The 57,671-nt window shown below is 46.7% G+C and carries 46 protein-coding genes; 14 read left to right on the plus strand and 32 right to left on the minus strand.

Annotated elements, in window-relative coordinates:
• Positions 1 to 1,382 (plus strand): plastocyanin/azurin family copper-binding protein (locus tag P2W84_RS00005; protein ID WP_276088034.1); only part of this gene is annotated, 1,382 nt, incomplete at its 5' end.
• A 51-nt stretch (positions 1,383 to 1,433) separates the two neighbouring features.
• Here P2W84_RS00005 and P2W84_RS00010 read toward each other — a convergent pair.
• Entirely contained in the window at positions 1,434 to 2,228 is a 795-nt protein-coding gene (locus P2W84_RS00010; protein WP_276088035.1) for a CPBP family intramembrane glutamic endopeptidase, read from the minus strand.
• A gap of 216 nt (positions 2,229 to 2,444) precedes the next feature.
• Between P2W84_RS00010 and P2W84_RS00015 the strand changes: the two genes are divergently transcribed.
• On the plus strand, positions 2,445 to 3,566 hold the full coding sequence (locus P2W84_RS00015; RefSeq protein ID WP_276088036.1) for a sensor histidine kinase: 1,122 nt from the start codon (positions 2,445 to 2,447) through the stop codon (positions 3,564 to 3,566).
• Entirely contained in the window at positions 3,563 to 4,276 is a 714-nt protein-coding gene (locus tag P2W84_RS00020) for a LytTR family DNA-binding domain-containing protein (RefSeq protein WP_276088037.1), read from the plus strand. Before P2W84_RS00015 ends, P2W84_RS00020 begins: the two co-directional genes overlap by 4 nt.
• Here the strand turns inward: P2W84_RS00020 and P2W84_RS00025 are convergent.
• The gene (locus P2W84_RS00025; RefSeq protein ID WP_276088038.1) at positions 4,251 to 4,619 is read right to left on the minus strand and encodes a response regulator; all 369 of its coding nucleotides are present in this window, start codon (positions 4,617 to 4,619) and stop codon (positions 4,251 to 4,253) included. The genes P2W84_RS00020 and P2W84_RS00025 overlap by 26 nt on opposite strands.
• A 192-nt stretch (positions 4,620 to 4,811) precedes the next feature.
• Here P2W84_RS00025 and P2W84_RS00030 point away from each other — a divergent pair, with 192 nt between their 5' ends.
• Both P2W84_RS00030 and P2W84_RS00035 read left to right on the plus strand, forming a co-directional pair.
• On the plus strand, positions 4,812 to 5,663 hold the full coding sequence (locus P2W84_RS00030; protein ID WP_276088039.1) for a VOC family protein: 852 nt from the start codon (positions 4,812 to 4,814) through the stop codon (positions 5,661 to 5,663).
• Positions 5,664 to 5,756: 93 nt separating this feature from the next.
• Positions 5,757 to 6,341: an SDR family NAD(P)-dependent oxidoreductase gene (locus P2W84_RS00035; RefSeq protein WP_276088040.1), complete on the plus strand. Its 585-nt coding sequence runs from the start codon at positions 5,757 to 5,759 to the stop codon at positions 6,339 to 6,341.
• Position 6,342: 1 nt separating this feature from the next.
• On the opposite strand, the gene treY is transcribed toward P2W84_RS00035, so the two are convergent.
• The 7 genes from treY to serC form a co-directional block, all read right to left on the minus strand.
• Complete coding sequence (gene treY, locus P2W84_RS00040; RefSeq protein WP_276088041.1) at positions 6,343 to 10,233, minus strand: malto-oligosyltrehalose synthase; 3,891 nt, start codon at positions 10,231 to 10,233, stop codon at positions 6,343 to 6,345.
• Entirely contained in the window at positions 10,139 to 11,962 is a 1,824-nt protein-coding gene (gene treZ / locus P2W84_RS00045; RefSeq protein WP_276088042.1) for a malto-oligosyltrehalose trehalohydrolase, read from the minus strand. Before treZ ends, treY begins: the two co-directional genes overlap by 95 nt.
• Positions 11,963 to 11,975: 13 nt before the next feature.
• Positions 11,976 to 14,045 (minus strand): glycogen debranching protein GlgX, encoded by a 2,070-nt coding sequence (glgX, locus tag P2W84_RS00050; protein ID WP_276088043.1) that lies wholly within the window; start codon positions 14,043 to 14,045, stop codon positions 11,976 to 11,978.
• A 17-nt stretch (positions 14,046 to 14,062) separates the two neighbouring features.
• Positions 14,063 to 14,233 carry a hypothetical protein gene (locus tag P2W84_RS00055; RefSeq protein WP_276088044.1) on the minus strand — a complete coding sequence of 57 codons (171 nt, stop codon included), beginning with the start codon at positions 14,231 to 14,233 and terminating at the stop codon, positions 14,063 to 14,065.
• A 100-nt stretch (positions 14,234 to 14,333) separates the two neighbouring features.
• On the minus strand, positions 14,334 to 16,241 hold the full coding sequence (locus P2W84_RS00060) for an LTA synthase family protein (RefSeq protein WP_276088045.1): 1,908 nt from the start codon (positions 16,239 to 16,241) through the stop codon (positions 14,334 to 14,336).
• 8 nt (positions 16,242 to 16,249) lie between these two features.
• The gene (locus P2W84_RS00065) at positions 16,250 to 16,918 is read right to left on the minus strand and encodes a phosphatase PAP2 family protein (protein ID WP_276088046.1); all 669 of its coding nucleotides are present in this window, start codon (positions 16,916 to 16,918) and stop codon (positions 16,250 to 16,252) included.
• A 99-nt stretch (positions 16,919 to 17,017) separates the two neighbouring features.
• Positions 17,018 to 18,085 (minus strand): 3-phosphoserine/phosphohydroxythreonine transaminase, encoded by a 1,068-nt coding sequence (gene serC / locus P2W84_RS00070; protein WP_276088047.1) that lies wholly within the window; start codon positions 18,083 to 18,085, stop codon positions 17,018 to 17,020.
• Between the two features lie 189 nt (positions 18,086 to 18,274).
• Here serC and P2W84_RS00075 point away from each other — a divergent pair, with 189 nt between their 5' ends.
• On the plus strand, positions 18,275 to 18,658 hold the full coding sequence (locus P2W84_RS00075) for a DUF4844 domain-containing protein (RefSeq protein WP_276088048.1): 384 nt from the start codon (positions 18,275 to 18,277) through the stop codon (positions 18,656 to 18,658).
• Here P2W84_RS00075 and P2W84_RS00080 read toward each other — a convergent pair.
• From P2W84_RS00080 to P2W84_RS00160, 17 genes are all read right to left on the minus strand, one after another.
• Entirely contained in the window at positions 18,624 to 22,025 is a 3,402-nt protein-coding gene (locus P2W84_RS00080) for an SbcC/MukB-like Walker B domain-containing protein (protein WP_276088049.1), read from the minus strand. The two genes, P2W84_RS00075 and P2W84_RS00080, sit on opposite strands and share 35 nt — an antisense overlap.
• A complete protein-coding gene (locus P2W84_RS00085) occupies positions 22,018 to 22,590 on the minus strand; it encodes a DUF4194 domain-containing protein (protein ID WP_276088050.1) in 573 nt (190 codons plus the stop codon). Before P2W84_RS00085 ends, P2W84_RS00080 begins: the two co-directional genes overlap by 8 nt.
• Entirely contained in the window at positions 22,587 to 24,059 is a 1,473-nt protein-coding gene (locus tag P2W84_RS00090; RefSeq protein ID WP_276088051.1) for a DUF3375 domain-containing protein, read from the minus strand. Before P2W84_RS00090 ends, P2W84_RS00085 begins: the two co-directional genes overlap by 4 nt.
• A gap of 198 nt (positions 24,060 to 24,257) precedes the next feature.
• Positions 24,258 to 24,920 carry a DUF6266 family protein gene (locus P2W84_RS00095; RefSeq protein WP_276088052.1) on the minus strand — a complete coding sequence of 221 codons (663 nt, stop codon included), beginning with the start codon at positions 24,918 to 24,920 and terminating at the stop codon, positions 24,258 to 24,260.
• A 231-nt stretch (positions 24,921 to 25,151) separates the two neighbouring features.
• On the minus strand, positions 25,152 to 25,808 hold the full coding sequence (locus P2W84_RS00100; protein ID WP_276088053.1) for a Crp/Fnr family transcriptional regulator: 657 nt from the start codon (positions 25,806 to 25,808) through the stop codon (positions 25,152 to 25,154).
• 343 nt (positions 25,809 to 26,151) lie between these two features.
• Positions 26,152 to 26,493: an AraC family transcriptional regulator gene (locus P2W84_RS00105; RefSeq protein WP_276088054.1), complete on the minus strand. Its 342-nt coding sequence runs from the start codon at positions 26,491 to 26,493 to the stop codon at positions 26,152 to 26,154.
• Positions 26,494 to 26,499: 6 nt separating this feature from the next.
• Positions 26,500 to 26,868 (minus strand): hypothetical protein, encoded by a 369-nt coding sequence (locus tag P2W84_RS00110; RefSeq protein WP_276088055.1) that lies wholly within the window; start codon positions 26,866 to 26,868, stop codon positions 26,500 to 26,502.
• A 34-nt stretch (positions 26,869 to 26,902) separates the two neighbouring features.
• Positions 26,903 to 29,542 (minus strand): sugar-binding domain-containing protein, encoded by a 2,640-nt coding sequence (locus tag P2W84_RS00115; protein WP_276088056.1) that lies wholly within the window; start codon positions 29,540 to 29,542, stop codon positions 26,903 to 26,905.
• Between the two features lie 35 nt (positions 29,543 to 29,577).
• The gene (locus P2W84_RS00120) at positions 29,578 to 32,145 is read right to left on the minus strand and encodes a prolyl oligopeptidase family serine peptidase (RefSeq protein ID WP_276088057.1); all 2,568 of its coding nucleotides are present in this window, start codon (positions 32,143 to 32,145) and stop codon (positions 29,578 to 29,580) included.
• Positions 32,146 to 32,202: 57 nt separating this feature from the next.
• Complete coding sequence (locus P2W84_RS00125) at positions 32,203 to 33,660, minus strand: RagB/SusD family nutrient uptake outer membrane protein (RefSeq protein WP_276088058.1); 1,458 nt, start codon at positions 33,658 to 33,660, stop codon at positions 32,203 to 32,205.
• A gap of 16 nt (positions 33,661 to 33,676) precedes the next feature.
• The gene (locus tag P2W84_RS00130; RefSeq protein WP_276088059.1) at positions 33,677 to 37,042 is read right to left on the minus strand and encodes a SusC/RagA family TonB-linked outer membrane protein; all 3,366 of its coding nucleotides are present in this window, start codon (positions 37,040 to 37,042) and stop codon (positions 33,677 to 33,679) included.
• Positions 37,043 to 37,363: 321 nt separating this feature from the next.
• Positions 37,364 to 38,668 (minus strand): FecR family protein, encoded by a 1,305-nt coding sequence (locus tag P2W84_RS00135; RefSeq protein WP_276088060.1) that lies wholly within the window; start codon positions 38,666 to 38,668, stop codon positions 37,364 to 37,366.
• 142 nt (positions 38,669 to 38,810) lie between these two features.
• The gene (gene arsB / locus P2W84_RS00140) at positions 38,811 to 39,869 is read right to left on the minus strand and encodes an ACR3 family arsenite efflux transporter (protein ID WP_276088061.1); all 1,059 of its coding nucleotides are present in this window, start codon (positions 39,867 to 39,869) and stop codon (positions 38,811 to 38,813) included.
• Entirely contained in the window at positions 39,870 to 40,286 is a 417-nt protein-coding gene (locus P2W84_RS00145) for an arsenate reductase ArsC (RefSeq protein WP_276088062.1), read from the minus strand.
• A gap of 18 nt (positions 40,287 to 40,304) precedes the next feature.
• Positions 40,305 to 40,820 (minus strand): DUF6428 family protein, encoded by a 516-nt coding sequence (locus P2W84_RS00150; RefSeq protein ID WP_276088063.1) that lies wholly within the window; start codon positions 40,818 to 40,820, stop codon positions 40,305 to 40,307.
• Between the two features lie 46 nt (positions 40,821 to 40,866).
• Complete coding sequence (locus P2W84_RS00155; RefSeq protein ID WP_276088064.1) at positions 40,867 to 41,199, minus strand: metalloregulator ArsR/SmtB family transcription factor; 333 nt, start codon at positions 41,197 to 41,199, stop codon at positions 40,867 to 40,869.
• Positions 41,200 to 41,279: 80 nt separating this feature from the next.
• Positions 41,280 to 41,861: an RNA polymerase sigma-70 factor gene (locus tag P2W84_RS00160; RefSeq protein ID WP_276088065.1), complete on the minus strand. Its 582-nt coding sequence runs from the start codon at positions 41,859 to 41,861 to the stop codon at positions 41,280 to 41,282.
• A gap of 166 nt (positions 41,862 to 42,027) precedes the next feature.
• On the opposite strand from P2W84_RS00160, the gene umuD reads away from it, so the two are divergent.
• From umuD to P2W84_RS00190, 6 genes are all read left to right on the plus strand, one after another.
• A complete protein-coding gene (umuD, locus tag P2W84_RS00165) occupies positions 42,028 to 42,504 on the plus strand; it encodes a translesion error-prone DNA polymerase V autoproteolytic subunit (RefSeq protein WP_276088066.1) in 477 nt (158 codons plus the stop codon).
• A 43-nt stretch (positions 42,505 to 42,547) separates the two neighbouring features.
• Positions 42,548 to 42,871, plus strand: a complete 324-nt coding sequence (locus P2W84_RS00170; protein ID WP_276088067.1) for a hypothetical protein — start codon at positions 42,548 to 42,550, stop codon at positions 42,869 to 42,871.
• A gap of 55 nt (positions 42,872 to 42,926) precedes the next feature.
• Complete coding sequence (locus P2W84_RS00175) at positions 42,927 to 43,310, plus strand: hypothetical protein (protein WP_276088068.1); 384 nt, start codon at positions 42,927 to 42,929, stop codon at positions 43,308 to 43,310.
• Positions 43,311 to 43,410: 100 nt separating this feature from the next.
• On the plus strand, positions 43,411 to 44,259 hold the full coding sequence (locus P2W84_RS00180; RefSeq protein WP_276088069.1) for an MbnP family protein: 849 nt from the start codon (positions 43,411 to 43,413) through the stop codon (positions 44,257 to 44,259).
• A 3-nt stretch (positions 44,260 to 44,262) separates the two neighbouring features.
• Entirely contained in the window at positions 44,263 to 45,309 is a 1,047-nt protein-coding gene (locus P2W84_RS00185; protein ID WP_276088070.1) for a cytochrome c peroxidase, read from the plus strand.
• Positions 45,310 to 45,319: 10 nt separating this feature from the next.
• Complete coding sequence (locus P2W84_RS00190) at positions 45,320 to 46,243, plus strand: transporter (RefSeq protein WP_276088071.1); 924 nt, start codon at positions 45,320 to 45,322, stop codon at positions 46,241 to 46,243.
• 214 nt (positions 46,244 to 46,457) lie between these two features.
• On the opposite strand, the gene P2W84_RS00195 is transcribed toward P2W84_RS00190, so the two are convergent.
• Both P2W84_RS00195 and P2W84_RS00200 read right to left on the minus strand, forming a co-directional pair.
• Complete coding sequence (locus tag P2W84_RS00195) at positions 46,458 to 47,300, minus strand: hypothetical protein (protein WP_276088072.1); 843 nt, start codon at positions 47,298 to 47,300, stop codon at positions 46,458 to 46,460.
• Between the two features lie 696 nt (positions 47,301 to 47,996).
• The gene (locus P2W84_RS00200) at positions 47,997 to 48,947 is read right to left on the minus strand and encodes an Rpn family recombination-promoting nuclease/putative transposase (RefSeq protein ID WP_276088073.1); all 951 of its coding nucleotides are present in this window, start codon (positions 48,945 to 48,947) and stop codon (positions 47,997 to 47,999) included.
• Between the two features lie 221 nt (positions 48,948 to 49,168).
• On the opposite strand from P2W84_RS00200, the gene P2W84_RS00205 reads away from it, so the two are divergent.
• Entirely contained in the window at positions 49,169 to 50,815 is a 1,647-nt protein-coding gene (locus P2W84_RS00205; protein WP_276088074.1) for a hypothetical protein, read from the plus strand.
• A 206-nt stretch (positions 50,816 to 51,021) separates the two neighbouring features.
• Here the strand turns inward: P2W84_RS00205 and P2W84_RS00210 are convergent, their stop codons facing one another.
• Positions 51,022 to 51,816 carry a phytanoyl-CoA dioxygenase family protein gene (locus P2W84_RS00210; protein ID WP_276088075.1) on the minus strand — a complete coding sequence of 265 codons (795 nt, stop codon included), beginning with the start codon at positions 51,814 to 51,816 and terminating at the stop codon, positions 51,022 to 51,024.
• Between the two features lie 337 nt (positions 51,817 to 52,153).
• Between P2W84_RS00210 and P2W84_RS00215 the strand changes: the two genes are divergently transcribed.
• Positions 52,154 to 54,526, plus strand: a complete 2,373-nt coding sequence (locus P2W84_RS00215; RefSeq protein WP_276088076.1) for an ABC transporter permease — start codon at positions 52,154 to 52,156, stop codon at positions 54,524 to 54,526.
• 98 nt (positions 54,527 to 54,624) lie between these two features.
• Here the strand turns inward: P2W84_RS00215 and gap are convergent, their stop codons facing one another.
• From gap to P2W84_RS00230, 3 genes are all read right to left on the minus strand, one after another.
• Positions 54,625 to 55,602 carry a type I glyceraldehyde-3-phosphate dehydrogenase gene (gap, locus tag P2W84_RS00220; RefSeq protein ID WP_276088077.1) on the minus strand — a complete coding sequence of 326 codons (978 nt, stop codon included), beginning with the start codon at positions 55,600 to 55,602 and terminating at the stop codon, positions 54,625 to 54,627.
• 11 nt (positions 55,603 to 55,613) lie between these two features.
• Positions 55,614 to 56,642 carry a helix-turn-helix domain-containing protein gene (locus tag P2W84_RS00225; RefSeq protein WP_276088078.1) on the minus strand — a complete coding sequence of 343 codons (1,029 nt, stop codon included), beginning with the start codon at positions 56,640 to 56,642 and terminating at the stop codon, positions 55,614 to 55,616.
• A gap of 181 nt (positions 56,643 to 56,823) precedes the next feature.
• A complete protein-coding gene (locus tag P2W84_RS00230) occupies positions 56,824 to 57,567 on the minus strand; it encodes a DUF6602 domain-containing protein (protein WP_276088079.1) in 744 nt (247 codons plus the stop codon).
• Positions 57,568 to 57,671 lie beyond the last annotated feature (104 nt).

The raw sequence follows: 57,671 nt of genomic DNA on the forward strand, positions 1-57,671 counted from the left end.
TAGACGTGTTCAACGGGTTCACTGCCGCTGCCGGACACAACCTCTACACGGCCCGTAATTTCCCTAAAAGGTACTGGAACAGGATAGCCTTTGTCAACGAGCCGACCGGAAGGGTGGTACATGAGGCCATCCTGGAACCAAAGGGATCGGGTTTTGAAGAGAAGGACGGCTGGAACTTTGTGGCCAGTGCCGACGAGTGGTTCGGACCTGTACACAGCGAGGTGGGACCGGATGGGGCGGTATGGATGCTCGACTGGTACAACTTCATCATCCAGCACAACCCTACTCCTGCCGGATTCGAGAACGGTAAGGGCAATGCCTACATCAACCCGCTCAGGGACAGGACACACGGACGCATCTACAGGATCGTCTATAAAAACGCAAAACCCCAGCAGATCAAATCGCTGGACCGCAAAAGCAATGCCTCGCTGATCGGCGGGCTGAAAAGCGACAACATGTTCTGGCGCACAACCGCGCAGCGCCTGATCGTGGAGAATAAGGACAGATCCATCGCCCCGCAGCTGTATGCCCTGATCAGGGACAAAAATACCGATGAGATCGGCATCAACGCACCGGCTGTCCACGCCTTGTGGACGCTGCACGGCCTGGGCCTGCTCGACGGATCAAATACCGAAGCCTTTAATGTGGCAGTGGAAGCATTGTCCCATCCTGCTGCTGGTGTGCGTAAGGCGGCACTCCAGGTATTGCCCGACAACTCGGCATCACTGGCCGCCTTACAAAAAGCAGGACTGCTGAATGACCCCAGCCTCAACACCCGCCTGGCCGCTATCCTCAAAAGCGCAGACCTGCCCGCTTCTGCAGAAATGGGTGCTGAGCTGAAAGCGGCAGCGGCCATGAGCCAGAACAGCAATGACCGCTGGATCGCTGAAGCGCTCAAGGTGGCACTGGCCAGGCATGCTCAGGCCGCAGATGCACATGCCGGACACACCGGTCAGGGAAAGACAGGCGAAGGCTCATCCAGCCCGCAGGCCGAAGGAAAGGCCGACCAGGTCATCACCATTACCCCTGTCGTGAATGCCATGAAGTTTGACCTGAAATCCTTTACAGTAAAGGCGGGTACTACCGTAGAAGTCGTCTTTAAGAACATCGACTTCATGCAGCACAACCTGCTCATCCTGCAAAAGGGAAGCATGGATAAGGTCGGCGCTGCAGCAGACCAGATGGCACAGGACCCTAAGGGTGCAGAAAAGCAGTATGTGCCCAAAATGCCCGAGGTACTCTTCTATACCCCCTTGGTAAATCCAGAGGAAAGCTTTAAATTGAAGTTTAAAGTGCCTGCGGTAACCGGCGATTACCCTTTTATCTGTTCATTCCCAGGCCACTGGAGACTCATGAATGGCGTAATGAAAGTTACCAAATAGCCTGAAGGCTGGTCGCATAATAACCAAACCAATCCTGTCTGCGGGGAAAGATCATACGGTCTTTCCCCGCAGTTTTAAGCGGTCTTTACCCATAAGCACAATGGCCAGCCACATCACCGCCAGGTACACGCCTACAACAATCAGGTCCTGGTGCAAATGATGAGCCGGTATTACACGGAACAACCCTGCCCCGCCTTGCTGCTCAGCCCTGGGCAACATTCCTTGCAACAGGTTCCAGCCCATATGAATACCTGTGGGAAAAAACAAACGTCCCGTCCTCAGGTAAGCAAGCCCGAAAAGAACCGATCCTGTCCCCGTAGTCAATAGGATGATTCCTATTTCAGAAAACCGCATTCCAAGACTGATGTGCATAAGCCCGAAAGGAATAGCAACCAGCAACTGTGCAAGCCATACCGGGTAACGCGTCAGCAGAAGTTGAAATGGGTAGCCCCGGAACACAAACTCCTGCGCAAAAGCAGAAACAAAAGTAAAAAAGGCAAGCACAACCAGGTTCATACTCTTAAACTGTCCAAGCCAGACCAGCCTGTCTCCGGTAGTGGTTAGCGTAAGCAACGTTACGGTAATCAACAGCAATGCGCCAAGCCCGGCCCCCATGGCAAAGCTCCTGTAATCCTTCCCCCCTTGCGGAATAAATCCCAGCGTACCGATCCGCTTCCCTTCTGCCCTCAGCATCAGCCAGCTAACCAGGACACCCGCCAGCAAGTAGAATAAAGGATTGTTCAGATCTGGAGGAAGAACCCCGCCCAGCATCGTCGTTGCCCAGAGGACAATAAAATAAATACATACTTTCAGCCACGCAGGCCAAGATTGGAAATTTGTTTTCATCTTTTTTTGACCCGAAAATGCGGAAGTACCTGTTTCATCTCCAATTCTTTTAGACCAATACACAAATTAAACCAGCAAAGCCGGCATATATAGCCATCAGGCTACAAATACAGTTTCTTTCCTTTCATTGTCCCTAACGTTTTCTTTGTTGGGCCTTTGGGCCTGTTGGTCGATTACTCACTTTCAGATTCACCCAAAAAACTGATATTTAGAGATATGGAAATATCAACAACCGTAACGCAGATTTATAGCCATCCCAGGTTACGGTTTTTACTGCACCTTCTTTTTTGGATAGCGATGACGGCCGCCCGATATTACCTTTCAGGAATATCATTCAATGTCTATAATGGTTTCCCGCAAAACCGGCTCTTGTTGCTCAATCTGGGCAGCACAATAGCCATGGCTGCATTTTACTATGGCTTCACCTATCTCATATTACCGCGGTCCGGCCATAAGCACTACCTGTTCTTTGTCTGCACAACAATAATTGCAATAGCCGGTTACGTCCTTGCAGATACCTGGATAGAAAACAGATTGATTTTTACCTGCATGGAATGCCTGCAGGCCCTCAAAAAGAACAACCCCCACTATTATGATTACCTCAGGCTAGACCTCACTAATATCGCCTTAAAGCGGCTGATCAGCCTGGGCTCCATCCTTGGGCTCATCTTCTCCCTCGGAATTCCATTTGGCATCAAAATGGCGCTCCGGGCATTCCGTAACCAGCTGCAAGCCATACAGCTTTCCAAAGATAAGCTGCAGCTGGAACTCAATTTCTTAAAGTCACAGCTCAATCCGCATTTCCTGTTCAATTCGATGAACAACATTTACGGGCTTGTGCTCAGCGGAGACACACAACGTTCCGCCAGCCTGGTGGCCCGCCTCTCAGATCTTCTTCGCTATATGCTCTACGAATCCGACCAGGAAAACATGGCAGCGGTCAGGGAACTGCAGCTTATCCGCGATTATACGGAACTCGAAACACTGAGGCTAAACGACATCAAGGTCAATACCGATCTGCAGACAGATGGCTCAATAGATAAACTGCCGCCCCTGTTATTCGTTCCGCTGCTCGAAAATGCCTTTAAGTTTTGTCCAGACGAACCTGGTGCAACGATTGATATCCGGTTGTACATCTCGAAAGGAACCTTGTCCTTTTACTGCAGCAACTCCATTTCAGATCATCGGCCCGTATCGCACACCGAACGTGAACAGAACGGCATAGGAACACTCAATACCAGGAAGCGGCTGATGATGTATTACCCGCATCAACACAGCTATTCCAGCAGTACAAATAACAATACCTATCTTACTCAAATTACCATTGACCTGTCATGAAATGCCTGATCGTAGATGACGAACCCATTGCCCGGGATATTTTAAAAAGCTATATCGGCAAGTTACCCGGTCTCGAACTCTCAGGCACCTGTAAAAACGCAATGGAAGCCTATCAGGCGTTAATAGAACAAACTCCCGATCTGGTATTCCTCGACATCCGGATGCCGTCCGTTAATGGCATTGAATTCCTGCGCTCGTTAAACAAACCGCCACTGGTGATCTTTACCACGGCCTATGCCGACTTTGCTGCAGAGGGTTTTGATCTTTATGCCACCGACTACTTACTGAAGCCGGTAACTTTCGAGCGCTTTTGTATCGCGATAGAAAGAGCCCGGATCAGGCAGGCACAACAAGTTCCGCTCATTGCGGAAAATAACATGCCGGGTCCGGATTTTGTGTTCATCAGGCAGCAAAAACGGCTGATAAAGATCATGTACAGTGAGATCACCTTCATCAAGGCCGAGCGCGACTATAGCTATATCCATACGCAGACCACCCGCCTGCTTTCAGGCCTGCACCTTAAAAAACTGGAGGCCCTGCTCTCTTCCGCACATTTTGTCCGTGTGCACAGAGCTTATATCGTTAACATAGGCAAAATATCCTCATTGTCTCCGGATACGGTAGAAGTACAAGGTCAGCAAATACCGGTCGGCAGCAATTACCGCAAACAGCTGTACACAGCGCTCAACCTCCCTTCAGGAACTTCATGAGTGTAGACTGCACACTCGTCAGTTCAAAGGGCTTCTGGATAAAACCATCCGCATGGCATACTTTATCTATCCGTCCGGCAGCAGCATGTGCAGACATCATCACAATGGGCAGGCCAGCCGAAGATGGCTCATTCCTGATATCGTTGCAGATATCGGTGCCATACCCGTCGGGAAGCATCACATCAAGTAGGAATATGTCGGGTAGTTCAGCTGGAAATACGGCTTTGAATTCAGCGATATTTTCAAAGGAAGTCGTCACGAAGCCTTCCTCAGACAGGTAAATATCCAGGATATAGCGGATGTCTTCATCATCCTCCACAATAAAAACAGATGGCTTCATCATATTGTCCGGTTAGGTTTCTAATTTGTATGTAGTCAATCATTATCAAAAACCATTCCTGCAAATAATGTATTAATACCTGTTTTTGACTACATTGGCCATGTCGCAAACTCCCCTGCTTTTTGGCAAACTTGCCCTCTACCTGGAACCTATCAATTATGATAACTTTATCATCATAAAAAAGACCCGAATAAAATGAAAAACTCAATCTATCCATGCCTCTGGTTTGACGGCAAAGCACAGGAAGCGGCAGAATTCTACTGCACGCTGTTCGACAACGCTTCAATCAAAAAGACCATGTCAATGGTGACCACTTTTGAACTTGACGGTACCCTGTTCATGGGGCTGAATGGCGGGCCCGCATTTCAACCCAACCCGTCCATTTCATTTTACGCGACCATTGAAGATGAAGCAAAGCTCAGAAAAATATGGGATGCCCTGGCTACAGGAGGTTATGTAATGATGCCCCTGGATAAATACGACTGGAGCCCGCTTTACGGCTGGGTGGCAGATAAATATGGAATTAGCTGGCAGCTTTCCCTGGGCAAACCCGCAGAGGTAGGACAAAGTATCGTCCCTTTGCTGATGTTCTGTGGCGACCATCAGAACCAGGCAGAAGCAGCTGTGGAATTTTACCGTTCGGTATTCAGCAACTCCTCAACAGATTTCGTCGCCAGGTATGCGCCCGGTCAGGCCCAAACCGAAGCCACCATTGTACATTCAAGGTTCCGTCTCAAGGATAACGTATTCATGGCAATGGACAGCGGGGTGAAACAGTCTTTTACATTCAATGAAGGTGTTTCCCTGGTCATCAGTTGTGACACCCAGGAAGAAATTGATCACTACTGGAACAGCTTCACGGAAAAAGGGCAGGAAAGCATGTGCGGCTGGTGTAAGGACCAGTTCGGGGTAAGCTGGCAGATCACACCCAGTATAATTGGCTCCATAATGGCCGATCCCGTTAAATTCCCGGCTGCATTCGAAGTCGTCATGAAATCAAAGAAATTGAACATCGCAGAGCTGGTCAGCGCCGCAGAAAACGCATAACGGGTACTTATCTCCGGAAAACCCGTATTTTCTTCATAAAAAGCGGAACAAGGCTTGCTTGGTTATAGCTAATCAAATATAATCATTCCTGTTATGAAAAATTTATTGGCACACCTCCCTGCCGACCTTTCCGGAAAGCGGATCCTGATTGCAGGCGGTACAAAGGACTATGGACGAGAGATCACACTGAAGCTGGCTTCAATGGGCGCAAAATTAATGGTCCTCTCTGAAGAAGAAGAAGCGCTCGGCAACACGATGGAGCTTTTACGCGCGATGGACTGTGAGTCCCGTTGTTATGGTATGATTGCCGAACCCTCCGATCCAGACGACATCAGGATCATCCTGGATGTCATTCAACGGCACTTCAGGGGGCTCGACATCCTGATCAACAACAATATGTTTACATTTCCGCGGCAGCTGCACACCGGAGAATTAAGTCCCGATGATATCCTGTACACTCGGCTTCAGGGTCAGCTGTACTGCACCAGGGAACTGATCGGGCAAATGGAAAAGACCGGAAACGCCTGCATTCTGAATGTCAATACGATCGGCAGCGAAATGCGCCGGAAGTACCGCTTGCTTTGTAATAAGGCAAGGATTGCGTTCCGGGAATTTAACAGCACACTCTGCAGAGAGGCAGCCGATAAAAATGTCAGGGTGATCTTATCCTCTGTATAGATCACCTGCCAAACAATACGATAAGCTCCCTGAATACGCGGGCAGTTCCCTTTTGCAGTTCCCTGGTCTTAAACCTCCAGGTCCAGTTATGAGCAGTAGATGCCGGCGTATTCATACGGTCTTTAGCCGGTTTGTTTAAAATATCCTGCATCGGGATGATAGCAAGGTCGGCACTGGACCCCAGGGCAAGCCGCGCCAGTTTCAAGGCAACATTATGGCGCGATACTTTGGTTCCTGTATATTTTTCAAGGCGCTTTTTTACAGCAACATCAGTTTCCTCTTCATACCATCCCCTGCTGGTATTGTTGTCATGGGTACCGGTATAGACCACACAATTATGAGTACCAAATTGATGTGGTGCATGGATAGAGGAAGCTCCGTCGTCACCGAATGCAAATTGCAACACCTTCATTCCGGGCAGGCCAAACTTGTCCCTCAGCGCATACACATCTTCACTGATTTCACCCAGATCTTCAGCGATCAGCGGCAATTTGCCCAGTTTGTCCCATAGCGTCTGGAAAAATTTCACACCGGGACCTTTTTTCCAGCTGCCATTTTTTGCCGTATCGCTGCCTGCAGGTACTTCCCAGTAAGCTAAAAATGCCCTGAAATGATCCAGCCGGACCAGATCGTAAAGTTCCAGGTTCTTAGCCATCCTTTCCATCCACCAGCGATAACCTTGCCTTTCCATCACCTTCCAGTTGTACACCGGCATACCCCAAAGCTGTCCCTCTGCATTAAAGTAGTCAGGCGGGACACCCGCTATACCTTTTACCTTTCCGTTCGGTGCAACTGCAAATAAAGATCGGCCTGCCCAAACATCTGAAGAATCCAGAGCAGTATAAAACGGCAGGTCCCCGATAATGTCGATGCCAAGTATATGAGCTTCCCGCTTCAGCCGCCGCCATTGTTTGAAAAAGATATACTGCTGCCATTTCAGCTCCTGCAGCCGGTCAGGATGAGCAGCCGACACCTGCTGCAGCTGGTCTCCGTCCCGGTCACGCAAAGCCTCCGGCCATTCATACCAGGGCTTCGAACCCTGCAGTTCACGGATCAGGACAAATAAGGCATAATCCCGGAGCCAGCCATCTTCCCGCTCGCAGAACGACTCAAAAGCCGGATCTCTGTTTGCGCCCTGGTTAAGCCGCCATTGATCAAATGCCTTTTTCAGCAGGTCATTTTTAAGTGCGTTCGCTTTCGGGTAACTAACCTTCCTGCGTATTCGCTTCTGATGTAATTTAAGGTCTTCTATGCCCAGATAACCTTCCTCCATAAGCAATTCTGGACTGATCATCAGCGTATTGCCAGCCATAACTGAAGTAGCACTATAAGGAGAATATACCTGTTCCTCAGAAAGGGGGTTCATAGGCAGTACCTGCCAGTATCTCATCCCGCACGCATCCAGGAAAGAAAGGAAGCTGCTTGCGGCGGGGCCAAAATCACCGATACCATACGCAGAGGGCAACGAGCTGATATGCGTAAGCACACCTGCTCCCCGCCGTTGCTCAGGGATTTCAAACAGCAGCATGCCCAGTTTAAGGTCATCGAACATACTGCTCAGTTCAATTTCCTTCTCAAAGGATAGCGGTCTGTCATTAAGTATATTACGGCATTTATTAACACCCAGGATAGACTCAGGGAGCTCAATATAAGTATCTTCCCATGAAGATACCGCGGTATTGACTGCTGCTGCCACCAGCAGCGATTGGTTGCGGTATCTCCTCAGGAATGCCACAACATGGTCCGACTGACTGCCCCTCACCTTCAGCGGCTCATAGGTACCATCGGCAAAGAGTGGAGCATGGTCCCTGCGAAACCTCAGCAGGGTATGCAGCAACCACAACTTCTCCGCTGGTCCTTCGGGCCGCACCTTCGATTGGAGCAACCGATGCCTGAGCGCATAATCTACCGGCCTCCGGTTGTCCGGATCTACCATGCTCAGGTCCCATAATTCCGTACCCTGGTAGGTATCCGGTATACCCGGCAGCGTATGCTTTAACAATAAGGAAGACAGCGAGGCCTGCCTGCCCAGGTCAGCTACCCTTTGTTGAAAGGTGATAAATTTCGGCCAGAATTTTCCTTCCGGATCCAGCAGGTACCGGATGAAATCCTGGGTATGAGCCTCATACTCCAGGTCCGGTGCTTCCCAGCCAGATCTCCGTTTAGATTCCCGGAGCGCCTTTTCGATATAATTCAGCAACCGTTCCTCATAGCGTTCCGCAACCAGGTCATCAGGACAGGTCGCGATCAGGGTCTGGTAAATAAAATATTCGTCGTTCGCATCCGGTGCATTTCCAGCCTTTATTTCTCTGTTCATTTCAGACCAGGCATTCACTTCATCGATCCACTCCTTGCGGATATCCGTAAGCACACCTAGCCTTGCACGCGCATCTTCCCCTCTTTTGGTATCATGTGTGGCAGTCGCGTTCATCGTATGCGGCCAGTATTTGCTCCGCCTGCCCAACTGTTCGTGAAACTCACTTACCGTGATCCCGAATACCTCAGGGGAATCCCCCACTTCATTATTACCGATAAAACGGTTATAGGTATACATGAGTGTATCTTCAACACCTTTGGCCATCAAAGGGCCGGTAAACTGCATCAGGCGCTTAAAAAACACCATGGAATTGGCTGCTTCAGTTTCCATATCCGGATACAGTAAAAAGCGGCGCAGCTGGCTTACGACATTCTTATATCCCGTTTCCACTTCAATTTCCTTAAACAAAGATTCCAGTGATGCCGCTTCAGCCTCCTGCAGCGGATAACGATTACTGTAAAACCGGTACACCGGACACCGCACCAGGAGTTCTGACAGCACAGCTTTGAATTCGCTGCCCTCTACACCGGCCAGCCTAAGCAGCAATTGATACAGGTTTTCCAGCTCACCCTGCATAAAATCCTCAAGAAAGGCACGCTTCTTCAGGATCACCTGTTGCTCCACCGGCCTTTGCTTCCTGCCCAGGCCATCATAAAAGTCATCAAATTTCTTTTCTGCTTTATGGTTGGTAAACAGCTGGTTTACCAGTCCCAGGTAATCATATCCTGTAGTTCCCTGCACCGGCCAGTTCAGGTTAAGCTCCTCACCCGGTTCCAGTATTTTTTCGACGACAATATAAGTCTCCGTACCACAGAGCGCGCGCAACCGCTGCAGATAACCGGTCGGATCAGCCAGGCCATCGACGTGGTCTATCCTCAGGCCCTGGAATATACCCTCATCCAGCAACACCTTGATCAGCTTGTGATAGGCTGCAAAAACCTCGGGATATTGCACATTGATACAGATCAGGCTGTTTACCGTAAAGAACCTGCGGTAATTAATGCGTTCATTCGTCTCCTGATAATTACACAAACGGAGAAAGGGATATTCTTCAGCGGAAAGCTGCTCAAACAAAGGATCGCCCTCAAAAGGCGCCATTAGAGGCTCCTTAGCCAGATCCTTGCTGATAATATCAAAATAACTGCGGTATTTCGATTCCTCACCATACCTCAGCACGTCCATCAGCCAGGGATTGTTGACATGATATCCCATATGGTTCGGCACAATATCCTGGACCCAGTTCATGCCTGCCGCTTTCAGCAAGGCAGACAGCTCACGGAGTTCTTCCAGCGTACCGATCTCAGGATTAATGCGGTTCGGGTTGGTTACATCATAGCCATGCATACTGCCCGGCACAGCCTCAAAGATGGGTGAGGCATACAGCGTCACAACACCCAGTTCCTTCAGGTAAGGAACAATCAGGCTACAGTCCTTAAAGGTAAAGTCTTTGTTGAACTGAATGCGGTAAGTAGAGATAAGATCAGGCATAAAAAGCAGAATAGGCAATAAACGATTCAGGCTGTAGTTGTCCGGAAACACTGCCAGGTCCCAGCCATTCAGGATCAGCAGAATCAACAATTTTCGTAGGTGAGATCACATGGTCGGGCAATGCGAGCTGTTGCGGCTGTCCGGAGAAGTTCATCAGGCAAAGCACAAGTTCATTACTCCCGGTCATCCTCCTCTCCAGCATCAGGCAGTGTTGCGCATCAAATGTAAAGCAACGCAATGCGGTACGTTCCCCCGCCCTCAGTACCTGGTTCTGTTTCCTCAGGGCGATCAGATGGCGGTAATAGGCCAGCATACGTTCGTGCCTCCCGGTTACGGGCAAAGACCAGTTGAGTTTACATTGCAAAAACGTCTGCTCCGCCTTAGGGTCGGGGGCTTCTCCGGCGGCATGCATGGCCGCAAATTCTTCCTTACGCCCTTTGCGCACCAGTTCAACCAGCTCAGCATCTTCGTGGTCAATAAAATACTGGAAAGGGTTAGTTTCGCCCCATTCCTCTCCCATAAACAACATCGGTAAATAAGGTGAGAAAAGCACAGCGGCAGCCAGCAGCTTCTGCATTTCAAAACTGACCAGCGTACCGGTTCTTTCCCCCATCATCCGGTTACCCACCTGGTCGTGGTTCTGCGAAAAGACAACAAATTGCTGGCCTTCATGATCGGCCAGCGGGCGGCCGAAGTACTGGCCGCGTTCCTCTGAAAATTGCCCCGTATAAACGTAAGCATCCCGGTAAGACTTGGCCAGATGCGCTATCCCGCTGAAATCCGCGTAATAACCCCTTCTCTCTTCCCCGGCAGTTACCCGGAGCGCATGATGGAATTCGTCTGTCCATTGGGCATCCATACCCAAGCCATTACGTCGGGTGTCTTCAATATACCGGGGATCGTTCAGATCACATTCAGCGATCAGGTAATGCCTTCTGCCGGTTTGCTCCATAAGGAGATCCGTATGTTGCCGGATGGCCTGCAAAATATGCACGGCACTGAAATCCTTGATGGCGTGGACAGCATCAAGCCTGAGCGCATCGATATGGAAATCGCGGAACCACATCAGTACATTCTCAATAAAATAGTCACGTACGCCGTAACAGTCCCGGTCGTCAAAATTAATGGCATTGCCCCAGGGAGTCCGGTACTTTTCGGTGAAGTAAGGGCCGAACTCAGACAGGCAATTTCCCTCAGGACCAAGATGGTTATATACCACATCCAGGATCACCGCCAGCCCTTTTTCATGACAGCATTCAACCAGTCTGCGCAATCCATCGGCGCCGCCGTAGTTCCACTGCACCGCAAAAGGGAACACACCGTCATACCCCCAGTTGCGTTTACCCGGAAACGCGGCGACCGGCATCAGCTCGATTGCCGTAATACCTAGCTCGGCCAGGTAGTCAAGTTTCGAAGCAATCCCCTCAAAATCTCCGGCATCCGAGAAAGTACCCGTATGGAGCTCATAAATAATATAATCTTTCAGGTCAGGGTTTTTCCAGCCGGTATCTTCCCAGTCATAACCACCCAGCCTTACGGCCATTGAAGGCCCGTGAACGCCCTCAGGTTGTGCCAGAGCGGCCGGATCGGGCAACCTGCGGTCGTCATCAAGTACAATTCTGTATCGGTCGCCCTCCACAATTGCAGTAGTCTCCGTTCCCCAGTAGCCACGGCCCTCCGCTTCCAGGTAAATCCGTTCGCCACTCTTCTCAAGTTCAATGGCAACACGTTTCGCTTGCGGCGCCCAGACACGAAAGGTCCAGCTGCCCCCATGTTCATTGAGGCCAATATTTCTTTTCAATACATTAATATCCATATCAATACGTCATTTACCGTCCGGCCTTCAGTACCATCACTACCCTTCCACCTGCGGTCATCTCTGTTTCAGCCTGGTATTTCAGCCTTTGGTTAAGTTTCGGGTCCCCGGTATCCAGTACCTTTTCCCATTCCCTGCCAAACTTTTCGGGTGGCATCCGGAACATGACTTCTTCCGAATGCGCATTAAAGATCACATAGAACGCTTCGTTGCCCCCATCCAGGAATACCGCCATCGACTTGGCAAAATCTTCGTTCCAGTTATGGTCTTCCATCTCGTTACCTTCCGGAAGGAACCAGGCAATATCCGGAACGCCGGTTTCTTTTGAAGGCACTCCCTTAAACCATTTCCGCTTGCAGAACACCGGGTTATGCCTTCTCAGCTCAATCACTTTCCGTGTAAAATCCACCAGCTCCTTATCCTGTTTATCCCAGTGCAGCCACGAAATCTCATTGTCCTGGCAATACGCATTGTTGTTGCCCTGCTGCGTACGCCCCAGCTCATCACCCGCCACCAGCATAGGTACGCCCTGTGAAAGGAAAAGGCTGGCAATCATATTTCTTTTCTGCCGGGCCCGCAGGTCATTGATGACCTGGTCGTCAGTTTCACCTTCAGCCCCGTAATTGCAGGAACGGTTATGCGCTTCACCATCATTGTTTTCCTCTCCGTTAGCCTCATTGTGCTTTTCATTGTAGCTCACCAGGTCATGCAGGGTAAAGCCATCATGGGCAGTGACGAAATTAACACTTGCCGTAGGGCTGCGGTCGCTGTCCTGGTAAAGGTCCGGGCTTCCAGTAAACCGGCTGGCAAATTCTCCAAGCATGCTTTCCTCACCACGCCAGTAATCGCGGATACAGTCCCGGTACTTCCCGTTCCATTCCGCCCATCCCGGCGGAAAGTTCCCCACCTGATAACCACCCTCACCAACATCCCAGGGTTCCGCAATCAGCTTAACTTGTGAAATCACCGGGTCCTGGTGAATAATAGAGAAGAATGCGCCCAGCATATTGACCTCATTCAGGTCCCTGGCAAGTGTAGAAGCCAGGTCAAAACGGAAGCCATCCACATGCATTTCCAGTATCCAGTACCTGAGGCTATCCATGATCATCCTCAGCACACTGGGCGATACTGCATTAATGGTATTCCCCGTACCAGTATAGTCCATATAATAACGCTTGTCCTCAGTCAGCCGGTAGTACTCGACATTATCTATTCCCTTAAAGGAAAGCGTAGGCCCCAGATGATTGCCTTCGGCAGTATGATTGTAGACCACATCCAGGATCACCTCTATGCCCTCACGGTGCAGGGCCTTTACCATATCCTTAAATTCACGCACCTGACCGCCCTTATAATCAGAAGAAGAATACCTGCTGTCGGGTGCAAAGAAACCAATGGTATTATAGCCCCAGTAATTGCTCAGGCCCCGGTCCCTCAGGTGGCGGTCACTGATAAACTGGTGCACAGGCATCAGCTCAATGGCAGTGATACCCATCGATTTGAGATGCGCGGTCATCGCCGGATGCCCAACGGCAGCATAAGTGCCCCTGATCGCTTCCGGAATCTCCGGATGCAGTTTGGTCAGGCCCTTGACGTGGGCCTCATAAATAATCGTTTCATGATAATTCCTTTTTGGTGCGCCGACGCCTTCCCAGTCATAATTCTGGTCAACCACTACCGCCTTCGGCGTAAATAGAGCACTGTCTGTTCCGCTCATCACGGTATCGTCCTTTTCCAGGTCATAGCCAAACAGGCTGTCATGCCATTCTACAGAACCAGATATGGCCTTTGCATAGGGATCGATCAGTAATTTATTCGGATTATACCTGTGGCCCGCTGCCGGGTCATAAGGCCCGTCTACCCGGTATCCGTAGCACTGTCCGGGCCCTATTCCCTCAACATAAATATGCCATACCTGTCTGCTTTTTTCTTTAACAGCGATCCGTTCCAGTTCCTGCGCACATTGTTCATCAAACAGGCAAAGTTCTACCGCAGTGGCATTACCGGCAAACAGGGCAAAATTCACTCCTTTTCCGTCCCAGGTAGCACCCAGAGGATAAGGAGTTCCCGAAGAAAGTTTCCTCATAGCGCTTACAGGTAAAACTATAATAACCTGAGTAAATAATCAGGGCGCTTATACTTGGTCTTTACCGCAGTCGTTGTTTTCGCCTTGATTTCGGTCTCTTTGATTTCGTGTTCTACATTGCCTGTTGTCCTGATTTCTACATTTAGGTCCACCAGGGTTACGCTCGCTTCTTCTAATATGGTTTTCATTGGTAAATTATTTACCACAGAAACACCGGCGCACCCCGCTTGTTTGCACCTGCGCAAAAAAGCAGTATAAAATCAGCGTTTATAAGTATTAACCGGAGAATTAGCGGTTATAAAACCCATGACTGTATAAAAAAGCCGCAACCTGGTAATTGGCGATGGCACGTGCTTCCAGGTCGGTATCTGGTTTTGTCTGTACGGCGCTGCCGGTCTGAAAATCAGGCTTATAAAAGGACACCTTTTTATTCGGTTCCAGGATCACCAGCTGGCCCCCTTCCAGGTAACCAAGACTTTGGTAAGTACTGATGAAGGCTCTCGGTACAGAGATATGGTCATGGAAGACATCACGGCCAAAAAACTTGCTCAGATAACTGAAATTAAGCAGGCCAAGAATGGTCGGCGCCACATCTACCTGGGCAGTAAGCCCGTCAAACTTTTGGGGTTTAAGGACCTCCGGCGCATACATTACCATAGGGATATGGTATTTGTTGACCGGTAATTCCACCTTTCCCGCACTGGATGCACAATGGTCGGCCACGATAACAAACAAAGTGTTGGCAAACCATGGCTTGCTGGCGGCCTCCCGCATGAATTTACCGATGGCATAATCCGTATATTTCACCGCGCCCTCCCTGCCCGTATGCGAAGGAATATCTATTCTGCCTTCAGGATAAGTAAATGGACGGTGATTGGAAACAGTCATAATGTGTGCAAAGAAGGGTTTGCCCTTTTTAAAATCGCCGTCCAGCAAACGCATCGACAGCGTAAACAGGTCCTCATCAGCAACACCCCAGATATTCTGGTAATGAATATCTTTTTTATCAATAGCATTCCGGTCGGTCACTTCATAGCCATTACCCGAAAAGAATGCGGTCATATTGTCAAAATAGCCATAACCGCCATAAATATAACGGCTTTCATAACCCTGCTTACGGAACACGCTGCCCAGTGAGAATAAGCCCGAATTGCCCGGCCGTTTCACGATAGATTGCCCAGGTGTAGGCGGAATAGATAAAGTAAGCGCTTCCAGTCCGCGCACCGTCCTTGTACCCGATGCATACAGATTGGTAAAAAGGACGCCCCTCGCGGCCAGTGAATCCAGGTTAGGAGTCAGTCCCTGTTGGTTGCCGAAGCTGCCCAGGAAATCCGCACTCAGGCTTTCCACGCTAATCATCACCACATTCATCCTTTTTTCCGGTCCTGTCGCCGGTATATTCCGGAGGGTAAGGTGTGCAGAGTCTGCTGGTTCACCGGCGGGCATACCCAATTCGCTCTGCAGTACACTTCCCGCCTTATGCAGGTCAAGCGTACGGTAAAAAGTCGCATAATCCAGTTCATTGTGCCAGAAAGCATGACCAAAATCATACATGCCGTTGCCCGAAAGCTCATTCACAAACTGGTTGCTGCTGAAATTCTTCCATTTGGCATCCAGGGCAAAATATCCGGCTACGGCAAGCAGCAACAGAGACAGGCCAGGCAACAGACGCTGTCTGAACCTTACGGAAGACCTTGTCGACCACATCAGCAATCCGCTGAAAGCACCCGTAATGCCCGCAGAAATCACCACCAGAACCGCAATAATACTGTTCACAGGATAAGACTGCCGGATATTTCCGATCACTTCAGTAGTATAGACCAGGTAATCTACCGCGATAAAATTATAGCGCACAGAAAACTCCTGCCAGAAAAACCATTCAGAAATTGCATTAAAAAGGAGCAGGAATACCGTTAAGAAGAAGATAAGCAACAGGAAAAACCTGTTGACCTTGCTCCTGTACCACCGGTCAGGCATCAGCCACACATATATCGAAAGCGGCAACACCGTGAACAGCGCAACACCCGAATCGAACAGCAGGCCAAGGCCGAATATGCCCGCAAGATTACCAAACGACCAGTCTATACTGGCGGCAGAATCAACGAGCAGGACAATCCTGGTCAGAAAAGAGATGCTGCATAGCAGCACAAAGACAGCGATAACCAGGGCGAAACGGGAAGTCTGTAGTTTAAACATCGACATACTTAAAATCTGCGGTAGCGTCTTCCCCATTTGTAGCGGTGCGTCCAGTAGGCCACCTTCATACTCAGTATACCGAGTCCTGCGCCTGCAAGCACATCGCTGATGTAATGCCGGTTATTGGCCATACGCAGCATACCGACCGAAGAAGCGACCCCATAAGCGGCATACGGCACCCACTTGTAGCGGTAACCATACTCTTCACTCAGAAAGGTAGCAGCAGCAAAGGCCTGTGCGGTATGGCCCGAAGGAAAGGAATTATAGGCACTGCCGTCCGGCCGCAACTGGTGGGTACTTCCTTTCAGTACGTTCACCACGCTCGTCATCATCAGCTCGCCTTTGATCAGGATAGCCGTACGGTTCGCCAGGTCTGTCTTAGGTTCCATACCAAAAGCATCCAGCCCGTAGGCAAAGGCAATAGGTGCATATTGCAGGTAATTATCAACTTTGGTCCTGAAACTACCGAAATGCTCATTGCGTTCCTCTACAATCTCATTTTTAAACGATTCCCGTCCGTTGCCGTTCAGGCCGATTCCACCAAGAATAACCCCCACTGGGAGGTAGAGCTGCCTTCTGGCATAGGCATTCTTTAAAAAAAGCGTATCGGTTACCGATTGTGCGCTACTGCTGGTCCAGATACCGGCGGCCAGAATACAGCACCATATCCATTTCATTGATTTGTATGTTATTTACAAACAATAATAAGTACAGATTTTGTAGCAATTCTGAACTTGTGCCCCTGGTCCGGAAATTAAGCAGCTACCCTATTTCTGCTACCCTTCAAAATCCTGCATGGCCTTCACCAGTATGCCAACGCTTTCCACAGGAAGCGCATTGTACATCGAAGCCCTGAAACCGCCCATGGTCGGAAAGCCCCTTACCCCCACGATATCCCTTTTCGCGGCAAATTCCAGGAACGCTTTCTCCATCTCCGCATCCGTCCCCCTGAAAGTTACGTTCATCCGCGACCGGTGGGCCCGCTGTGCAATACCGGAAAATAAGGAATTGCGGTCAATCTCCGCATACAGCATTTCTGCCTTCATTTGGTTTTCCTTTTCAATCGCAGCCACACCGCCCTTCTCCTTAAGCCATTGCAGGTTCAGCATGGCCACATAGATAGAAAATACAGGCGGAGTATTGTACAGGCTCAGGTTATCCCTGAAGATGCGGTAATCAGACATGGAAGGGACCGGTTTCTTTACCGTATCCAGCAGCGCATTCTTAACGATCACCAGCGTCATACCCGCAGGCCCCATGTTCTTCTGCGCACCGGCATAGATCAGGTCAAAATCACTCACATCAATCACCTGCGAAAAGATATCCGAAGACATGTCGCAGATCAGCGGCACCCCGAGCTTCGGGTAACTGAACATCTCCGTACCCTCTATCGTGTTGTTGGAAGTAATGTGCAGGTAATCGGCATCCAGATGGCTGGCTTCAATTTCCGGTATATAATTATAAGCCTGGTCTTCCGAAGAAGCCACAATATCCACCTCACCAAAATACCTGGCCTCCTTGATCGCCTTAATGGCAAAAAATCCCGTATCCAGGTAAGCGCCCTTTCGGTTCAGAAAATTTTGGGGAACCATGGAAAACTGGGTGCTGGCACCACCCTGCATGAACAGGATCGCATAATCCTCCGGCACGCCCATCAGCTCGCGAACCAGGTCCTGCGTTTGCCGCACCACGGTTTCAAATTCAGGGATACGGTGCGAGATCTCCAGGATAGACAGGCCGCTGTTGTTCCAGTTCAACACCGCCTGGGCGGCCTTTTCCATTACACTTTGAGGGAGTATACACGGCCCCGCGCCGAAATTATGCTTCTTGCTGATAGTTTCCATACGTCAAAAGTAAATCATTTCCGGCATACCTTTAACCGTTTATTTACCGCGTTTCACCGGGTTTTAACACCTTTTACCCGGCACAGCCAGACAAAAGTCGGGTAAACACACTATTTTCAACAAAAAATCATTAGAATTCAAGCAATTACAAAATAAAATCACTATATTGAGCAAAACCCTATTCATAAAATGCTGACGGAACTAAAAAAATTTCAGAAAGAGGATCATTTCGCAATCGCGAAATGGCGCTCAGTCGGGCATTCGCCACCGCCACGCGATGTGAACGAATACCTCAGATACATTGTCAACACCTGCACCGCAAACCTGATCCAGGCCGCCGAACAGGAAAGCAACCCCGCAAAATTAAAGAAGATACTGAACAACAGCTTGAAAAGCCTGAGGGCAGCGGAATACACCACCGCCCAGCAGGAATACATTTATGAAGTCTTTCTTCGCCTGTCTTACATTACCGGTGTCAATTTTCGCCATCAGCTCAACACCTGGTTACACGGTACGTTCATGAGTTTCTTCATGGCCATTATGCCAGTTCAAAATCGGCCCTTTCCTGCATAAACTGCTCTATCGGCATATCATACAGCCATGAGTTCCGCTCATTCTTACGCTCGGCAAAGTGCACAAACGAGATATCGTTCTCTACAATGTGAATATTATCACTCGGCGTCACCACCAGCAACTGCAGGTGCAACTGCTTGCATAAGGTGATCAGGTACCTGGCCTTGTCCTCATCCTGAGCTTTAAATGCCTCATCTATCGCAATGAATCTGAATGAGTTGGACTGAAGACCTTCCTTGGTCAGACCAAACTGATAGGCAATGGCCGAACCCAAAATCGTATAGGTCAGCTGCGCCTTCTCACCACCCGATAGCTGGCCCATGTTCTCATAGGTCTTAAACTTCTGTCCGGTCTCCTTGTAGAACTCTTCCGCCTTGTAGCTGAACCAGCCACGTACGTCCATTACCTTGCGTCGCCAGTCCTCTTTTTCCAGCTTCTGGATCAGCGGTTCTATATGCTGTTCAAAATGCTGGCGCTTGCCATCCTCAACACCGCTCAGCTCACGCACATTAGGTATCGCAGCCGTCAGCATATTCCGGAATTCCCGCACATCCTCATTCAATTTCTGGGGAATCACCAGCTGTATATACGTTTTGGGGGCATTCTTGAAATCGATCTCATGCAGCGCCTCATTCAGCACCCGGATATTCTCCCGGATCGCGTCCGCCCAGTTTTCAAAGAACATCCTGAAATCGCCGATCTTGTTCGTAATCGTTTCCTGCAGGTATTCATCAAACTTCTTTTCATATTTAGGCAGGTTATCCTTCTGCAGGCGGTGCAGGAATCGCTGGTATTCACCAATAAACTCCAGGCTGGTAGATTCCGGCAAGGTGTTCACATCAGATCTCCAGTCCTTGAAACGCTCCAGCACCTCTTCCGGAGGCAGCTTAAAGGCATTGATCTTAATGCGTGCCGCATTCTCCTTCTGGTGTCGTTCCCGTTCCAGGCGGGTCGTCTCATTACGGTTAGCCTCCCGGAAAGCCTCGTGCGCCTGCTTAAAACCGGCATAGTCTACATCCATCAGGTCCGGGTGTGCGGCTTCAAAACCCGTTACGTCTACCGGCTTGTCCCCGAAAAGCCCCAGCGTGCGCCTGTGTCCGTCCAGCTCCTGCTGAAGGTCCGAAATGGCATCCTCCAGACGGTATTTCTGCCGGTTACGTCCCTCCATATCCTGGCCATTCTTAATCTGCTCATGCTTCACCAGGGTCAGCTGCGCTTTCAGTGCCTTGTTTTTATCACTGGTCTTCTCCAGGCTTTGCTTCATCAGCTGCTTTTGCTGTATTTCCTGGGCAAATACCGTCCAGTCAATATCATCATAGTTCACAAATGCAGACAGGAAAGCCGCGTAACGGTCTTTTGTGAGGTCATGCTGCTTCAAACCTTCGGTCAGTGCCTTCAGCTCAGCACTGTTCCGCTCCTTCTTGCCCTGCAAGGCTTCCAGCTCACGTTTCAGCAGGCCGATCTTCTCTTTATTGTCCCAGCCCAGTACGAAGTTCTCTTTACGAGATACGTGGGCACGGTCATCTTTTTCATGCCGTCCCTTCACCCCTTTAATCAGGCCCTCCCTGGTCAGCGCCAGTTCCGTATAATGGTTAAAGTCCTCCAGGCTTTCGGCACAGGTATAGTCAAACTGGCTCGCAATCATGTCCTCCAGCCACTCAGCATAGCGGCTCGTCTGGCGAAATTCCAGCTTGTTCACCAGGAAGTTACCGTCATAAGACCTGCGTTTCAGGCTGCCCAGCGAAGTATAGCCCTGAAAACGCTGATAAGTAATGCGTCCCTTCAGGTTAGTCCCGTTCACATAGGCATTCACCTCCTTATAGTACTTTTCAGGCACCACCATCCTCAGGGCAAAAGTATGCAGCACTTTTTCTATGGCCGGTTCCCAGTCCGTATCCTCCTCGCGCACCCGTACCAGCTCACCAATAAAAGGAATCTCCTCCTTGGTGGCACCGATATGCGCCAGGATTTCCTCCCTGATCTCCGCCTCCCGTCCCGAAATATTGTTCTTGTTCTCCTGCAAAGACTTCACCGTGGCCACCAGCGCTTCCTCTTCAGCCTTCAGCTGGTCCTCCACGTTACGCGCATGGCGTATCTTTTCATCCTCGGCCAGGCGCTGCGCATCACAGGCCACTTTATTCTTCGCCGCCTGCTTCCTGCTCTGCTCAAACACATTCAGGTCCGGGTCCTTAGGCAGGCCCAGGCCGGTGGCCAGCGCATTATAACTGTCCAGGCGGTGCTTGCGCTGGTCGCGGCCGCGTTCCAGCTTACGCAGGTCCTCTGCAATCTTTTCCACCTGCTGTTCCACTTCATCGTTCGCTATCGCGATCGACAAGTCGCGCTCCTGTATCTTCAGTTCGTCCTCTTTGTCCTTCAGCTTTTCAATTTCAGCCATCAGCGACTGCATCCGCCGCCGGGCATCTTCCAGTTCAAGGGCAGCCAGTTCAGTACCACGTGCCGTGAACCAGTAAACAGCCACCTCCTTATCATTGCTCAGCGCTTCCAGCTTCTTACCAATGGCCTCCAGCTCACGCGCCAGCTCATCGATCGGCAACAGCCGTTCAATCTGTTCCCGCGCCTTTTCAATATTGATCTTGGCATCCATCAGCGTCATGAAGTTCTCCTTCAAACGCAGGAACTCATACTCTGCATCCAGTTGCTCCAGCATGTTCACCCGGATAAAGTCATCCAGGTCATCCAGTACCTTCACACCCACCACCTGGTTAAACAGGCTCGAAGCCTTTACAGAACGCATACCCAGCAGCTCGGCCATACGCTCCCCGTATTTCACCGGTCCTTCCTGGAACTCGATGCGCTTCTTCTGTATACCGGTATTATACAATTTCTCCAGGCGCTTTTTCCAGTTACCCTTGGCATCAAAAGGCGTAAAATCCTTCTCAATCTCCAGCGGTACCCGGCCTATACCAAAGGCGCGCTTCAGCTCACCGTTATTGAACCAGCGCAGCTGGAACAAGGTCACCACCTGTCCGTCCGTATTCTCAAAACAGGCCAGCAGTACCGAATAAGCCGTATGGTCACGCAGCTTCTGCGTCGTTGTGCCCGTTTCGCCTTCCTGCTGAATATTGCCGTAATGGCCATAGACATAACTCTCCTCCGTCCGGTCACCCTTCTTCTCCGCACCCGACGACTGGTTATAAAAACGGTCATTCTTCACCGGCACCAGCAGCGTCAGCAAAGCATCGATAAACGTACTCTTGCCCGAAGCATTCGCCCCCGTCAGCAGTGAATTATTGCCTTTGGGCGAAATCCTGAAGATCTCCCCGTCAAAAGTACCCCAGTTGTACACTTCCATATACTGGAGCCTGAAGCCCGCCTTATCCGAGCTGGTACTGAACAAACTATACATACGCCTCCAGTTTAAGTTTAAAATCTTTTAAGATATCCAGGGTCACCTTGTCTTTGATCACGCGCTGTATCTGGTACAGCGGATCGGCCTCAGCCTTTACCATTTTCAGGTAACCCAGCTCCAGCAAGCGTTTAATGCAGGTATCCAGTTCCTGCAACAGCTTCACCCGGTTATATTTCTCCGGAAGGAAAAGCTCCACCTCTTCGCGGATGCCGCTGTGGCGGATAAACCTTTCCGAAGCCTGCACCTGCGTAGGGTTATGGTCAAACTCCTCCAGCAGCTGCCTCAGCACCACCAGCACGATGGAAGCCTCAAAACCGATCTGCCTGCGGCTCACCAGTCCCAGCGTATTGCCCTCCTGGTCCTCAAACTGGGTCACAAAAGCCAGTCCTTCATCCTTACGCATAATCAGCTCCAGGCCAATCACATTAATATAATCCTGTATCTCATCCTGGTAATACAGCAATTCCTCCCAAACAGAAGAGCTGCTGTATACCGTACCATTTTTCAATAGCTTTACAATAGCCTTAGAGTAAGGCTTCAGTTTACTTTGCAGAATGCTCATTTCGTTAATATTACTTCAGGGATATTGATCGATTTCTGCGCAGCTTGGTCAAACACCACACGCTGCACGTTTTCCCTGTTAATGGTATGCTTAAAATCCTTACTCACCGAAAGGTAACCGAACAGTTCCGGCAGGCCCTCCTCCAGGCCACCGTTCAGGTCAATCACCTCCGCCAGGCTTACCTGTGCCCGCTCCGAAAGAACGGCATGAATATTCGCTTTGATTGCCGCCCGGTCCACACGCTTCTGCCCGAACAGCTTCATCAGGTGCGCCGCCTGCATAATATCAGTATCAGCCCGCTTCGGCCGGTTCCGGTACAGAATCTCCTCCGTAGGTTCCAGCGTCAGCCTGCGTTCGAAAGGCAGGTTAATCTCCGGCTCCGCTTCCAGCATAAAGCCGATATCCGGCCTTTGCTTCTTCTTGCCAGATTCGATCAGCATCGTCTTGATCTCATGGATCAGGTTACGCGTGGCATGCACCTTCGAGGTTTCACTTTCCCGGATAATCCGGCTCAGCTTTTCAGCCATCTTATCGTTGGCCTTATACACTTTCTGCCCTGCAGCATGCAGGAACTTCTTCATGTCCTTCAGGAAAAAATCAGGCACCTCAATGTCCTTGCCCTCCAGCGTCTCAAACAGGTCCTTGCTCAGCACGCTCCATTCGCGCTGCAGGTCCGGGTTCAGCAGGAACGACCAGAACGCATAAAAACTCTTGCCCTGCTGGCTCTCCTTCAGCTCATCCAGCGCGTCAAACGTAAATGCCAGGATATGGTCCTTGGTCAGGCTTCCCTCGGCATGCTTCAGGTAGATCTGCCGGGTAATCTCACGGAAGTTATCTTCCACCTCTTTAAAGTCCGAAAGCAGTTCCTTTGCCGACTGGTTCAACTGGTTAAAGCGCGGAATGATCTCATAATCCTCATATACCTTCACCTGCTCCCCAGATCTCAGGTCCCTTATCTGCTGCTCCAGCTCCGCCTTCTTCTGTTCCAGCATTTCAATGCGCTTCTGCTGGTCATCGTCCGTAAACTCCGTCAGGTCGCGCAGCTGGTTAAAAATATCTTTAAATCTCGATTCCGCACCCACAAATTCCTTCTTCTCCAGGCTCATCAGCCAGTCGATCGTCTTGCTCGCATTCGAAGACAGTTCATAGAACACTTCCCCCTGGTCGTCCTGGTAATTGGTCAGGTACCCGCTGTCCGTCCATTTTCTGATGTACTTCCGCGCCTTCACCTCATAAGTGTCAAACACTTCTATATCCATATCATCATCCAGGTCCACCTGTTTATAGTCCAGGTAATCAGCAAGCCGGTTATGGATAAAATCAGAGGAAACCACCGTCTGACCATCAATAAAAGTCTCCGCAAGGAACTCGATCAGCATGTCCCGGTTCCTCAGTTTCAACAGCCCCACACTGGGCGAAGTATGCAGTATCTCTAGTATCTTATCGCTCTTCTTCTCGTTTTGCACCATAGATGCCGGTTTAGTTTTTAAGCAGGCGCCAAAACTAAAAAAAATCCTTTACACACCTAACACAAAAGAAATCCAATTTCGCCACCCCCTTCCCCGCCATCCCTCACCACTCCCGTCATCCCTCACCACTCCGTCATCCCGACGCAGGAGGGATCCCTTGAACCATCCCCGGAACAAGAAATCCCCCTCATCACACCCCTACTGCACCTCAACAACCCCCAGGTACTCCGAATCACTCACCTTCTTCCCGTCACTCCTCACAAAATAACACCACACGTGCACCATAGAACCAGCCCACGACACAGGCACCTGCAAATCATAACCCTCAGCGCTCCGCTCAGCAGCCCCCTGCTTAATCGCCCATCCCATCTTCACCGGGCAATACGCCACAACCGTAACCTTGTCATCATTCGGGTCCAGCGGGTCAGGCGGCACCACCGCAGCCGGAGCATTGTTCTCCCAGCTCACATCAATCTGCGCATCCACAGTCGTCGCCAGCACCGGAGCCATTACCGAAAGCAGTCTCCCCTGCGCAAACACCACCTTGGAGTAATCAATCGACAGCGCAGGGTAAACACCCGTCACCGCCTCCTTGCGGTTCAGCGAAAGCGCCTTGTTAAAAGGCGTCATCCCTTTAACAACCGACTGGAAACCCACTGCAAACAGCGGTGCGCAATCCTCGTTCATAAACCCGGTCATTAATTTAAAACTGGCCCTTGCGGCCAGCACCGGCAGCGTAGCCGGCTTAGTGGTGGGCGTCGGGCGCTCCTTTACCACATCAAGTCCACGCCATGTCGTAAACACAGCATTTCCAACCAATCCTGATACATCACCCAGAATTCCTTGCTTAAATCTTCCCATAATTTCTAATTTTTAAATGGGTTCATGACGATTGCAAGCCTTTTTATAGCTGTGGCTAACAACGATACCAGCTTAGATGATCAGATGAAGGACCGGGAACAAGGCCCCGGTCCTCCGCTCCCTTTCAGGAAGCCTGTCGAAAGATGCTTCAGCGGCAATCATTCAACGGCACAAAGATAAGGGCTGCTTTTGCATGAAAGGTTCCATTCCTGAGACCCTTCTCTGCTATTTCTATACCCCTTCAGGATACAATTTCCTTGATTCTGCCAGTGTTCCGACGGAAATGCCGATAAACATACATATCTCTGCATTGGTAAGCCTCCACTTCCTGTGTACCAGGAATTCAGGGAACAGTTCCTTCAACCGCTTGTAGCGTTCCTTTCGGTCGGTCATCTGCAAGATCTCCTTCTGAAGTTCTTCCTGCTGGGTCTGTCTGGCCAGTATCTCATCGGTCAGTTCCTGGGCAAAAGGATGCTGCGCATAGATCAGTTGCATCGTAGCACTGCTAATTCCCACCAGCTCGCTATCCTCCATTACCTCTATGTAATACTTGCGGTTCCTTTTGCCCGTCTTAAATTTACGGAACAGCACAACGATGCTGTTTCCATCCCAGATATGCACCAATACGCAATTCCCATCTTTCGTATAATAATACATCTTTACCAGGCCCTTTCTCAGGAACCAGGCGGTATCCACATTTTTCCCGGGCTGCAACAACAAATCGCCCTTAAAGTGACGCACCGGTATCAGCGCGTCAGCATGCATCAGGTCTTGCCCTAAGGCATTTGGAAAGGGTTTATCGAGTAAACCCTTCAGGTAGTCTATGGTGCTGTTTTTCCAATCCAGTTCTTCTTCAGCACGCAGGGGTACAATAGTTTTATTTCTCATAGTAATAAATTATTAAATCCAATAAACGGATACTTCGTAGCCATGTTAAATCATTCCCATTTTTTCCCTATAATTTGAAAGCCGTCAATTTCTGATAACAGCAGAACGCCGTTCCTGCCGCCAGCCCCGGAAGCAGTTGATCAATATTTGTAAACGCATGGTGTAGTATCGATTCCTGAATGGCCGCAAAAGTATAACCCTCAGTTGTAAAAACAAAGAAAAAAGAGCATAATTTTTACATTTAATTTATTGATTATCAACAATATAAAAGCAAAAGATAAGACCATAACAATCCGTTACGGCCTTATCTTTCATAAGTCGTTCTCACCCCACAAAATAACCGTCATCTCAAGCTTCCGCCCGTCATCTCGAGCGCAGCGAGAGATCTCTTGAAACGTGCCGGTGAAACCCCCTCCCTCCTCTTAAAACTTCTGGTAAAATGCCCATGGTCACAACAACCGATCGTATACGCAATCTCGCTTACCTTTAGGGATGAATGTATGAGGAGATGAAGCGCCTCCCGGTGCAACCGCTCCTGAATCAACTCATAAACAGTCTTGCCAAACCGCCTCCTCGTAAACCCATTCAACACATACAGTGTCGTATTCAACCTCGCCGCATAAAACTCCGGGTGCCGCTGCTCGCGGAAATGCTGTTCAAGAAGAATTTCCAACTCGCTGGTCATACCCAATCACTCACCCCGCAGCACCTCCATTACCGTGGTCATCAGTTCCAGTCCGGTGATGTGCTCCAGCTCATCCGCACGCACTGTGGTTATGATATCGCCTTCGGCTCTGCGCCGCTCCATCCTCCTGGCGTGTTTCAGCCTTGAAATCTCCTGCTGCTCCAGCTGCTCCCGGCTCAGCATGCCGACAAACTCCTCGAAGGAGATCTTAAAATAGTCGAGCAGTTTTACCGCGGCCAGGAAAGGAAGGTCCTTTTCCTCCCGCATGATCTTCAATAAGGAACCCTGGGTCAGGTTCAGTGCCTCGGCAACCTGGCTCCGCCGGATACCAGGCTTTTTGCTGATCAAATGTTCAATTGCTTGTGGTATGGTCATGTACTAATGTTTGATAATGAATTCTCTAGAAATGTTATTTTGTCTCCGGCCAGGTTGCGAGTCCTTTTTGCATCTTCTCTAATGTGTCTTTGAATACCTGTTCATTCGGGTCCTGTGCTACTGCTTTCTTTTCCCATTCAATGGCTTCTTGCGTTCTGCCAAGTTTATATAACAGATTGGCGTAGGTATCCATGTACATTGCACTTTTTGGCTCTTCGACAAGAGATTTCCCGCTCCACTCCAAAGCCTTTTCCAATTCCTTTTTGTCGTTTGTACTTTCAAAGAGCTGCCATGACCAGTCATTATAAGTTCCTCCGTTATACCTATCATCGTAACAGGTCGCGGCTTCTACCAGGTTCCTCGTTGCATTTTGTTGTTTTTGAGCGACCGCATTTCTGTACCTAATTACAGAAAGCCCAACAATCAGCTCTCCGTCCAGTGCCGGATACTTTTTAATTATAGCATCTACTGCTGACCAGTCAGGGTTTTCAGTCAGCAAATGAGAAACTTCCGTTTTGAAAATGATATTTTGAGCATACCGAAGCGCTCCTTTGGGTCCATTCACTTTTGAAAGTCTGTCCAGGTTTTCCATAATCAGTTTGTGCCCTGGGTCTGCTTCCGTTGCGGTAAACATCAAGATGAAGTTGAGATTTGGTTCTATAAACGGATCTTTTAGTCCGGTTATGTAACGCCCAGCAATTGCTTTTGCATGCTCAATATCCTTTTGAGCCACTGCCATTAAAGCCAGGTTCCTTAAAAACTGCTGGTCATTCTTGCCTGCTTTATATTCTGCCAGTCTCTCCTGGTAGGTTTTGCCTACAGTATCTGCTACTTTAGCGGTGAAGCCTTTGGTTGCACTTAGATAGTTTGCCGTTACTGGCTGAAGTTTAGCATGAATAGTTCTTAAGTCTTCCGGTTTTAGCTTAATGATCTCCCTGTCATAGGTCATGATGCCATTTTGCTCCGTCTCCACATCAAACGGTTGGGTATAGATCGATCCACTTAAACCCTGTTCTTTTAATTTCACCAGTGAATCAACCATTGCCGAATATTGCGCTTTCATCTTTTGTGGTGTAACGATACCATCATAACCCCAGCCTGCTTTGGTATCATCCCAAAGGTGGTTTTCTATGGGTACACCAATGCCGCCAAATTCGCCCAGCACCCTTGCTTTACCTGCCTGCTTTTCCGAAATCATTGGATTTGGGTAGCTGTGCACATCGGTCATATCCGCATTTACATAAGCGTCAGGGCTTGGTGAGCGTAGTTGGTTATTTACATACAGGTATTCTCCGCTGTGTCCGTTCACCAGCCTGCTTGGGTCCATAGTTTTCAGTTCCTTTGTTAACCTTGCCTGGTCATATTGTCCCCATTTCTCGTTGAACAAGACCCATGTGGTAATGCTTGGGTAGTTGTACAACTGCACTATCGTTTCCTTGTTTTGCTGTTCAAAAGCTGGTTTTGAGCCTTCAGGCAATGATTGGTTTGGGTTTACCATGTCTTGCCAGACCACCATACCCAGTTTATCAGCATGGTAGTACCATCTTGCGGGTTCGACTTTGATGTGTTTGCGGATGGTATTGAACCCCATTGCTTTAATGGCTTTGATGTCAAAAGCTAATGCTTCATCTGTCGGAGCAGTATACAAGCCATCCGGCCAGAAGCCCTGATCAAGTGTTCCAAGGTTGAAGTAGGGTTTGTTGTTCAGCATGATCCTGTCAATACCTTTCTCATCTTTACCCACACTGATCTTACGCATACCGAAGTAGCTTTTTACTTTATCCTTTCCTAAAGTAACTTCAAGATCATAAAGAAAGGGATCATCCGGACTCCAGAGCTTCGCGTTGGGTATCTTTAATGTGATCTTGTCGTCATTGCGAGGAGTGCGCGACGAAGCAATCTCTTGTTTACCATCAAACGCCTTTACTTCGACAGCAACATTAGCCGGTCCATTAACCTCTACGCTAACCTCTCCTTTATCTACATCCGGTGTGATCTTCAATCCTTCAATGTATTCCTCCGGTACAGTCTCCAACCAAACCGTTTGCCAGATGCCGCTGCTTGGCGTGTAGTAAATGTTGCCTGGATTAAGTACCTGTTTACCATGAGGGCCAATTCCCTTATCTGTCGGATCATAGACTTTTACGGTCAGCTCGTTTTTTCCTGCTTTCAATTTTTCAGTGATGTCAAAGCTGAAAGCGGTATAGCCACCAGTATGGCTTCCTATCTCTTTTCCGTTCAGGTAGACGGTAGCCTGCCAATCTACTGCACCGAAGTGTAACAGTATTCGCTTGTTCGTCATCTCGAGCGAAGAGAGAGAACGCTCTATTGTTCTCCTGTACCATAGGTTCTGGTTTGGCAATAGTTCACGTTTCACTCCGGAAAGGGATGATTCAATGGGAAAAGGAACAAGTATCTTTCCATCGTAGTTGGATGGTATATCGACATCCTTCTTTGTAATTGCATATTCCCAAAGCCCGTTCAGGTTCTGCCAGCTTTTACGTTCCAACTGTGGTCTTGGGTATTCTTTTAGTGCATTATTGGGGCTTACTTGCTTTGCCCATCTGGTTTGGATTAGGTTAGGCTGAGTCCTCCAGGTTTGTTGTGCTTCGCTGGTATTTCGGAAAATAAAGGGCAAAGCTAGCGCTAGAAGCGCTGTTTTTAGTGCTTTCATTTGGTGTCTATTTTTTTGTTTTTACTTGTTTGTGACTACGGCGTTCGGTTTAGTGAGTCAAGCTGGAGGCCGGATTTAATTCCTTTGTATTTTGCCGGAATGCCTTCGACCATCCATAATGGAGCGGGTTTATCTTTAAGGTAATAGTCGAAGAATTGCTGTTGGCGAATTGTGAAATCTAAGGCCTCAGCTTCTTTCGTATCTAAAATATGTCCGGCGTTATAGTCAAGCATCCAAACAGGCTTCCGAAGTCGCCTAAGTGCATTAAACAGTTCGATACCCTGCCTGAAAAAGTTTCCATCGTTCTTATTATTCAGTAATAATAGAGGTGTTGTGATTTTATTAACTCGAAAAATCACCGTGCTGTTGACATAAATATCAGGTTTGTCCCATGGCGTCGCGTTTAGATTTCCTTGGCCACGCTCGTAATAGTAATGCATTGGGACATCCCCAAATCTTATATCATTATAGTCACTAATTACATCACACATACCAGCAGAAGCATTAGCTGCAGCGAAAAGACTTGAATTCGCAACAATTAGGCTGGTTTCGTAACCACCAAAACTATGACCTTGTAAGCCCATTTTGGTTGAATCGATCCATTGGTAGGATCTCAATAAGCTTTTCGCAGCAGACTCGACTGTTGACACAATTGTCTCTACCATTTTTCCAGCACGTGGAGAAATATCCGGCACAAACACCAAATAATTATTACTTACATAAAATGGGATATTCAAATCCCCATAACTTAAGGATGGCTTTAGGTAGTAGTGGAGTTCATTACTTCTTTCCTGATAATAATGAAAAATGATGGGGTATTTTTTGTTAGGGTCTAAATTTTGGGGACTGTATAATATACCCTGACACATACCGAAGCCTGGAACTTCCCAACTCACCAACTTTGATCTCAGCCATGCAAATCTTTTTTCCGGATAAATATTGCTAACAAGCTTAAATTTTTTCAAGTCAGTTGATACATACAAATTGGGCGAGGTTGATGCATCCTGTTTTGTAATTAGATATACTCCGCTACCACGCGACTTTATAAGTTCTTTTGGGGCATTGACCAAACCGCTATAATAGAATAAGCAATCGTCTTCAAACAACTTTTTTAGACCGGAGGCGTTTGCAATCCAAAAGCCGTTTTTTTTAGTGACTTCGTTCATCCCGATTAGGATTATATCTTTATCTAACCTATCTGGCAGTGCTAATCTAAAATGATTTTTATTAACGTTACCCTCTCCGTGAGTTAAAGTTGTTACCTCAAATGTTTCTAGATTTAACTTCCACAAATCATAACCATCACCAATTACAACACAGTTTTCGTATTTTTGAAAGCGAGATACTACAGACAGTTTGAGATTTGATTTTAAAATTGAATTAATATTGAAAGTTAGTCGATGAATCAAAGAGTAAAAGAAGAGCGACCCTGCCTCATCGTTCCAGAAAATATTGCTTTCATTAGGAGACATTGTTACATTTTCTATATTCTCAGGCTTATGGCTTGCTGGAAGCACCATTTCTCGATTAGCAACTAAATCAAGTATTGTATATTTTGAAATCTGAGATGTATCGTAGAATTTTTCAAATTCATTGACTCTAGTCGTTAAGAGTATATAGCGATCTGACAAGTTGCTTGATGTTAACATTCTATTCTCATCTTCAATCTTATAAGATTTTCCGCCATGAACGGGGAGCGCTCGCAAGTAACTTCGATTGTTGATCTCATCCTTTGCAAATAGTTGCGCAGGTTGTATCTGAATGTCTTTATAACTCCATAAATTGAGGTATTTAGTTAGTACATCTTTGTCTTGGGATAAGATCTGTAGGTTTCTAACCTTATAATAAACAAACCGTCCATCAGGACTAAATGACAAAAATCCCCCGTCTAGGTAGACTTGTTCATTTCTTTCAAACGAATCATCATCTACCAAAATAGTCTTATGATGTGAATTTAAATCAAAAATAGCAACCGTACTTTTGTCGCTCTTTTTGTAATAAAACGCCAATTTATCTCCGGCTTTATTAAGTGTAAATTCACCCACATGACCAGCATGTACTATCCAATCGCTCCCAGATTCAATATTAAAGTATCGAAGTCCGAATTTAGATTTTGTGATTATATTTTGTCCACAGATAGAAAATGATGTCGCCGGACAAATTGGCTTTATGGAATTATCTATTAAATTGTGTAAGATTAAGCTATCTCGAAATATGTATGCGAGAGATCGTTGCTTTTTTAGAACTAAATACCTGGGCCTGACGACACTATTAATTATTCTACTTTTAAGCGTCTTCAGATCAATTAGACTTATTTCACCAAATTTTGACTGCACTAACAAGTATCGGCTGTCGTCAGTAAATTCAGGCACATAGGAGTCATTAAAGATCTTAAGAATGGCCCCAGCGCTTGAAGCTAGTATTACTTGATGTTTGTCGATACCTTTAAGTTGAACGTACCATATGAATTTTCCGTCACTAGAAACATTGTAGTCTACTAGAGTGTCCCAGTTTTCAGCACTGTTATAGGTAATTGTTTTCTTCTGTGCTGTGCCAATAGTGGCCGCAAAGAACATCACTATTGTCAAGATATATTTTAACATATTATTATTCAAATAGGGTGAGGCCTCAAGCCTCACCTATGTGCAAAAAAAATAAAATTATAGTTCACTATAGCCCGGATTTTGATGCCCCCTCAATGAGGGATTTGTCCTAAATTCATTGAACGGAATAGGTAACAAAGCCTTAAATGGTGCCCAAACACCTCCTTTTTGGGGGCATATTTTCACCATTACCTCATTTATTGTAGTCGTACGCTTTAAATCAAGCCATCGATGACCAAATTCGGTAAAAAATTCAACTCTCCGTTCGTGCATTATTAGCTTTAAAATCTCCTCCTGGGAGCCAGATGTTATTGGAGCTAAACTTGCACGTTTTCTAATTACGTTTAAGTCAGATAGTGCCCCGCTTAAATTGTTTTGATGTGCCCTTGCTTCCGATCGTATAAGATATTGTTCAGCTAATCTTAATACGGTAGTATATTCTTGTTGTTCAGAATTCGTGCTATAGTCTTTATTTCCTAGTTTATATTTAAATGCAATATTGTAGTTAATACCAGCTATACTTGTTTGGGTTATCCATTTAACCTTACGTTGGTCTCCAAACTCAAAATCGTCATATAAGATATTTGTTAAAGTGAAAAACAGAGGTCTAAATTTTGCCTTAGAAGGAAGAAACGTACGGCCATCTGGGGTATTTATATTACCATTTTGGTCAGATGGATTTGGTTGCAATTGCCATATTGCTTCTTTACTGTTTTTAAGAAAAACGCTATTTAGCGCCACAGTATCAAAGTTGATTTTATCTTCAATTAATTTTGTAGCTTCCACTTCTGCCTTAGCCCACTCTTGCTGATAAAGATTTACTCTTGCAAGTAAGGCTGTAGCTGCGCCCCTATTTGGTCGGATTCTATCTTCGGACGAAGAAATCAGATCAATTGCCAAGTATTTGCTATCGAGAAGTAATTGTGCGTCAGATAGATCTTTGACAAGTTGGGCATAAACCTGGTCTTTAGAAGACCGACTTAGATTACTATTAACCTTAAAATCAGTTGATAAGACTAGCGGTATATCACCGTAATAATTAACCAAATAAAAATATATCCATGCCCTTGTAAATTTGGCTTCGCCTAACACTTTATTCTTGAATTCATTAGGCAATTTTTTGGAGTTCTCAACACCTTCAATTATTGAATTCAACGGATAGATTATTTCCTTATAAGCGGGGTTCCAAAGAAGAAAAGAATTGTCGCCGTTTAAGTTATTTATGTACTTTCTGTCTGTAGATTCATTAGTAAATGGCTTTATCTCGTCTGCTAATAAAGATGGAGAAACAGATAGCTCAAGGGTAGATCCTACAAAATCGTTTCCTTGGGCAAGTCTTGAATATATTCCAGTAATCGCGTGGGAAGTTAGAATTTGACTATTGTAAACCTCTTGGGCCGTATTTCTATCAATCGGCAACTCTACTTCAACCAGTTTTTTACAGCCGCTTAAAGTAGAACACGAATACATGAGAAATGCAAGTAGTACGAAAAGTTTTAGATTATTTAAATACATTTTTCATAATTTAATGTTAAAAACTAAGATTAACTCCGGCAACAACGCTTCTCAATTGAGGAATTACACCAAGACTCTGTGTTTCAGGATCGAAACCTTTATAACCCGTGATAGTAAATAGATTTTGTCCACGAAGAATAAAACTTGCATTTTTGACCCTCATTTTCTTCTTCCAATCACCTGGAATATCGTATGATATAGATATATTCTTTAGTCGAATAAAAGACGCATCAACCCAAGCTAAATCACTATTACTTGCATTGAATGCCGGACCATCCACCTCAATATACTGATCTCCCACAACTGCGTATCCTTGGCTCGTAAATCTTTGGATTAAGGAATTATCACCAGGCTTCTGCCATCGGCTCATTACATCTTTCGGCCTATTGGTCTGACCGATTCCGTAATTGGTTCCTACAAATGGGTTTCCGAATATCGGATCGAACAGATAATTTTTACCCTTTTGCTTAGTGATCTGAACGAAGAAGTCAAGTGTTACACCCTTATAGGAAACAGAATTCGAGACACCTCCTGCAATGAGAGGTGAAACATTTAACATTTTCGCATTTTGATAGGCTTCAAAAGCATATTCAGCAATTCCACCTTCTTTTTTTGAGAATTCATAAGTTCCTTTTTCAGAATTTATCCCTTTGAATTCATACCCTATGAATTTTCCAGAAAATGGATGTCCAACGGGACTTTGGTTCCGATCCTTATAATACTGATAGGTTAGAAAATACCCCGTATACTGTTCTGGCAGAGAAAGTAGTTTATTCCTTTGAAACCCAAAATTTAAGTTTGTAACCCATGTAAATTTGGTTGATACGATATTTTTTGAGGTAATCAAAAAGTCCCAACCAGAATTTTGGATTTTCGCAGGTTGATTAGTTACCAAACCGGTGGCACCGGCTGTAACAGGAAGATCAATTGAACCTAGCTGATTTGACGACCTATTTAGCCAATAAGATACACTAGTTAATATCCTATCTTTTAAAAAGCCTAATTCAACCGCAAATTCACTTTTCCTAATATCTTCCCAGCTGTAATAAGGATTAATAGCTCCTAAATTTCTTATAGGGGTAATTCCTTGGTAGCTAATGCCTGTGTAAGACTCAAACAGCTCAAGATACTTATAATCACCGATAGCGTCGTTACCATTACTTCCATAGCTTGCCCGGAACTTACCAAAGCTTAAAAATTCAATATTATGCTTGACAAACGACTCGTTGGAAAAAAGCCAAGCGGAGCCTAAGGACCAATAATTCCCAAAAGGATTTTTAGGACCAAAACGACTGCTTCCATCTCTTCTGACGTTTAGGTTGATAATATACTTATCTAGCCAGTTATAATTCAAGCGGCTAAAAAAAGAAAAACTTTTATACTGGCTGCTTGAATTCGATACAAAAATGTTTCCACTTTCTGCCTTACTAATATCCTTTAGGAAAGCATCACTAATATAGCCTCCAGCACTGATGGTTCTAAAAACATCACTTTGGCTTTGCCAAGAGCTACCTATTAGAGCGTCAAGTGTTCCTTGAAGAATTTTTTCCTTATAGTGCAATTGAGGATCTAACGTTACTGATTGTGATAGGCCATCTTGAAAACCAGCTGAACCTCTCGCACTTGTGTTTGAGGGATCTTGTGAGGCGATTGTTACCGGACTGTAAGAACTTCTATTTGCCTCTGAAAACCCGAAAGAAGTTTTAAATGAAAAATTGTCTAAAAAATCATAGTTTAAATCTACTATGCCCCTAGCTGTCTTCATTTTTGAAGAAGCAACATTTAAAATTGAAGCGAATGGATTTCCCCAGGTACTTAATCCAGACTCTGGATCTGGTTCCCAGTTGTACGTGCCATTTTTATAAATGCTAGGCGCATTTGGTGCTAAAGCCATTGCTATCATCATAAAATCTCCCCCAGTTGATTTTGATGTGTTTCCAACATAATCTCCTGTCAAGCTTAACCTAAACTTTCCATTACTAGATTGACCTGCAATATTGAAGTGACCCGAACCACTTTCTGTTTTACTTTCACCGGGAAATACATAGCCCATTCGATCATAGTTTCCGCTTATTAAATACTGAATTGTTGGTATTCCTCCTGAAATGGATCCCTGAAAATTATATTGGTGTGCTGTTCCACCGAGTACAGTCTTCTGCCAATCTGTATATCTATTCTGGTCCCAAACTGTCAAATCATAATTTTGTATGTCTCTTGCTGATACTGGCGTATTAATATCGGGAATAATCAATCCATCGTTTTTGTAGGCCTCCGTTCGCATTTCTAAATATTGTTGTGTGTTTAGTAAGTCAATCCTTTTATTAACCGTATTAAAACCAGTACTTGTCGATACATCAATATTTGTCGGTCCGGATTTTCCTTTTTTTGTTGTTATTATAATAACACCATTTCCCCCACGGGATCCATAAATCGATGTTGCGTCGGCGTCAGTTAGGACATCTATTGATTCAATATTATTGACATTTAAATAAGATAGTGCGGATATATTAGTTAAATTAAAACTGCCATTTCCGTAACCATTTAAATTATGATTTACTGGAACCCCATCCACAACTATCAGTGGCTCTGAAGTTAACTGACTAAGACTATTTTGCCCGCGAAGTTGTAATTTCACCTGAGAGTCTGGAAGCCCATTGGAGGGTGTGATAACCAAATTTGGAACACGACCTTGGAGTGCAAGTAACGGGTTTGTCAGAACCTGTTTGGTTATATCAGAAGATTTTAGAGTTGTTATATTTCCAGTTGAAGTACGCCGTGAAGTTTGCCCGTATGCCATTATTTGAACTTCATCTAGCTTGGAAGTACTCAACGAAAGCTGAATATGAATGAAATTCATGGTGGCTTTTTCTTCTTTAGTAACATATCCTAGGTATTGAACTGTCAATACAGCCCCCTCCTCCACACTCTTCAAATAAAAATCGCCATTCGCCAGCGTCTGCGTACTCTGCTTCCCACCCTTCACACTCACCGTCGCCCCAGCCAATCCATTCCCCAGCGAATCCACCACCTTACCCCTGACATCAATGCTTTGAAATCGGGCAATGATGTTATCCAGAAAGCCCTCTTGTTCCTTAGGCTTCAGGCCAATATTATTTTCATTGATGGTGTAGTTTAAATTCTGGCTTTTGCTGACGACATCCAGCACGTCTTTCAGCTGGGCCTGTCTGAAGTTTACGTCCAGCCTCGCCTGTTTGTCTACTTTGTCTTCGGCATAAACGACGAAATAGCCGGTCTGCTTCCTGATTTCAGAGAAGATCTGTTCCAGGGTAGCACCCTTTTTTACATAAGTAAGTTTCTGCGCAAAGCCCGCAGCACTCACCTGCATCAGGCAGGTGGTCATCAGCACAATGATTAGTTTCATAACCATTATCAGTTTTTTGGGCAGCCATGTCGGTGACAGCCCGTTGTTAAAAGCATATTTTTCCATACTTTTAGTTCGGATTTGAGTTAATACAAGAATTCAGTTCGCAATTGTTTTCGAGGATTTGGCTCAGGTCCATTGCCGGTTTCCGACTGCCATCGGAAATCGGCTTCTTTGCCTACTTATCCTCTCTTCTGTCTTAACTTCGCTGTCGGTGTAAACTTCTTTTCATCGGTTTGTTTTTTTTGGTTTATGGTTTAGTTGATTCTCGCTACAGGGATGATCGTTTTCCTATAGTGGCTGGTGAGGCCAAATCAATCTTTAATATGCTTTTACAGTTACTTTTCTGCCCTCCAGTTCAAATTTCACAATTCCAGTGCTTTCCAGTGTCTTCAGGATCACCGAAAGCTGGTCGCTCCGCTTTGCCGCGCCACCCAGCACCGCCTTTTTCAGGGATTCCTTTTCAAATACAACCGCTACGTTGTACCACCTGGCCACCTGTCGCATCACTTCTTCCAGCGGAGTAGCACTGTAGGTAAATACGCCCGTTCTCCACGACACGGCGGCTATTGCATCAACAGATTTTACGGTAAGCTTTCCATCGCTGAATGTAGCCTGTTTATCAGGAGCAAGCAGCACTTCGCTACCGTCATTGCGAGAATGCGCAGCTTTCGAAGCAATCTCACCCTGCAAAGGAGATTGCCGCGTCGTTCCTCCTCGCAATGACGAGGTGCTAAGCAACGACGACACGGATGCCGCACCCTCAACCAACGTCGTCTTCACACTCCTTTCATCTGCATACGCATTAATGTTAAACTCCGTTCCAATATCCTCTACCACCTGCGCCTTTCCATCTGGCATTTTACTCACTACCCTGAAAGGCTGTTGATCATTATGCTTCACCACAAAATACGCTTCACCTTGCAACAATATTTTTCTCTCTTTACCAGAAAATTGGTTAGGAAACTCCAATTTTGAATCCGCATTCAACCAGACCTTCGTTCCGTCAGGCAATGTAAACTGGTAAGTCTGCCCTCTCGCCGTCGTCGCGATTAACTGCGCAATGTCATCCCTATTTCCGCCATGTCGAGTTCCGTCATCCCGAGTTCCGTCATCCCGAGTTCCGAGGGATCCCTTGTCTTTGCTGTTCAAGAGATTTCTCTCTTCGTTCGAAATGACGGAAGTGTTATCACTATAAGCAAGCCCCGCGGCACCTCCCACAACCACACCCCTCTTCGCACTATCCAATTGTATCGTCTTTCCATTCGCCAAGGTAATCGTCGCACCATAATTCCCCGGAGCCACATCATTTACCGCTACGTCATTGCGAGGTTGCGTAGCCTGCGAAGCAACCTCATACTTATACAACCACACCCCAAACACAACCATCGCCACCGCCGCTGCAACACCCGCAATCCTCGGCCAAAGCCTCAGTTTCCTAGGGTGCTTCACAATACCTGCTACATGCTGTTCAAAACGCAGCCTGGCAGAGACCAGGTCCTCAGGAGTCAGTTCAGAAGCTTCATCTTCGCCTAAATGGTGAAACCATTTTTGCAAAAGCAGCATTTCATCCGGTGTACATAAACCAGCGCTATACCGTTCCAATAACTCCTTAGCTTCTTTCATACCTTAAAAGGCTCTATTGCCTTTATAATACTAAGACGGCAAAGGGTACCCGGTATGGGTACAAGGATTAAAAAAATATTTTTTGCCTATAGTTTCAGGGGACAGTGTCCCCCGAATTGCATTTTTCGAATGAGATGTTCAGTCAATCAAACCGCTTTCTAAACCAGAACGCCAGGTTCACCAGTGCAATCAATGCCGGAACTTCAACCAGGGGGCCAATCACACCTACGAATGCCTGACCGCTGTTGATGCCGAATACGCCAATGGCAACGGCTATTGCTAGCTCAAAATTATTTCCTGCTGCTGTAAAGGCAATAGCGGTGCTTTGAGAATAATCGGCCCCGGCTTTCTTCCCGGCAATGAAACTGACCACAAACATGAGGGCGAAGTAAATGACCAGCGGCACAGCGATGCGGATTACATCCAGTGGAAGCTGAACGATCAGTTCACCTTTTAACGAGAACATGACCACGATGGTGAAGAGCAGTGCAATCAGGGTAATGGGTGAAATGAAGGGAATAAACTTTTGCTGGTACCAGTCTTCACCTTTGCTGGCAATTAAGGCATACCTGCTCAGCAACCCGGCCAGAAAGGGAATGCCCAGGTAAATGCCGACACTTTTGGCGATCTCGGCAATCGAGACAGCTACGGAAAGGCCTTGAACGCCAAACATCGGCGGCAGTACAGTAATGAACAAATACGCATATACGCTGTACAGCAGTACCTGGAAAATGCTGTTGAGCGCCACAAGTCCCGCCGCGTACTCCCGGTTGCCTTCGGCCAGCTCATTCCAGACAATTACCATGGCGATACAGCGCGCAAGCCCGATCAGGATGAGACCCGTCATGTACTCCGGATAATCTTTCAGGAACAACAAGGCCAGCCCAAACATGAGCACCGGCCCGATGACCCAGTTCAGTACAAGTGAGGTACTGAGCACTTTTATGTTTCGGAATACCTTGCCTATATGCTCATACCGTACCTTGGCCAGCGGCGGGTACATCATCAGGATCAGTCCTGCAGCCAGCGGAACATTAGTGGTTCCGCTGCTGTAACTGTTGATCCAGGTGGCGGAAGATGGCACAAAGTAACCCAGCGCCACACCGAGGGCCATCGCAAGGAAGATCCATAAGGTCAGGTACCTGTCTAAAAATCCCAGTCTTTTACGGCCTGATGCCGGGTTACAATGGTTTGCGCTCATCTAATCAATATTTTGTTTAATAAAGTCTTCACTGTAGGCTTTGATCTGTTCCCGTACGTCACGGAATTGGGCCATGATCTCATCCTCCCTGCCTGCAGCCTTTGCCGGATCTGGGAAATTGTGATGGAACTTCTTTGCCTTGGACGGAAAGAACGGGCAGCGCTCTTTCGCATTATCGCAAACAGTGATCACGAAATCAAAATCGATATCGCGGTATTCATCCATATTGTTGGAAGTATGGCCGGAAATATCGATACCGTCTTCTTTCATGGTCGCAATGGCACGTGGGTTTACGCCATGTGTTTCTACGCCTGCACTATATACTTCGGCTTTATCGCCGGCGAAATGCCTCAGGTAACCTTCAGCGATCTGGCTCCTGCAACTGTTACCGGTGCACAATACTAAAATCTTCTTCATAGCTGTTGTCAGGCTGGTTTAACTGCAGCATCCGCTGGCTGGTGAACATTCATTAATTACCGCCAGGTTCTTAAGCTGGATCTTCGGCTTGGTGCCGCAGTCGCCACCACGTTCAGTAGCTTTGCATTGCACCGTATCCGGGCGCAGGTCAACGATCAGGTTGCTGCCTGCTACAGTGATGGCCTTTGGCAGCATCTGGCGGGTATCAAATCCGGCATTGCCATATTCGATCTTCAAAATGGCTTTAGGGTGCAGCGGAAGCGCCTTCTCCACCGTTTCAATGATGGAAAGCGCCTTGCTGGCTGTCATAGACCTTTCCTGCTGTTCTGTGCCTGATTCCCACACCTGTACAATTACCTCTGTCCACGAATTCATTACGCCGCCGCAATCTACCGAGGTAATCGGAGCCTGCTTGATCTCCGTAATGTGAAAGGCCGGATCTGCCCATTTATTTTCTGCGTACTGGAACTGCAGGTTCAGTTCCTTACCGGATATCAGGGCATCCTTGAATGCCTGCCATGTTAGTGTTTCCATATCAACTGCTTTATTGTAATATTACGATTAACCATTTCAAATTTTTTTAACAACAGTTTCCTTCAGCGATCTGTATATCTCCAAAGAACGCACTGAACAATGCCTTGTACTGCTTCCAGACCTTTGGATCAATGCAATAACACACACTGGTTCCCTCAATCGTTCCCTGGATGATGCCAGCCGTCTTCAGTTCCTTCAGGTGCTGAGAAGTAGTGGCCTGCGCCAACCCCAGTTCTTCTACCAGTGTGCCGGTAACGCAGACGTTCTTTTTGACCAGGTATTGCAAAATGGCGATACGGGCAGGATGCGCCAAAGCCTTGGCCATCGCCGCCATGTCGTTCTGCTCCCTGGTAAATAAGTCTGTCTTAGACGCGCCCATGCTGAATTATTATATCGCAATATTACGATAATAAAACTATAGAATAAAATAAAACGAAGAAAAAATGTTCAAACAATACCTTACTTATAAAACAGGAGCATTGCAATCCAAACCACCAGTCCCAGCCGCAGCCTCAAAACTTTCAGTGCCCGCTTCATCTGCGTAGCTACAGTATGCTCAGAAATGTTCAGCACCTCTGCGATCTCCTTATGCGTAAGTTTCTCCTTCCGGCTCAATTGGAAAATCTCCCGCATCTTCGGTGGCAAGGCCTCGATCTCCCTTTCGATAAGTGACGACAGGTCCCTTTCCCGGACCAGAAAATCGGCAGATTCATTAGAAATATCAATGAAGCTTTGCAGGGAAGACATATACTTCTCTTCTACCTTTCTGCGCGAAAACAGATCAAGCGCGCGGTTGCGGACAGCCGTAAACAAATAAGATTTCAGGGAATCAAAGGAGTTTTCAAACCGCTTGTTCCAGACTGTTAGCAGCACATCCTGGATAATGTCCTGAGACTCCTCTTTATTATGCAATTTCTTATGGGCGTAAATATACAGCAGGCTATGATAGCGCTGATAAATCGCTTCAAACGCCATAGCATCGCCTTCTTTTAAAAGCACCATCAATTCCTCGTCAGTATGTGCGCTGTAAGTAACTGCCATATCTTAATGAATTTTTTGCCCTCAATACTAAAGTAAGTAAAAAACAGCATTAGTCACTAAACCCTCAAATTCCATTCAAAAAAAATGTAAACTAAATTTATTAGTATTATGTTGCTATATTACCAATAGTATTAGCATATTTGTAGCAACCTAATTTTAGTTTTTTATGAAAGAGTTAGAGCTGTATAGGAAGGGCACAGCGCCAACCCTTGCGCCGCTGTACGACGAGGCAATCCACGCTGGTTCTGAAAGCCCTGCGGTGGATAATAAGGAAGCACGGATCGACGTCAACGATTACGTAACCAGGTATCCCGATGCTACATTCTTTGCCCGCGTCAAGGGCGAATGCATGATCGGCTCCGGCATTTTCCCCGATGACCTGCTGGTAGTGGACCGCTCCCTCACCCCCAGCCACGGCGATATCGTGGTCGGCGTCCTCGACAATGAATTCATTCTGCGCTGCTACTACACCGTCAGCGGCAAGGAATACCTGATGCCCGACAACCAGTATTTCAAACCGATCGAGCGTACGGAAAGCACGCACTTTGAGATCTGGGGCGTAGTCCCCCACACCATACTTGACCAGCGCAGGCGAAACCACGCCCGCATCAACCGTATCGATTCCCGGTTCCGAAACCTGTAAACCATTGAACAGCACTCCCATTTCACTGCTAAAAGAACTAAATATGAAGATCAACATCAAAAGACCACTATTTTCTGCGATCGTAATGCGCGTCATGGAACGCCGCTTCTGGCAGGCTGCCTACACCGAAGAGCAATCACGAAATTCCTTCGAGGTCCATCTGCACAAAGGATGTGACGTAGCCTTCTTTATGCAACATTTTCAGCAATACATGACCCAGCTCGTCACCGAATTCGGCGATCCCGAGGTCACCTATCACTTCGACATCATGCCCGCCGACAACTGCAGGCTCCACATCAGCTTCGGCAGCCATACCTCACCCATCGCTGAACACCTGCCGCAACCCACCTACCGCATCGCACTCTGATCTGATGCAGAATTAAAGTGCAAATGTGAAGGTTATCCTTTACCTTTGCCTGTGAATGATCAACCGCTGTATTGCCATTACTTTATTTATAGCATTGATAAGTACCAACTTATCACGGTTTTTTGTTTATGCGGAATTCGTGGTCAATCAGAAATACATTGCGGCTGCATTATGCGAAAACAGGGATAAGCCTGAGATGCATTGCAACGGTAAGTGTTACCTGATGAAAAAGCTGAAGGACGCGGAGGAAAAAGAAAAGAAGCAGGAACAGGCCAACCAGAAGAAGGGCGCTCAGGACATCTTTGTCGTGACAGCGCCGTTGACGGTAAGTTTTTTCAAAGTGGAATCGAAAAAACAGCGCTTCCCGGTGCTTACTTTCTGCTTACCGCAGGTCAGCGTTGAAATCCCGCATCCACCCCCTGCCCCACAGTTTTCTTAATTAAAGTGCATGCCGGTCTGGTAATTCCCATCAAGGGGATCGCCGTGTCATGCCTGTGAATTTACATTAGTTAGAAAATCTGTAATCCTTAGAATACATAATGAAAACAATACTTAACAACCCGAGAGTACTCGTGGTGATTTGCGCTATACTTACCCTTACTTCCTGCTCAAAGAAAGAAGATATTACTCCCGAATTCCAGGAAACCAATCTCGCTCCGCTTTCCGTGGAGTTTGACAACATCGTTGGCGATCGGACTTTGACTTTCAACAACACAGCCAACCCATACATCAATGCGGCCGGTGAGCCTTTCACCATATCGAAACTCCAGTATTTTATCAGCAATATTAAGGTAACCACTGCTCAGGGCAAAAGCTATACTGTCAATCCCGACAGCAGCTATTTCCTGATCAAGGGCGACGACAAAGCGACACGCTTTGCCAAAGTAAAAGTGCCAGAAGGAGATTATACAAGTCTGACCTTCATATTGGGTGTGGACAGCTTGCGCAGCACCATGCCGGTCGATAAGCGAACCGGGGTACTGGACCCTGCCGCGGGGCACGATGATAGTGGGATGTACTGGGGCTGGAACAGCGGCTATATCTTTTTTAAGTTTGAAGGCAATTCCAATGTGATCTCAGACAACTCTGCGGGCGATCCTACGGGTAAAAAGCAATTCAAATACCATATCGGCTTTTTTGGCGGCTACAGCGCACCGACCCTAAATAACATCAAGGTCATTACGGTCGATCTCCGCACAGGAGGGATCGCAAAAGTCAGAAAAGACCGCCAGAGTAACATTCACCTCTTTGTAGATGTAATGAAAGTCTTCAACGGCAAAAACAGCTTTAAGATCGCTGAAAAGCCAAATGTGATGTTCGACGAGTTTACATCCAGGATTGCCGCAAACTTCATGGAACTGTTCAAACACGACCACACAGAAAACTAGACCATGACTGGAAAACATTGGACCGTATTGTTGTTTCTCGGGCTGTTTATTCTTGCCTGTAAGAAAGACAATCCGGTTAAGGAAAAAGTAGAAAATTGGCTGGGTTTTATAAAACCAGCCAATTTTCCTGAGCCGGAATACAATTTCGCCAATAACCCGGTGACCAGGGAGGGCTTTGCGCTGGGCAAGGCGCTGTTTAACGAGCCCCGGCTATCGCGAAATAACACGGTCACCTGCGCTTCCTGTCATATCCAGTCTTCGGCATTCACCCAGCATGGGCATGATGTCAGCCATGGGATAGATGACCGCCTGGGTACGCGCAATTCTCCTCCGATCATGAACCTGGCCTGGAATAAAGCCTTTATGTGGGGCGGCGGTGTGTTTGATCTTGACTTGCAGCCCATCGCCCCTATTACTAACCATGAAGAGATGGACGAAAAGCTGGAAAACGTATTGACCAAGCTCCGCGCCATGCGCAAATACACCGGGCTGTTTAAAAGCGCATTCGGATCAGAAGAGATCACAACAGCCAGGTTTATGAAGGCCCTGTCCCAGTTCATGCTGATGTGCGTCAGCAGCAATTCGAAATATGATAAAGTGATGCGTAAAGAAGGTGGCCAGACTTTTACGGATGATGAAATGGCAGGCTACCTGCTGTTCCGGGATAAATGCGCCAGTTGCCACAGGGAACCCTTGTTTACAGACGGTTCCTTCCGTAACAATGGTTTGGCGGTCAGTCCGATTGACGACAAAGGCCTTTACACAACTACGTTACAGGCATCGGACAAATACAAGTTCAAAGTGCCCTCGTTGCGCAACCTGCAGTATACCGCTCCTTACATGCATGACGGGAGGTTTCTGACGTTGAACGCGGTATTCGACCACTATCACCAACAGGTACAGGCCACACCCAATCTGGATCCGCTATTGCAACAGAACGGAGGCCTGGGCATTTCGCTTTCTATGGAAACGCGCCGCCAGCTGATGGCTTTCCTCAATACGTTGAATGACACTGAGTTTATCAACAATCCTTTACTGGCAGAAGAGTAAAAGTGAAAGAATGAAAAAATTGATTATAGCTCTATTACTGAGCATTTTTATCGTAACCGCAAGCAAAGCCTGCGACATTTGCGGATGTGGTGCAGGCAGTTATTATTTAGGAATTCTCCCTGAATACAATAAACGGTTTTTGGGTTTGAGATACCAGTACAAAACGCTCCGGACCCACTTGGGTCCAATGGGGGAATCTACACCACTGACTACGGATGAAACCTACCAGAGTGCAGAACTCTGGGGCGGTGTAAACTTAGGAACCCATTTTAGGATACTTGCTTTTTTACCTTATAATTTCAATCGCCGTGTCAACCAGAATGGCACCGGGCATAAAGACGGCCTGGGAGACATCGCAATTATGGGCTATTACAAATTGTTCGACAATATGGGAACTGCGGCTGAGCGACTGCTCGTCCAGTCTCTCTGGGTAGGTGCCGGCATCAAAGCGCCGACGGGAAAGTACGAACCATCGGAACGCCTGGCAGTATCCGAATCGCCAAACAACTTTCAGCTTGGAACAGCAAGTACGGATTTCACGGTAAACGCGGCTTATGACATCCGCTGGAATGACCTTGGCCTGAACGCAAACCTCAACTACAAGATCAACACCGAAAACAAACACGGTTACCGCTATGGCAATAAATTCACATCCAACGTTCTCCTCTATCACAAGTTCAGGATCGCGCAAAGAATTACGGTAGCTCCCAATGTTGGCGTGTTGTACGAGACAGCCGTGAAAGATGTAGAAGATAGTAAATATGACGTAGCGGTTTCCGGAGGCCATTCACTTTCTGCGGTAGCGGGATTAGAGATCGGCATGAAAGGATTATCTATGGGTGCCAATTACCAGAATGTGCGGTCACAGGATCTTGCCGGAGGTAGAGCAAAAGCAGGAAACAGATTGATGGTTCATGTCTCATTACCATTTTAGATGCGCGTGTAGCGGCAGGATTATGTAAATCCAAAGCAACCGTCATAAGACAAAAAAAAGCGGGGAATGATCGGATTGATCATTCCCCGCCATCTAAACCGTCACCTCACTAATCCCGTCATCTCGACGCAGGAGAGATCCCTTGCCCAAATCACCATGAACAATTCTCCTCATTAATCCCTCCAACTCGGATTCATCCTGGCTTCGAAATGAGCTATAAAGTCCCGACCTTTTTCCTTTCGACAGCTGAATTCAATGTATCTATATATTTTTTAACCAACGAAGAAGCCAGATGCTGAAGATCTTTTAATTTGCTATTTTTATTGTTATTAAAAATGCCAAGGGAATTGGTCTCTTTTAGTCTTTTGTAATCAACACTACCTTCTTTAATATCACGGATATCAGTCTTAAAAAAATGCTTTACAACTCGCTGTTGCTGAGTAAAAAACTCAAACGTATAGTTCTCATCATGACTTGGCCGAAGCGATTTCAATTCTAAAATGTTGCCGTTTACCAGTTCATTCAAGTATGATTCGAATAAAATTTTCAGACTATCATTCTCAAATCCAATCGGCTTATAAGTGTTACATTCGTTGAATAATTGAACATACCATTTGTTCTTTCCATACCAAAACAAGTATTTTTCAATGTGACTCGAACATCCGCCTAAGACATAAGATTCGGGAGATCCGGGCTCCCATGGTCTATAAACAAATAAGAACTTCGCACCAAAGTCTTTAATAAAATTAATCTTTTCGTTTATTTTCTCACCATTTCCTCCAAACGCCATATTTGAATATGGTCTGGCTGCAGTATAACCGTCAACTCTTGAGATTACAGGAGCTGATTTATATAAGACAGTTTTCCACTCATCTTCATTAACCCGAACACGGTTTTCTAAAATATCACCTACCAGCTTTTTATAAAAAATCGCCGCGGACTTAAAGTCTCCCGAATTTGTAAGCGAATCTCCACGCTGGATCAGAGCTTTAATATTTTGACTATAACATACTGAACCCAGAAGCATGATACTAGCGAAGAGAGTAAATGTTTTCATTGATCAATGGAGAAAACTGTGTTAAAATGGAATGGTTAAGATCTTCCTGCCGTCAGCCACTACTTTGGCTACAAAAATAAGACAATTGACGATTTAATCCAGCTGAATTGAAGGTAAGTAATTGACCAGTATGTAGATTTCGGAAATTGTGCAGTGGATTACACACAAGCTGAACATTAAACGCACTTCCTAATATTTCCTAATTTTAAACAAATTAGGAAATATTAAAAGATCCCTTAAGTAATCTTATCTATTTCCCGACCACAAAATACTCTTCACTGTCATTGAATTTAAGTGCTTCACTATACAGGGGTTCGTCAAGCCAGGCCGGTGCAGATTCAAGTTTTTTCATAATTTGTCCTAAAACTTCACAAATTGGGAAATATTTACAGTAATAGATGTTCAGCCTGATAGACAAATTAGGAAATCTTTTTCCGGCATTCCCTAACCCGTCATTGCGAGAATGCAGCTTTCAAAGCAATCTCATTGCTCTTAACCCGTCATTGCGAGAATGCACAGCTTTCGAAGCAATCTCCTTCACAACATATCAAATTACACAACGTAAAAACATTCAATGCAAGACATAAAAAAAGCGGAGAATGATCAATCCGACCATTCCCCGCCATCTAAATTTAACGCTCTCTCGATGTATAAACTAAATCCGGCGCATTTTAGTATATCAAAATGTAAAAAAATTTATAACGCCTCGATCTCTGGTATCGAAAGCCCGGTATATCTTTCAATTTTGTCCAGCGGCTCCCCTCCAAGCAACATCTGGCGTGCCATTTCAACCGCTTTTTTCTGTAACCCTTCATTTAGTCCCTGTTGCAATCCTCGCGCAATTCCCTGCTGCATTCCCTCTTGCAATCCTTGCTGCAATCCTTGCTCCATTGCTTCCCTCCTCGCAGTCTTCACTGCGTAGTCCATCACATTCGCATTGTCCCACTTGTATTTCAGGCGCCTGTTGTACAGGCTTCGCTCCTCCTTATTCATATTCGTATACTTTGCGAGGTTAAATAATTGTTCAAATTCCGGGCCGTTCAAATAGTCAGGTCTGGTTTCGAACTCCGTCAGATGCTTCAATGCATACAACCACTTATCCAAATCCGATACCAGTTCCTCCGGCTTCTTAACAAAGTTAAGCATCTCAATGAATATCATATTCATACGGTCAGAAAATATTTTACCACTACTGCGATGTGCCCATGAAATGTCCTGGATATACTCATATGGTTCTCCTTTCGGCATCCTGAAGTCCTCCAGGAAGGCGATCAGGTAAATATCTGTCAAGCGATAGCCCCACTTCCTCCTGTTTCCCTTAGGACTTTGTTCACTTGCAGCCCTGGACACATAAAACATGGCGCGATCCTCGATATTTTCCTGGTAGCCCCGCTGGATCTCAATAATAAAACTGCTACCGTCGGCATCCGTACAAAACACATCGAAAATGGCTCCGCCCTCTTCGTCAATTTCTCCTGGGTGCTCATTTTTGTTATACTCAATACTGACAATGTGTTTCCTGCCCTCAAGCAGTTGATTCAATAATCCTATAAGCATTGGCTTACTCTCTTCCGACGCAAAAATCCGTTTGAACGCAAAGTCCACAAACGGGTCAATAAACGTTGTCGTTACTGGCTGATTGACCATAAATTCTGAATATTTTAATCGTACCGGAATTGGTACAGGATAAAGTATTCGGAATTTTCGAAACAACTATAAATTATTTGATCTATGCGGATGTCATTCCAATTCACCAACCCAATGGCAGCCCTAATCTTCCGCTTCATCACAATACATTTAATCCCGCAGGATAGTGCAGGTTGCACGCCAACACTAAAAAATGCATTTTGCCCACCTTACCAAATATCATGAAACCCAACTCCATCCTTCAATACGCTGCATTAATATTCACATTCTTGTTCCCGGCAATCTGTCCCGCGCAGAAGAAATCAGCCGATAAAGAACCCAGAATTGTCAATATCGTCAATTTCATACGCGACATTGAACCACGGGAAGCCCATGTCACTAAGGATGTACTCTACCAAACCGTGGTAAAGCAAATCGACCTGATGAATAAATACCAGTTGGGCGGTACCTTTCTATTGCAGTACGATGCTTTGATCGATCCCCGTTACCAGGAATTACTCAAAACGCTGGATAAAAGTAAATTTGAGATCGGGGCCTGGTGGGAGCTGCCGCAACAGCTGATTGAAAAAGCAGGCATCAAATGGCGTGGTAAATATTCCTGGGACTGGCATTCGGATATTGGCTTTTCCGTAGGCTATACCCCTCAGGAAAGGGAAAAGATAATCGACACCTATTTCGCAGATTTCAGGAATATATTCGGTCATTACCCGAAATCCGTAGCCTCCTGGGTAATTGACGGCCACTCACTGGCCTATATGTACGATAAATATAAAATTGTGGCCTCCGCAAATTGCAAGGATCAGGTAGGTACAGACGGTTTTACACTTTGGGGCGGATACTGGAACCAGGCCTACTATCCAAGCCGGATCAATGCCTACATGCCCGCTCAAAAAGCCGGAAAACAGCTGCCGGTTCCGGTATTCAGAATGCTGGGCAGCGACCCGGTCAGACAATATGCAGACGGCAGGTCGGTAATCACCCTGGAACCCGTGTATCCGAAGGCGGGCGGCAACGAGCAATGGATCAACTGGTTCCTGCAAAGCTTCTCCAGCGATCCCGCCCTGGGATTCAACTACACACAGGCTGGCCAGGAGAATTCATTTACCTGGGAAAACATGCACAAAGGGTTGGAGATACAAATGCCGATCATTGCCAAACTCAGACAGGAAGCTAAAGTCCGTGTCGAAACGATGTCCGAATCAGGAGAATGGTTCAAAAAAACCTATAAGGTCACTCCGGCAACTTCTTTCACAGTAACTAAGGACCTTGGCGACAGTGACGCACAAACCATCTGGTACAACAGCCGCTATTACAGGATCAACCTGTTCTGGAAAAACGGCAACATGACCATCCGGGACATCCATTTCTTCAACGAAACCATACCAGATAAATACATGAAGGCGGTGACGACCATCAATCAGAGCTTTTTCTACACTCTTCCGGTAGTCGACGGGTTCAACTGGGGCACTACAGCAAACACAGCAGGCTTGAAACTGATGACCTCAGCTGATGGAACAGATAAGCCCCTGAACGGTGGTAAAGCAACTTTCAAAAATTCAGGAAAGGACAAAGTCGAAATCTCCTGGCCCACCGGCAACGGAAACTTCTCCATCATCCTCCGGGAAAAAATGATGACCATCGTCGGCAAAGGCCAGCAGAACAGCAACTGGTTTTTGGACCTTAATGTGGAAGCTAACGCAAAGACAACAGTGAACAATATTGAAAATAACCAGGTAAATTACCTGTTCGACGGGCATAGCTATCAACTTAACGTAACTAAAGGTTCACTTGAAAAGCCAGCAAACGGGGCAATCTACCGCATCAAACCTGAAGGCCAGAAACTCATCCTGAAAATGTCAGATCAATAAATACCCCTACGCGTCATTGCGAGAATGCGCAGCTTTCGAAGCAATCCCCTCAACGCCCCACAACACAAAAAAAAGCGGAGAATGATCAATCCGACCATTCCCCGCTATCTAAATTAACGCTCTCTTGGTATATGAACTAAATCCGGCGTGCTTTAGTATACTAACATTTAAAAAAAATTATATCGCCTTCCTCTCCGCTTCCCCCATCAATCCCCTAACTCCAATCTGATCGCCTCTTTTACCGGGCTATAATCAACATTAGCCACATTGCTTTCAACCGCGAAACTCCCCGAAGGAAACAACGGCGGCTGCGCCATAAACTTAGGCTCCTTCCCGCGATGCCCTTGCGCAGCATGAACCAGAAACGGATGACACAGATAAACGGTCCCCGCCGTTCCGGTGGCCAGCACCTCCTCTCGCTCCGGCAAATCAGCCAGCTTCGTCGCCAGTTCCATAAAAGACAACCCCTCTTCACCATGAGGTTTCAGCATTCGGGCAACATCCAGGTGTGAACCTTTCAGAATTCTGGTCGGCGCATCCCGTTCGCTCACATCTGAAAACAGGAACAACATGAGCAATGCCCTGCCTTTTGAATGCACGTTAATCCTGTAAGAGAAAAAGTCGCTGGGATCAGCGCCCGGAAATCCCGCATCCACATGCCAGCCGGTATCACCGGCATCCGTCTCCGACGGAAAACGAACGGGAAACGCACCCATGCTCCTGCACGGAATCCAATTATCTTTCCCGACCAGTTGATCAAATGCGTTGTGAAGGATGCTGGTATTGGCAGCCCTGACAAAGGGCTCCTGGGCATACATCCCCAGCCAGACTACCGGTTTGGTCCAGGTTGCCGGGTCATTCGGATCTGCAGGAATATCCTTCCAAAGGATTTCTCTTGCTTCGGCAGCCAGATCAGCAGGAAAAGCGTGATCAATGCAGACAAAACCGTCTGTAATAAATGATTGTATTTGTTGAGTATTTAAGCGATTACTATTGAGCATAATGTTTAATATAAAAGTTCAGACATAACGATTCAGTGTCCCTTCGGGGACATCAGCCTTATAGACTTGAAACTTATATTATAACATCACAGTCATTCTCATACTCAAATATACCGATTTTCTTATTCCTGCAAAGCTTCTCCGGCGATCCCGCCCTGGGATTCAATTACACACAAGCCGGCTGTCCGGCTTCGCACACCTAACGTCCGAAAACGAACGACCTTTAGCGATATTCGCACAAAAAACCTGCTAAAACATAAATAAAGGGCATGATCATTACTGGCATAAACTTGGTAAATTGCATTTCGGTTCATCAGTTCATCAAATCTGCGCCGTAATGTTCAAACTTAATTTAAAAATTGCCCTGCGAAATCTCTGGAAAAGCAAAACCGCATCGATTATCAATATAGCAGGGCTCTCGATTGGCATATCTGCCTGCTTACTCCTTTTGCTTTATGTAAGTTACGAACTGAACTACGACCGGCAATATAAAGACGTTGACAAGATCTATCAGGTGATGACCAACTTCCAGGATGCCTCAGGGAAGATCACCAGCACTGGAACGTCTCCGGGTAACGGCATTGCCATGGCGATCCGGGAAAAGGTGCCGGAGATTGATGCCATTACACGCATTGCCGGTGGCAACGAGACCCTGATTGCCAATCGCGATCAAAGTTTCAAACGTGTCAACCTCTTCGCCGATCCCGAAATCCTGAAAGTGTTCGGCTACGACTTCATTGCCGGGAATCCGGACAAGGCTTTGAATGCACCAAATGCAATCATACTGACGGAGGAAACTGCAAAATTACTCTTCGGTACAACCGATGTGCTGAGCAAGACGGTAAGGTATGCAGATTCACATGACTTTATCGTTACAGGCGTGATCAAAGACATTCCCGCCAACGTATACCTTAGGTTTGATTTCCTGATGCCATGGTCCTTTTACACAACGATTGATGATGAAGCCAGAAATCCGGGCTGGGGCAATTTCAGCTTTCTGGCAATGGCCAAGGTGAACAACCCGGCTAAACTCGACGACATCAACGCAAAGGTCGGAAAGCTCTTCAACGAAAACTACAAGGACCAGAAAAATCAAAACTTCCTTTTCCCCATAGCAGATTTGCATTTGCACGGTGAGTTCCTGAACGGGAAAAGCGTAGGCGGAGACATCAGTCGCGTGCGCCTGTTTATCGCCTTGGCCATTGGCATCCTGGCCATTGCCTGCATTAATTTCATGAACATGGCGACGGCGAAGTCCGAACGCAGGGCAAAAGAGGTAGGCATCAAAAAAACAATTGGTGCCACCAGGTTTTCACTCATGATCCAGTTTCTGACAGAATCCATGATCATGGCTTTTGCCGCGCTGTTGATTGCCATTGCGGTCGTGGAAGTAAGCCTGCCTGCTTTCAACGACCTGCTCGACCTGCAGCTCCGGATCGATTATACAGACACGGGCTACTGGCTGGTGCTTACCACAGTGGTATTGTCTGCCGGTTTTTTCTCAGGTCTGTACCCCGCCCTGTTCCTGTCCTCATTCAACCCCGTTCAGAATTTAAAGCGCGCAGCTACCAGGACCCGACCTCTCCCCATTAATCTCCGTCAAGTGCTGGTGGTCGTTCAGTTTTGCTTTACCATTATCCTGGTCATTGCGACGCTGGTCATCTATCAGCAGATCCAGTTTGCAAAAGACAGACCCGTAGGCTACGGAATAGACCTGCTCGCGGAAATGCCACAGGACGGTGAGCTTTATGGCAAATTTGAGGTCTTTAAGGACCAGTTGATCAAAAGCGGTGCGGTGACTTCTGTAAACCAGTCCTCGCGGAGCATGACCAACGTGAGCAATTGGTTCTATGGCTTTAAATGGCCGGGCATGGAAAAACAAGGTGAAGAAATCGTTTTTAACCGCCTCGAAACCGCCTACGATCTGGTGAATACCACCAAGATGCAGCTCCTGGCCGGACGTGACTTTTCCAGAAACTTTGCTTCCGACACGGCAGGTATACTGCTCAGCGCATCTGCCGTTAAAGCGATGAAACTCAAAGATCCAATCGGGACAAAAGTCACACTTTTCGACAGACAGCTTACAGTGATCGGCGTATTCAAAGACTTCCTGTGGAATTCACCATTCCATTCCGGTCGTCCTATGGTGATCAATTTCAATAAGGCCCAGGGCGGCAATATCAAAATGCGGCTGAACCCGGCCAACAGTTTATCCAGAAACATTGAATTGATCTCCGGCCTGACCAAAGCGATCAATCCTAAATACCCTGTGCAGATCAATTTCGCTGATGAACTCTATGCCAGGAAACTAAAATCCGAAAAAGTGCTGGGCATTCTCGCCAACATCTTCGGCGGAATCGCAATGTTCATCTCCTGCATGGGACTTTATGGACTGGTTGCCTACAGTGCCGAACAGCGAACCAAGGAATTCGGCGTACGCCGTGTGCTCGGTGCATCCGTCGGCAGCCTCATGAACCTGCTTTCCTGGTCTTTCCTGAAAATGGTAGCCATTGCAGCCATTATCGGCGTACCCCTAGCCTGCTACATCATGAACCGCTGGCTTACCACCTTCGAATTCAGAACCAACATATCCTGGCTGCTCATCGTCGCCTCCGTAGCAGGAACCGCACTGATCTCCCTTTTCACGGTAAGCTATCAGGCCTACAGGGCCGCAAATGCAGACCCTGTAAAGGCACTGAAGTACGAATAGCAGCTAGGTTTCCAAAGGATTTCTCTTGCTTCAGCAGCAGGAAAAGCATGATCAATGCAGACAAAGCCGTCTGTACTAAATGATTGGCATTTGTTTCCTCAAATCAACGAAATCAATTCCGCAATCCTGTTCGAAATCCCAACCTCATTATCATACCAGGCCACCACCTTCACAAACTTACCCATCGCTTTCGTCATTCCACCATCGACAATCGACGAATGCGTATTACCGAGAATATCAGAAGACACAAACTGCTCTTCAGTGTATTCCATAACACCTTTAAGGCTTGTTTCCGCATAACGCTTCAATACCTCATTCACTTCTTTTGCAGTAACCTCCCTATTCAGATTGATGGAAAGATCTACAATAGAACCATCGATCACCGGTACACGGTAAGAGTAGCCATCCATCTTTCCCTGCAGGCTGGGCAATACATTGCCGATCGCCTTAGCAGCTCCGGTAGTAGTCGGAATGATTGAATAAGCGGCAGCACGTGCACGACGAAGATCCTTATGCGGAGCGTCCTGCAGGTTTTGGTCAGCCGTAAAAGCGTGCACGGTAACCATGTAGCCAGACTCAATGCCAAACTCTTTATCCAGTGCAAATAACACAGGCGCAATGCTTCCGGTAGTACAGGAGGCAGTGGAATAGATCTGGTCGCCGCCGATGAGATCATTGTTGACGCCGTGAACGATGGTTTTTACGCCGCCGGTTGCCGGTGCAGTGATGAGGACTTTCTTTGCACCTGCGTCAATATGCGCTTGAGCAGCAGATTTGTCTGTAAAACGGCCGGTGGATTCAATCACGGCATCAACCCCTAAAGCCTTCCACGGAAGCCTGGCAGGATCTTTTTCTTTAAACATGGCAATGCGTTTACCGTTGACTTGTAAAGTTTCGCCCTCAGCGATGACCTCTCCTGAGAAGCGTCCGTGTGCGGTATCATATTTTAACAAATGGGCAAGCGTATCTACGTCGGTAAGGTCATTGATCGCTATCACCTCTACTTCGGGGTGAGACTGAAGGGCACGTAAGGTCATCCGGCCGATTCGACCGAAACCATTGATTGCAATTTTCATCGTATTATATATTAATTCGTGAGTAATTCTGCGATGCCAGCATCTTTTAATGCCGTTCGAAAGGTGCGCCGGTAATCAGACGGCGTAACGTTCAGGTGTCTTAAGAATGTACGGCGCATACCGACCAGGTTAACCAGTCCACACTTTTCTGCGATGATTTCCAGCGGAACGTCCGTATCTTCCAGTAATTTACGGGCAGCTTCCACACGCAGCTTTTCTATAAATTTAGCTGGCGGCATTCCTGTTTGTTTATGAAATACCCTGGTAAAATTACGGGTACTCATGTTAAAATGATCGGAGATGTGCGCCACATCCAGCGACTCGTGTAAGTGGTCTTTCAACCATAGCTGTAATTTCGCTGCCAGGTTCTCGCTTTCATATAGGGGTAGCAGGTTACCGAATTGAGTCTGAAAACCGGGGCGGCTCAGATAAAACACCAGTTTCCTGGCAACTTTTATCGCCAGATCCCTGCCATAATCCTCTTCAACCATAGCCAGGGAAAGATCAATGCCTGATGACACACCAGCGGAGGTATAAATATTACCGTCAGCCGTGAAGAACTGGTGCCCTTCTACCTGTATGGCAGGATATTCCTTTTTCAGAACTTCACTGCGTTCCCAGTGTGTCGTCGCCCTTTTACCATCCAGCAAACCTGCTTTAGCTAAGGCAAAGGCACCACCACAGATAGAAACAATGCGCCTGATTTGAGTCGTATCGATATGACTGAGCCAGTCATGAAAATCAGCCAGTCGAAGATCACCTTCAGCGCTTCTGTCATTTCCCGCCACAATCAGCGTATCAATAGGCCCCTCTATTTCCATGACATGATATGGGCAGCTGATTTCCACACCTGTACGCGCCTGCACTTTTCGGTCTGTCGTAGGCGCTGCAATGCATACTTCGTATCCCTCAGGTAAACCGGATTCTGTAAGACAAGCGTTCGCACTTGTAAAAACGTCAGAAGGCCCCGCAAAGTTCAGGAGCATATTTCCCGACATCACGACAATAACTACTTTCTTATGCTGTGCGTTATCATTCATAACACAAAGTTACATGACAACACAGTTGTCTCAAAGGACATAAATTAGTCAATTTAGGACATGTCGTTTAAATCAGATGATTGAGGTAAAGGACTAGTATATCAAAACATAAAAATTTATAATTCTTTGATCTCCGGTATCTAAAGTCTGATATACCTTTCCGTTTATGCTCAATTCTTTGTTAAAAAGTATGCATTAAATTAAGTTCCTTATCTGTTGAAAACCAAATGAAATTATTCTTCCGGACGGACTTGCTTGCAAGCATATCAACCAAATTAGAAATAAAAAAAGAAAACGATAGTTCGCTTAAATTATAGAGCGAATGTGGTTGGGCTTCATCTGGCCAGTATTTCAAAAACAGATCGCTGTTAAAAGAAATGTGATTAACTTTAAACTTAGAATATCCGGCGAGTTCGGTAACTATTGCGTTTGCATTGACAACTGCATTAGCTATTGTAATAGGATTAGGGTCACGAAATCCTTCAAATGAAAAAATTCCATTGAAAAATCCGTCATCATCTTCATCCTTTGCACTAAAAATAAAGTGTCCGTTTTCGTTCGCACGAAGTACAGTATCGTGCAAAGAGGCTTGTTGCAAATTTGCTTTAACCTCGATGATACCTCTAACTACGTCCGCGGTTAAAATTGCAAAATCTCCTTCACGAAATAGGAGTGGACTATCACTGTCGTAAATAATCAAATCTATCTGACGGGAAGCTAGATGTTGTCCTCTTTCTTCGGTCTGCCTCACTACAAAACCTGTTGAAATGTTGTATTTTTCAGGAAGGAATTTCTTTATAATATTCTTGAGTACAGCTTCCTTGTGTCTGCCAACCTCAGGCCAATGCTGTACTAGATTTTTGACTCTGTTCGTAACCGCTAATAATTCCTTAGAGGTTGATTTATGAAATTCTGTGAGATTCATTAGCTATTAGTTATCAAGCAAATTTAATAAACACAAATATTATTTGATAAACACAGTTACTTTGTTGTTAAAAGCAGCGCATTGGTCCTAAAGTTGCTAACGTA

The organism is Pedobacter sp. JY14-1, assembly GCF_029269825.1.
In the GTDB taxonomy this organism is placed as follows: Bacteria; Bacteroidota; Bacteroidia; order Sphingobacteriales; family Sphingobacteriaceae; genus Pedobacter.

Bases quoted from the DNA above. Each gene is read 5' to 3' on its own strand.
- P2W84_RS00210 (WP_276088075.1), bottom strand. From the start codon at position 51,816: ATGCTCAATAGTAATCGCTTAAATACTCAACAAATACAATCATTTATT.
- P2W84_RS00200 (WP_276088073.1), bottom strand. From the start codon at position 48,947: ATGGTCAATCAGCCAGTAACGACAACGTTTATTGACCCGTTTGTGGAC.
- P2W84_RS00150 (WP_276088063.1), bottom strand. From the start codon at position 40,820: ATGGAAACACTAACATGGCAGGCATTCAAGGATGCCCTGATATCCGGT.
- P2W84_RS00145 (WP_276088062.1), bottom strand. From the start codon at position 40,286: ATGAAGAAGATTTTAGTATTGTGCACCGGTAACAGTTGCAGGAGCCAG.
- gap (WP_276088077.1), bottom strand. From the start codon at position 55,602: ATGAAAATTGCAATCAATGGTTTCGGTCGAATCGGCCGGATGACCTTA.
- P2W84_RS00075 (WP_276088048.1), top strand. From the start codon at position 18,275: ATGCTGACGGAACTAAAAAAATTTCAGAAAGAGGATCATTTCGCAATC.
- P2W84_RS00030 (WP_276088039.1), top strand. From the start codon at position 4,812: ATGAAAAACTCAATCTATCCATGCCTCTGGTTTGACGGCAAAGCACAG.
- glgX (WP_276088043.1), bottom strand. From the start codon at position 14,045: ATGAGGAAACTTTCTTCGGGAACTCCTTATCCTCTGGGTGCTACCTGG.
- P2W84_RS00100 (WP_276088053.1), bottom strand. From the start codon at position 25,808: ATGAGAAATAAAACTATTGTACCCCTGCGTGCTGAAGAAGAACTGGAT.
- P2W84_RS00180 (WP_276088069.1), top strand. From the start codon at position 43,411: ATGAAAACAATACTTAACAACCCGAGAGTACTCGTGGTGATTTGCGCT.
- P2W84_RS00125 (WP_276088058.1), bottom strand. From the start codon at position 33,660: ATGTATTTAAATAATCTAAAACTTTTCGTACTACTTGCATTTCTCATG.
- P2W84_RS00185 (WP_276088070.1), top strand. From the start codon at position 44,263: ATGACTGGAAAACATTGGACCGTATTGTTGTTTCTCGGGCTGTTTATT.
- P2W84_RS00010 (WP_276088035.1), bottom strand. From the start codon at position 2,228: ATGAAAACAAATTTCCAATCTTGGCCTGCGTGGCTGAAAGTATGTATT.
- P2W84_RS00020 (WP_276088037.1), top strand. From the start codon at position 3,563: ATGAAATGCCTGATCGTAGATGACGAACCCATTGCCCGGGATATTTTA.
- P2W84_RS00155 (WP_276088064.1), bottom strand. From the start codon at position 41,199: ATGGGCGCGTCTAAGACAGACTTATTTACCAGGGAGCAGAACGACATG.
- P2W84_RS00115 (WP_276088056.1), bottom strand. From the start codon at position 29,542: ATGAAAGCACTAAAAACAGCGCTTCTAGCGCTAGCTTTGCCCTTTATT.
- P2W84_RS00035 (WP_276088040.1), top strand. From the start codon at position 5,757: ATGAAAAATTTATTGGCACACCTCCCTGCCGACCTTTCCGGAAAGCGG.
- serC (WP_276088047.1), bottom strand. From the start codon at position 18,085: ATGGAAACTATCAGCAAGAAGCATAATTTCGGCGCGGGGCCGTGTATA.
- P2W84_RS00120 (WP_276088057.1), bottom strand. From the start codon at position 32,145: ATGTTAAAATATATCTTGACAATAGTGATGTTCTTTGCGGCCACTATT.
- P2W84_RS00080 (WP_276088049.1), bottom strand. From the start codon at position 22,025: ATGTATAGTTTGTTCAGTACCAGCTCGGATAAGGCGGGCTTCAGGCTC.
- P2W84_RS00025 (WP_276088038.1), bottom strand. From the start codon at position 4,619: ATGATGAAGCCATCTGTTTTTATTGTGGAGGATGATGAAGACATCCGC.
- treZ (WP_276088042.1), bottom strand. From the start codon at position 11,962: ATGGATATTAATGTATTGAAAAGAAATATTGGCCTCAATGAACATGGG.
- P2W84_RS00065 (WP_276088046.1), bottom strand. From the start codon at position 16,918: ATGAAATGGATATGGTGCTGTATTCTGGCCGCCGGTATCTGGACCAGC.
- P2W84_RS00135 (WP_276088060.1), bottom strand. From the start codon at position 38,668: ATGAAAGAAGCTAAGGAGTTATTGGAACGGTATAGCGCTGGTTTATGT.
- P2W84_RS00175 (WP_276088068.1), top strand. From the start codon at position 42,927: ATGATCAACCGCTGTATTGCCATTACTTTATTTATAGCATTGATAAGT.
- P2W84_RS00170 (WP_276088067.1), top strand. From the start codon at position 42,548: ATGAAGATCAACATCAAAAGACCACTATTTTCTGCGATCGTAATGCGC.
- P2W84_RS00215 (WP_276088076.1), top strand. From the start codon at position 52,154: ATGTTCAAACTTAATTTAAAAATTGCCCTGCGAAATCTCTGGAAAAGC.
- P2W84_RS00015 (WP_276088036.1), top strand. From the start codon at position 2,445: ATGGAAATATCAACAACCGTAACGCAGATTTATAGCCATCCCAGGTTA.
- P2W84_RS00055 (WP_276088044.1), bottom strand. From the start codon at position 14,233: ATGAAAACCATATTAGAAGAAGCGAGCGTAACCCTGGTGGACCTAAAT.
- P2W84_RS00205 (WP_276088074.1), top strand. From the start codon at position 49,169: ATGAAACCCAACTCCATCCTTCAATACGCTGCATTAATATTCACATTC.
- arsB (WP_276088061.1), bottom strand. From the start codon at position 39,869: ATGAGCGCAAACCATTGTAACCCGGCATCAGGCCGTAAAAGACTGGGA.
- P2W84_RS00060 (WP_276088045.1), bottom strand. From the start codon at position 16,241: ATGTTTAAACTACAGACTTCCCGTTTCGCCCTGGTTATCGCTGTCTTT.
- P2W84_RS00090 (WP_276088051.1), bottom strand. From the start codon at position 24,059: ATGGTGCAAAACGAGAAGAAGAGCGATAAGATACTAGAGATACTGCAT.
- P2W84_RS00230 (WP_276088079.1), bottom strand. From the start codon at position 57,567: ATGAATCTCACAGAATTTCATAAATCAACCTCTAAGGAATTATTAGCG.
- umuD (WP_276088066.1), top strand. From the start codon at position 42,028: ATGAAAGAGTTAGAGCTGTATAGGAAGGGCACAGCGCCAACCCTTGCG.
- P2W84_RS00160 (WP_276088065.1), bottom strand. From the start codon at position 41,861: ATGGCAGTTACTTACAGCGCACATACTGACGAGGAATTGATGGTGCTT.
- P2W84_RS00105 (WP_276088054.1), bottom strand. From the start codon at position 26,493: ATGACCAGCGAGTTGGAAATTCTTCTTGAACAGCATTTCCGCGAGCAG.
- P2W84_RS00190 (WP_276088071.1), top strand. From the start codon at position 45,320: ATGAAAAAATTGATTATAGCTCTATTACTGAGCATTTTTATCGTAACC.
- P2W84_RS00225 (WP_276088078.1), bottom strand. From the start codon at position 56,642: ATGAATGATAACGCACAGCATAAGAAAGTAGTTATTGTCGTGATGTCG.
- P2W84_RS00110 (WP_276088055.1), bottom strand. From the start codon at position 26,868: ATGACCATACCACAAGCAATTGAACATTTGATCAGCAAAAAGCCTGGT.
- P2W84_RS00195 (WP_276088072.1), bottom strand. From the start codon at position 47,300: ATGAAAACATTTACTCTCTTCGCTAGTATCATGCTTCTGGGTTCAGTA.
- P2W84_RS00085 (WP_276088050.1), bottom strand. From the start codon at position 22,590: ATGAGCATTCTGCAAAGTAAACTGAAGCCTTACTCTAAGGCTATTGTA.
- P2W84_RS00130 (WP_276088059.1), bottom strand. From the start codon at position 37,042: ATGAAACTAATCATTGTGCTGATGACCACCTGCCTGATGCAGGTGAGT.
- P2W84_RS00095 (WP_276088052.1), bottom strand. From the start codon at position 24,920: ATGGGAAGATTTAAGCAAGGAATTCTGGGTGATGTATCAGGATTGGTT.